Here is a 43,484-nt window from a genome sequence, read left to right as displayed (position 1 = left end):
ATAAAATTTATCAAACGGGTCGAAAAGTAGCCAAGGGATTTAAAGAAACAATGACAATTATTTTTGATGACTATCTACCTAACTGGAATTATCGCGCAGTTCCAACTATTCAGTAAGAGCTTCCGTTATTCAATTGTTATTTGAGAATTTTAGCAAACAAACGCAAAAAATCTGACAATAATATGAGGGCAATTTCCCTCGAAAAAGCCGATTGTTTCAATCAGACGGTTGGTTAATGAATGCCAGTTCTTTAAAGAACTGACATTCATTAACCATCCACCAACCGGGAAACCAGTTGGGAACTTTTAAGAAAAATTAATGCTGAAGTTATTAAATCGTCATTCCTAAGAGTCCTGAAGCTGCACTGCTTTTAAGGTCGAAATTTCGGCGGCTTTTTGAAACTCCTTGCGGCTATGAATTGTTGGATGAACGCAAACAATTAACTGCTGGAAAAGAATTCGAGTTGCTGAGGGTTTTAGAGCATCCTGAGTTACCTCTGCATAATAATCCGGCTGAGTTAGCTGCTAGAACTATGGTGCAGCGACGTAATATTAGCTATGCTACTCAAACGATTGAGGGTACTCAGGCATGGGATACTTTTATGTCTCTTGTTGCTACTACTCGTCAGTTGGGAATCAGTTTTTTTGATTATGTGCGTGACCGAATTTCTCAACTTGGAATTATTCCTTCTCTCTCTACTATTATTCGCGAAAAATCTGCTCTTTATCCCTTGGGCTTGTCTTGGCAACTAGAATAACTGCTACCCCTACTTATTGAGCCGATACAGATACACTATAAGTGTAAATTTATTAGGACAAGAATTTGGTTTACCTAGTGGTGAAAATTGGCGAAGTCTCAAACGTGAGATGAATCAGTTAGGGGGTGGTGATAGAAGATTCTACGATACAGGTGTACTCTTTACCCCACTAGCATCAATTATTGACTCACCAGTCAAATTTTCGATTCACGTTAACCATCGTAGAGGTAGAACAATTGACCTGGGAGGCATTATTGATATGGGAATAATTGAACGAGGAAAGTGCAAAATATATGATGATGGTAATTTCAGATAACCTAATTGTGGTTCTTATGAACTGAATCACAGCACGATCGCCCTTACTTGTAGGTTGGGTTGACACAAGTAAACTCAACCTTTTTTTACTCACAATCTTATCCATTTCCACCATTTCAATGTGATAATTGCACGGAGGGCGATCGCCCCATAACACATAAAGAGTGATCGAGGTCTGCAACCAAAAGCATCAACGTTACTTTTAACCCACTGCAAATTCTGTGAACTGACGCATATAAGGTGGATGAAACCCAACCACAATGTCCGACTTCGGCACACCTATATTAACCAGCTCTTGCCCTAAATCTATTTCTGTTCCATTCTGCTGAATCCAGATTTTGCCATCCTTAATATCGAGATGTATAGGACAACCGTAAACTCGCTGTTTGTTATCCCAACCCACTCGAACAACTTGATAATGATTGTGTTTTGTGTCAAAAACAACTTGCACATCTACTTTTCCATAAGAAGGCTTTTATGCAGCATATTTCGTGAGAATTTGTTTGATACAATCCCGATACTTTTCTATTTTTTTCATAAAGCTATCACCTCTTCTTCTACGTCATAGACCAATAATTTTAACTGGTAATCTTCCACAACAGCGGTGGTAAATTTACGCTTGAAGAAATCGTTATACGCCGTCAAAGGAATTGCCAAAAATAGCTGACGTTGGGGGTCTTTAAACTTGAGTGCTGTACGGTAGTTGATAAATTGTCCAACGGCTAAATGAAAATCTGTTATCGCTGAAGTATTCAAAAAGCTCTTGATTTCTACAGCAATTTTCTCCCCCTGCCGTTCGGCTGCCAGCAGACGTTCCGCCCCCAGATCGATTAACATATCGACTCCACCCACACTGATGGAAAGTGGGTCATCTGTAATCTGCCAACCCTCATGAATGCAACGCAATCTTCACAACATCATGAAATTTATCCTTTGCTGACATAAAGCCGCGATGACAGACAATTACAATTATACTGGCATTAATTGAGATGTGTGAGTGCAATTCAGGTTGTTGACTTACCAAATCAAACCTCGCGTGCGAGATCGCTATCGTAAGGCTTATCAAAGGTAGTGCGATCGCCCCTCGCACCAAATACCAAACACTGCGATGATTGTACAGAGCGCGATCGCACACAATCATCATCCCTAATTTGCGATCGACCTCCCGCATCAATTATCCACAAAGCATCCGGCTGAAATTCGTTATCTGCGTCCAAGCGCACAGTAGCATTCTCGCCCAATTCCACCCCAGCCAACCTCTAATTTGATTGTGTGGTTCGCCGTGACTTCTGAATCTTACCGATAATGCCAGATAAAATATTTTTTCAGTTTATTCAGTTAGCGATAAAAATTTAAGCAAACATAACATCGGGGGGGCGATTTGTGCCGCACTAAACTCGCTCCTAATATCAAATTCTAACTAAATCCGCCCCTTAAACCTTCTCCTTCTTCCTTCGCGTCCTACCCTACGGGAACGGCTTCGCCGAACGCACCTCGAAGCGGTTCGTTTCTAACGCAAATACCCAATCCAAGCCGGCAAAACCTCCGGCGAACCGTACCACTTCCCCGGAGAACGAGGCGAATGCCAAACCCCCTCCAACACCAGATTTTCGGCCCCGTCCAAAACAGCAGCTTCCACGGGCGTAATTCCATCTCCCCAAGTTTCGCCCTTCCCCACAGTCAACTCGTAACTTTTGTAAGCCAGCCAAGTTCCAAAACCCCGCTTGCCAAAAACAGCCTTCCCAGCAGCGCACACGTAGCGCACCTGCGGGTGAAAAGCCCCCGGATAGTGAATTTTGACAAAATCTAGATTTTTGCGCGTCCAGCGCTCTTGAGAGACGTGCGGCGTGCCTAAAGTGATTAAAGTATTCACATAAGGGTGAGCTTCCCACAAACCCCCGTCCTCAAGCACGTCGCCGTGAATCGTGTAAGGCTTTTCGCCCAAATAGATGCGAGAAATCCAGCCGCCGGCGGAATGACCGACGAGATTGATCTGGGGAACGCCGTATTGCTGTAACATTTGTTTGACCGTGCGATCGAGCTGTCGCAAAATTGGCACCATCGACCGCCCGCCAAAAGTCGGCAACCAATCTCCCTTGCCCAGAGGCACTGTTACTGTTGGGAAACCTCGATCGACCAGAGACTTTTCTAATTCCCGATAGTCGGAAGCAGCAGCAAAATATCCTGGTAAAATCACGGTTGGTAATGGCATTGTCAAATTTAGATTTGAGATTGTAGATTTTAGATTTTGCGGCCGGAGTGCTACGATCTGTTTTTCAAGTTCAAAGACACTTGCCGAAGCATCCTTTGGATTGCTAACATCTGCCGCTCGTTTAACCTTTTGCTTAGGGAATATCTACTTCTATGGCTCGCGAGCCGATTCAAACATGGTATTTTACCCTAGTTGTCGTTCACTTAGAAGACCGTTTTCTACTGGTACAAGAGCGCAAGTACGAGCAGCAGTGGTATCTCCCAGCAGGGCGAGTGGAAAAAGGGGAAACTTTGCTCGAAGCTGCTATGCGTAATACCCTCGAAGAAGCGGGCATTTCCATCATCGTTGAGGGAATTCTCAGGGTAGAGCACACAGTGATGCCTAGGGGCAATGTGCGCCTCCGAGTCATTTTTGTGGCTCGTCCGCAAGATAAGACGCCGCCCAAGAGCAAGCCGGATGAGCATACTTTGTGCGCGGGCTGGTATTCTCTCAAGGAATTAGACCAGTTGTCGTTGCGGGGAGAGGAAGTTCGAGAAATGTTTCAATATATGGCCAGCGGTGCTCCAATTTATCCCATCGACTTGCTCACCATCGAGGGGGCTCCTTTTAAAAATTACCGCTATCGCTGGTGAATCCGTCGATTTGGGATTTTAGATTTTAGACTTCGGCGTGAGTGCGATCGCCCTTACGATTTTAGATTTACTTGCAGCGCAGTGAATCAGGGAGCAGCAACTTTAATCTACAATTTTTAGAATCGACCCTGACGCTAGTGTCGCGGGCTTGTACTCATTTTGGGGCGCGGTCACCGAGGGGCTGCGGGCTGGGCTGACAGCCACTCGATCGGTTTTTTGATGGCGTAACCGAATTGGAAACGCCGATCGATCGAACTTGTCGATCGTGTTTAATAAATTTGGTTCAGTTTAGGGCCCATGAATTTTCATCAAGGTCGATCGGGCAATTTCGATACCGACCGTGCTAAAATTATACCTTTGAATTCCCAACCTCTCCTCATTAAAACGAATTCACACTCAATCACAACCACAGCAATATAAATTACCAATCCCCCAATCCTCCAATCCCCCAATCTAAAATCGAACAATCCCCCAATCCCCCAATCCCCCAGTCTAAAATCGAACAATCTCCCAATCCCTCAATCTCCCAATCTAAAATCTAAAATCTAAAATCTAAAATCGAACAATCCCCCAATCCCCCAATCTAAAATCGAACAATCCCCCAATCCCCCAATCCCCCAATCTCCCAATCCCCCAATCCCCCAATCTCCCAATCCCCCAATCTCCCAATCTCCCAATCTAAAATCTAAAATCTAAAATCGAACAATCTCCCAATCTAAAATCCCCCAATTCCCCAATCCCCCAATCTAAAATCTAAAATCTAAAATCTAAAATTTAAATGACTGACTCTTCCTCCCTAGCAAACACCCTTTCCGAACCGCTGCGCCAGCCTTATTGGTGGGCAGCCCTAGCTTCTGTCAGCCTTCACGGAGTGCTCGGAGTAAGTGCCCCGACGCTCTCAAACATAATTTATGGTGGAAATTCCTCAAAAAATATCCCCGGTTCCGTCGGCTTAATAGAACTAACTCCCGCAGAAGCCGGCCGCCTGCCACAAACCATACCACCGAAACCGTCTAATACGCAATTTACGCCATTTTCGATCGCACCAGTTCCCCTTCGGCCAGCGCCAAAGTTAGCCCCGCCCTTGCCCCCCGCACCTGATACCATCAACTTGCCCGCCATGCCGCCGGGAATGCCCCCTCCTGGATTCTTTTCCCCTCTCCCTCCTTCCCCTCTCCCGCCCTTCACGGCCCCAACAGCCCCGCCGCCTCCCAAAACTCCATCCCCAACAGTCAGAACCCCCTCACAGCCAACAACACCCACTATCATCCCACCCGTACCTCCCAGCGGTTTGCTTTTCCCACCGTTACCTGGTAATTTCGATCGCAATATCCCACCGCCGCCATCGCTGACAGAAGTGCCCCAGCTTCCCGGCAGCCAATCGGAAGATGAGGCAGAGACACTCAAAAAGATCATAGCCAGTAGAGGCGGACTCCCACTATTTCCAGACGGAGCTCCAGTCTTTACCCCGGAATTCCCAATTGCCGGCAGGAATGTGGGACCCGATGGAGTACCAAAATTGACTCAAAAAGATCCGAATAAAAGGAATCTCATCGCAGAAACTCCCGAAGAAAGAATTAAGAGACAACAATTTGAAGAGGCACAGCGACAGCTAGGAGAGTCCGGCCAACCGGGTGCAAGCTTACCCAGCGACAGAGAGACACAGCTTGCGGCTGCAAATACCTATGTTTCTTTGTTTGAGAAATTCAAAAAGGCTTATCCCGACTTGGAAATGACGAGCCCGACTGCTGTGAACGTCCCTTATCCCACAGCAGCTTGCTCGCAAAAACTTGAAGGAACAGCAGTTTTTGGAGCAGTTGTCAGCCCTCAAGGCTTGCTCAAGGCCGAGCCTCAGCCGATCGTCCCCACGGGTTACGGTATTCTGGATAATACCGCTAAAATTGCGATTATTAGCCCTTCTCTAACATTTTCAGCAGCCAGCACGCACAAGCTTTACCAACTGGCTGTCGAGTTTAAGTACGACGAAAAAGTTTGCAGTGGCATTCCTGCCACCCCAACCAGGCCCAACCCACCAGGCCAGCAGCGGCCAGCACCCGCCCCCACAGCGCCCAGACCAACAGGCCAGCCGCCATCCCCAGCGCCTGCTGAAGTGAAACCGCAGTTTGAGAAGCCGCCGGCCCCCTCCAACAAACCGCAGCCAGGGGCCCAACCGTCGCCGCCCGCACAAAAGCCCGCGACTCAAACGTCGCCTTCTCCTGAACCGAAGCCAGCCGCGGAACAGTCCCCTTCTCCTCAACCGCAACCCGCCCAAGAATCCCCGCAGCCCGAAGTTGCGCCATCTCCGGCCCCGGAAGTGTCGCCCTCGCCCGAAGCAGCGCCATCTCCTGCCGCCGAAGTGTCACCATCGCCGGAAGCAGCACCATCTCCTGCCGCCGAAGTGTCGCCATCTCCTGCTGCCGAAGTGTCGCCGTCACCGTCGCCGGAAGCAGCGCCATCTCCTGCTGCCGAAGTGTCGCCGTCACCATCGCCGGAAGCAGCGCCATCTCCTGCTGCTGCCGAAAATTAATTGGGCATCGGTAATTGGCAATCGGGTAAGCTGTTGCGGCATTTAAATTGTCTGTCAAAAAACCATCCAACTCTTGTGGGGAGTAGGGTTCGGCGTCCCGCCCGGCTTGAATGTGCAATTTAAATGCGCGACAGCTTATGCGAATGGGTAATATCAATTTTGTTTGATTCAGACTTGTATTAGATCGAGTTCTCTTAGGTCGTAAGATTAAATGAACCGCGAAGACGCAAAGAGCGCGTTCGGCGAAGCCGTTCCCGAAGGGTAGGAAGAACAGCACCTTCTTCTGTCTCTTGCTTCGCGTCCTTCGCGGTTTAATCATTCCGATGCAACCGGATGTGATATAATATCCAATCTGCTTGCTTCACTATTGTGAGTTAGTAGTTAGTAGGGTGCGTGAGCTTGAATATTTGTTGCTTCTCCAACTAATTTCTACTTGCTGACGCACCCTACTTTCTCCACTAAGAATGAAGTTGTTTTTCGTCCGCCCGACTCGGACTTTTGACGATTGAAGTTTTGACTGCAAAGCTAATTACCTATTCCCCTTAACCTCTCAATTGTATTGAACTTTATACATTTGGAATAAGTCGCCGCTTTGCTTTTTTACTACCTTAGCGCCGGCAGCTTTAATCATTTTTTCCCAATCTTCTATTGTCTCTAAAAAAACTTCCCCGGCTCGATAAGTTTCCAAAATTGCCCAATCTTCTGCTAGAGGAGCATTCGGGTTGAGGACATCAAAAACAAAATGACCGCCCGGTTTTAGTACCCGCTTTACTTCTCCCATGACAATATTCCAATAGTCTATGGGATAGTAACAGCTAAAGCCTGTAGCGAGGCATAAATCGAACAGAGCCTCTTCGTAATTTAACTGGTGAGCGGGGGCCCATTCTACGCCTTTGAACAGCTTAGAATTGAGCTGAGGGCCGCGAGCGTTTAAGGCGTCTCGCGCGGCGCTGCTGATTTCTTGACCGTAAAAATATGCTTCCCAATCCCGCCAAGGGTAGATCAGAAAGCTGACTCCGCAGCCAATGTCTAAACAGCGCTGATTTTTTTGAGGTTTGGCAATTTTCCAGAAGGGAGAAACTGTTTTTTCTTGGAGAGTTCCTGCGACTGATTCCAGGAAAATCGGCATTGCTTCGACTTCTTCGGGTAAAGCGAAAGCTTCTCCTCGGTATTCGCGATCGAACCGAGAAGCAACTTGCGACAGTAAAACTTGCCAGCTATCTGATTTTCCTTTAGCAAACCAAGTCTGCTCCTGACCCGCTACTGGGCGATCGGACTTTTTATGCATTTTGGAATTACCTTTTAGAGGCTTTGAGAGCTTTTGTAAAGTTTTGGCGGTAAGGCTTATTAAAAATTAACGCCGGCCAGAGCAGGGACAGCTTCAGGCGATTTGTAAAACTTCTGTCGAAATTAGTGCGATCGAAACCATTCCAAAATTTCCAAATACCGCCACCGTAAGCGATCAGCAATGCCAAGCTAATTAACGTACTCATTTAAAAAACCCCTAAGCAATGGATAGGATTTTGGGTCAGCTAGTCAAAGCGCTACCCTTAATCTATCATTTATCAGACGCCCAAGCGCACCGATAGCTGTAGTAATTCCACCTTCAGCTAAAGCCGCAGGAGCCTCATGCTGTACCCTCTTAGGGTCAGCGTTGAGAGGAATGCGGGTCAAAGAGGGGGGTTCAACACCCCCTTCTTTGACAATTTCTTTTGTAATGTTCGTAGGAATTCTCTAAACACATCGCTTTGGGTTCGAGATGTTAACTCACAATACTTGACCAGAACCTCTTTTTCTTCTGGAGTAAGCCTAAACGTTGTTGTTTCTGTTTGTTTCACGATTGTATTTACATTAAATATGCAGTACAATTGTCTCATGAAACTAGCCTACCAGTTCAAACTACTGCCAACGTCCGACCAAAGACGCCGTATGAGCAAATGGCGCGATATGCTACGGCATCAATACAATTTTTTGTTGGCAGACAGATTTGATTGGTTTGAAATGAACAGGTGTTCAGTTAATGCCTGTCCACTGGTATGCAGTATTGCATCCCCAAGGGAACAGCCTGAGTATTACGGACAGAAACGCTCACTTGTGTCTCTCAAGGCAGAAAGAGAATGGTACAAAAATATCCATGCCGATGTCTTGCAGGACATGGTGAAGCGAGTAGACCTGGCATTTGCTCGGTTTATCAAAGGTGATATCAATGGTAAGCGGAGCGGGAAGCCTCGATTTAAAGGCAAAAACCGCTATCGCACTTTCGCTTATCAGCGAGTGAAGTCTGACTGCATCCAAGGGAATCGAATTGAACTTCCCAAGCTAGGAAAAATCAAATTCATTCAACATCGCCCTATTCCTGACAGTTTTGTCATTAAGAGAGCATTGGTTACTCTCAAAGCAGATGGTTGGTATGCGACACTGACTCTAGAAGATGCATCAGTCCCTGACACTCCTACTATTGACATTGAACCGACTGAAACTAACAGTATTGGCGTTGATGCGGGATTGGAATATTTTGTCGCCTGCTCAGACGGCACGATGGTAGAACCTCCTAAATTCTATCGGCAAGCCGAAGAGAAATTAGCCAAACTGCAAACCAAAAGAGAGCTAAGAAAAAAAGGTTCTACTGCACGTCGCAAACTTGGGTCACGCATTGCAAAGTTACATCAACAGGTAGCTAGACAACGCAAACAATGGCATTTTGAGCTTGCAGGTGAGTTGGTCAACAAGGCTGAGGTTATCTTTGTAGAAGACCTTAAAGTTTCCAATATGGCAAAACGCAACAAACCCAAGCAAGATGAATCGGGTAAGTTTTTGCCGAATGGTCAATCCGCAAAGTCCGGGTTGAACAAGAGTTTTGCTGATGCGGGGATAGCTGGGTTCTTGAACGAAATCCTTCCGTACAAGGCTGAAAGAGCTGGGCGGTTGGTCGTGAAAGTTAATCCTGCTGGAACATCTCAACATTGTGCAATGTGCCTCAACAGAGTTTCAAAGGAGTTAAGTGATAGGTGGCATCAATGCTCTTGTGGTGCATCCATGCCTCGTGACCTGAACTCTGGAATTCTAATAAAGAAAGTGGGGTTGGGCGTTCGCCTCACTATAAAACGCGAATCCGGGAATTCTCGGAGGAGAAGCCCACACTCTAATCTTTGATTGAGTGTGGGAGTACGTCACAAAGAGACTTCAAAATCCCCGCTGGCCACCAACTTAAAAATAACACCCCCGAAATAGCTTTCACCGAGCAAGCAAGAAGGGGCTTCTGTCAAAAGTCGAGGATTCTGAGGACTTATACGATTGAAGAATTGAAGAATTGAAGAATTAGGAATGACTGATGAGAGAAGGGTTTCGAGCACGGGTCTACAGTTGCATTCTTTTTTTTAACTGGTATTACCCAACATTCCCTACAAATCCGAGCTCGACCGGGGGATTGGTGCGATGCCGCAAGTTCTAATTCGGTTGAAATCGGTTGCTGTTGGAGGACGGCCTGGCCGAACCGGGTTTCCCAGACGTGTCACTACTCGAAGATATTTAAGTAAGAACTGATTGCCCGCGGCCGACGAATTACAGCAGGCAAACTTTTTCTAGCGGACAATAGCGGTAGAGAGCTTTTTAAGTAAGGAGGATTTTATGCGTGCAGTGCTGATGGCTGGGGGATCGGGAACGAGGCTCAGACCCCTGACGTGCGATTTGCCCAAACCGATGGTGCCGATTCTCAATCGCCCGATCGCAGAACACATTATTAATTTGCTAAAAAGGCATCAGATTACGGAAATTATTGCGACGCTGCACTACCTTCCCGATGTCATGCGCGAATATTTTACTGACGGGGCAGAGTTTGGCGTTCAAATGACTTACGCTGTGGAGGAAGACCAACCGCTGGGTACGGCTGGTTGCGTCAAAAATATTTCTGAACTGCTCGATCGAACTTTTCTGGTCATCAGCGGCGACAGCATTACAGACTTCGACTTAACGGCAGCGATCGAATTTCACCGCAGCAAGCAATCCAAAGCCACGTTAATTTTAACTCGCGTTCCCAACCCGATGGAATTCGGGGTCGTGATTACCGAGGAAAATTACCGCATCAGTCGCTTTCTGGAAAAGCCTTCTAGCAGCGAAATTTTCTCCGATACCGTCAATATCGGTACCTACATTTTAGAACCCGAGGTCTTGGATTACCTGCCGGCCAATCAGGAGTGCGACTTCTCGAAAGACTTGTTTCCCCTGCTACTGGAAAAAAACGAGCCGATGTACGGCTACATCGCCGAGGGTTACTGGTGCGATGTCGGCCAGCTAGATGTTTACCGGGAATCTCAGTACGACGCGCTGCGGGGAAAGGTCAAACTGGATTTGAGCTACTACAATCAAGTTCGATCGGGACTTTGGGTAGGTCAGAATACTTTTATTGACGATAGCGCGATCGTCGAAGTACCGGCCATGATCGGCAACAATTGCCGGATAGGAGCCCGAGTTAAAATCGATGCCGGTACAGTGATCGGAGATAACGTGACTGTCGGGGCCGACGCTAATCTCAAACGTCCCATCGTCTGGAACGGAGCAATTGTCGGCGAAGACGCTCATCTTAGGGCCTGCGTGATTTGCCGGAGTACCCGCGTAGACAGGCGCGCTCACGTCCTCGAAGGTGCTGTCGTCGGTTCAATGTCCATCGTGGGAGAAGAAGCACAAGTGGGGCCAAGCGTGCGCGTCTGGCCGAGCAAAAATATTGAATCCGGCGCTCTGTTAAATCAAAATTTAATTTGGGGAGAACAAGCTAAGCGGAATTTGTTCGGTCAGCGCGGCGTTCAAGGACTGGCAAATGTGGATGTTACCCCCGAATTTGCAGTGAAATTGGGCGCGGCTTACGGCTCGACTTTGAAACCCGGGACTTCGGTATCGGTTTCTCGCGACCAGCGGAGCATTTCGCGCATGGTTTCGAGGTCTTTGATTGCGGGTTTGATGTCGGTGGGAATTAATGTGATCAATTTGGAATCGACGGCAATTCCGATCGCGCGCACGGTTTCGTCTACGCTGTCGATTGCTGGCGGCATTCACGTTCGCATTTCGCCCGATCGGTCCGACCACATTTTAATTGAATTCTTCGATATCAAAGGCATCAATATTACTAAAGCTGTTGAGAAAAAAATCGAGGGCGCTTATTTTAAGGAAGATTTGCGGCGGGCTCTAATTCCGGAAATTGGAGAGATGACGTACTTTAACCAAGCTCTCGAGGTTTACAACCGTATTTTTGAGCGGCAGATGAATGTTGAGGCAATACGCTACAGCAATTCTAAGGTAGTAATCGATTACGTTTATGCGGTTTCTGGAGCAATTTTGCCGCAAATGCTCGCCAAGTTCGGCTGCGATGCAGTGGTGCTCAATGCCAGTCTCAAGCAGACTTCTCTAAGCAACGGGGAACGCGAATATTTGCTCGACCAACTCGGCCGGGTGGTGAAAGCACTCAGCGCTAATTTTGGAGTGCAGGTGTCGGCTAACGGCGAACAGCTCATTTTGGTAGATGAGTCTGGGATAGCGATTCGCGGGGAAATGCTGACGGCGTTGATGGTAAATTTGATGCTGACTTCTCATCCCAAAGGTACAGTGGTAGTGCCGGTGAATGCGTCTTCTGCAGTGGAGGCGATCGCCCGCCGCTATCAAAGCAAGGTAATCCGCACGAAGGCGAACCCAACTGCTTTGATGGAAGCAGCTAACAGGAACCCGAATGTGGTTTTGGGCGGCAGCGGCCTTATGGGTTTTATTTTTCCGCAATTGCATCCCGGATTTGACGGAATGTTCTGCATTGCTAAAGTGATAGAAATGATGACGGTTCAGGAGCGATCGCTCGGACAGATCAAGGCCGAACTTCCCCGCGTCACCCACCGCAGTTACAGCGTTCGCTGTCCTTGGACTATCAAGGGTTCGCTGATGCGACATTTAGTAGAAACTCATTCGCCCGATCGTTTAGAATTAGTAGATGGAGTGAAGATTTTTAACTACAGCGACGACAATTGGGTATTAGTTTTGCCCGATGCTAGTGAACCGACCGTTCATATCTTCGCCAACAGCGAGGATCGAGATTGGGTATCTGAAACTTTGAAGGAGTACCGCGCCCTCGTTCACGATTTTGTCACTCAAGCCGAGGCGGCGGTTCGCCAAGATAAATTTGGTAACGTGTAATCCGTAATCGGTGACAGCTAATAGCCAATAGCGCAGAAAAATCAGTAATTACCAATTACCAATTTGCAATTGGCAATTCCCAAAAGCAAGACGCGCAAGTCATCTGTACACGGGTAGCTATTTTTTCCTTCTTCCTTCTTCCTTCTTCCTTCAACATCCAATTCCCAATTACGCACAGATAACAGATGAATAGCTGCATTTTGATGGCGGAAATAATTCAACAACCGCAACTCCGTTATACTCCTGACAGTCAACTTCAAATCGCTGAGATGTTGGTGCAGTTTCCCGGCCCAAAACCCGAAGATCCGCCCGAACATTTGAAGGTGATAGGATGGGGAAATTTTGCTCAAGAAATTCACGAGAAATATCGCGAGGGCGATCGCGTGATTATTGAGGGGCGGCTGAGCATGAATACGATCGAAAGAGACGGTATGAAAGAAAAGCGCGCTGAACTGACAGCTCAAAGGATTTACAGTGTCGGCGCCGATGCCATGAGTTCGGCTCCCGCAACTAGAACCGCCCCCGAACAGGCTCAAATTCGCGACAGCGCCCCGGCTAATGTGCCGAGCAATGTAGTGCCTTTAGGGTCGCGGAACCGCACTTCTAATAGCGCTCCAAGCGGCCCTAACCGCACGTCTAGTTCGGATTGGAACTCGCATCAGTCTTCACCTTCTGAGTCCGATCGCCCGTCGGGTTCATCTAACGAACCGGAAAATCCCGATTACGATCCGATTCCATTTTAAAAATTAGGGTGCATCGCTTTACAATTCGACAGTTCGATCGAAAGTGACGCACCTTAATTTAAGAGCGATTCCCTACGGGATAGCTTCGCACGCGCGTACTTCAGGAAAAAAAGGGCGATCCTCTTCGAGGGCTGCGCTAACGAATTTGGCTGAACTGCGAGCTAAATTGCAAATTTTACAGATCGATCGTCACAATTTTTTTCTTGCTTTTTTTGTCGCGCAGCACGACAGTATTGTATGGTGATGTATCCGTCCCCAGCGGAATTGGCAGTTTAAAGCTGCCGCTGTTATGTTTGAGTTCGCCTAAATCAATGCTTTTCGTTATATTGCCATCTGTTGCCAGATAAGCGGTGAGTTCGCCTTTGTAATCTTCAATCAAAAAGTCTTTGAAGAAAAGGACTTCCCCACCCTCGACATCGATAGCAAGGATGACCGTACCGCTAAACGTTGCGCCTTTTTCTTCTTCATCAACCGTCGCCATTTTAATTTCCGAGGGGTCTTGACCGGACATATCTGCCATAAATTTTTTCTCCTGACCGGAGCGAAATAATAATTAACAAGAATCTTATCTGACGCTAGGGGCGATCGCGAAACTCTTAGGACGTATTTCTGCATGGGTCTTGCTTCTCTCTAAGGTTAGAGAAGCCCGCGATCGCGAATCATACACCAATTCGCTCAATTCTTGAGTCAGTAAGTACAGACCGTTAAAATTATCTGTATAATACCCCCAAGTCTGGCAAACACCGCCGCGTTAATTCGATGCGATATTTAGCATCCTTAGTCTGGAGTTTTTAATTGATTGGGTGGAGAATTAAGCCTGATGTTTCTGATAATTTAAGAGCATCGCACTGCGATCGTTAGTAGTAAGGTTGACAGCGACGCACCCTACACATTCGATCGCACTATTTCCACTCCAAAAACTTCTGCAAATTCAGCCGCCACGATCGCCCTAACTCGATCGACCTCAATTCCGGGGATAAACTGTTCTAAACTCCCAACAGGTCGATCGGGAATCCCGCAAGGTACAATTTGCCCAAAACCGGCCAGATCCGGACAAACATTTAAAGCAAAACCGTGCATCGTAATCCAGCGGCTGACTTTAATGCCGATCGCACCTACCTTGTACCCATCCACCCAAACCCCAGTCATACCGGGAACCCGCGAACCCTTCAACCCGCAAACTTCCAACACTCCCAGCAGCACTTCCTCCAACTGCCGCAAATACCAGTGCAAATCTTGCTGGTGGCGTCGCAAATTTAAAATCGGATACCCCACCAATTGGCCCGGACAGTGGTAAGTCACCTCGCCGCCCCGCTCAACTCGGTGCAGTTCCGGCCCAGTTTGATTTGGGTCAAATTTTAGAAATTCCAGCTTTGCTCCCATGCCCAAAGTGTAAACCGGCGGATGTTCCAGCAAAATCAGGACATCTGGCAAATCTGGTTGGTCGCGGCGTTCTTGCACGAGTTTTTGCTGGATTTCCCAAGCTTGGGAGTAGGGAACTTGTCCGCAATCGAGGAGCAAGCAGGGTTGTGCATTTAGCGGTTGAGGGATTAGAGGGGAAATCATGAAAAAAATCAAGAGTGTTTTTACTGAATATGTGCGTCATTAAAATCAAGAATTGTCAACATATAATAAAAGATTTGGAAGATAAGTGTTTTCTAGAATACATAGTGCTATTGTATAAACTATACCCAAGTTACAGAAGGGAGGGAGCTCTATGAAGCTTGTTATCCAGGGTAAGAATATAGAAATCACCGATGCGATTCGCGAGTACGTCAATCAAAAGATTGAAAAGGCAGTTAGCCATTTTCAAACTTTGACTACTGAAGTGGACATACATCTATCGGTGGCTCGCAACCCCAGGATCAATCCTAAGCAGACTGCTGAGGTGACAATTTATGCTAACGGCAGCGTGATTCGGGCTGAGGAAAGCACGGAAAGCCTTTATGCCAGCATAGATTTGGTTGCCGATAAGATAGCTCGTCAACTGCGGAAATTTAAGGAAAAACGCCACGACAACAAGACCCAGAATAGTGTTAAAACAGTTACGGCAGTTGAGGAACATCCTGTAGTAGCAGATCTGATTGGCGATCGAACTCCCGAACTTCCTGCTGAGGTAGTGCGGACGAAGTATTTTGCCATGCCTCCAATGACTGTGAAAGAAGCTTTGGAACAATTGCAGATTATCGATCACGATTTCTATATGTTCCGCAATGCGGAAACAGGCGAAATTAACGTGCTCTACGAACGCAAGAGTCACGGCGGCTATGGAGTCATTCAACCCCGCCACAGCAACGGTAACGGTAATAGCAAAAATGGCAAAACTGCCGAAAGCGCTGCACCTGAAAAATCGAGTGTTGGGAAAAGCTAGATAATGGCTGACAGCTAATTGTTAATGGCGGCAAGCCGTTAGCAAAAAAGGACTAAAGTCCTTACTACAAACTCGTGGTTCGTAGTAAGGACTTTAGTTTTTTCTTGGTTTTTTAAGATAATGATTCGCAGTCAGGACTGGGGCGATATTTCCTAGAGAAAATGGACGCACAATTATGCTATTGGAATTAAGACAATTGAAGATTCAACCGGGTCAGCAATTACTGGTTGAGGATGTGAACTGGCAACAATTTGAAAGTATTTTGGCGGAATTAGGAGAACGTCGTGCTTCCCGACTTTCCTATAGTAACGGACGCTTAGAAATTATGGTTCCTCTGCCCGAACATGAAAAAGCCAAAGAAATTATTGGCGACATGGTAAAAATTTTGTTGGAAACACGACAAATAGCATTTGAGTCGTTGGGTTCGACAACTTTGAAAAATGAACGCATGAGTCAGGCTGTCGAACCGGATACCTGTTTTTACATTCAAAATCAAGCAGCCGTTATCGGTAAAAATCGCCTCGATATGAGTGTCGATCCGCCCCCAGACTTAGCTGTAGAAATCGATCTGACCTCTCGCACGCAGTTGGATAATTATCAAATTCTAGGAGTACCGGAACTGTGGCGATACGCACGGCGAGGGCTACAAATCAACGTTTTGCAAGCCGAACAATATATTGAGTCTGATGTGAGTCCCACTTTCCCCGATATCCCGGTTGTCGAACTGGTGAATCAGTACACTCAGCAGAGTCAAGTTGCTGGCAGAACCCACGCTATTCAAGCTTTTAAAAATTGGGTACGGGAAAATCTCTAGTCTCAGAACTTTCTTCCTCACTAAAAATCCTTAGTTTGCAGTCAGGAATTTAGTTTTTTCTTGGTTTTTTAGATAATGAGGACTTTCGTCCTCACTACCAACAATATATTTAAGCAAATCCATCTAACTTTTGATGGTTTCTAAAGTTTTGAGTGCTTCTGCAACGTGTGCTTTGAAGTCTAACATCGAGTCAAAAATATGCTTGACAACGCCTTCTTTGTCAATGACATAAGTTACTCTACCGGGCATAATCCACAGGGTAGCTGGAACGCCGTACAATTGCCGCACTTTGTTGCCAGTATCGCTTAGCAGTGTAAAGGGTAGCTGATATTTGGCGGCAAATTGCTGGTGCGATTGTTGCGAATCTTCGCTAATTCCTATGACTTCTGCACCTGCGTCTTTGAAGACTTCGTAGCTATCTCGAAAAGCGCAAGCTTGGGTGGTGCATCCGGGTGTGTCGTCTTTGGGGTAAAAGTAGACTATGACGTTTTTTTTCCCTTTAAAATCTTTGAGGCTGACTGATGTGCCAGTTTGAGATGGTAAGGTAAAATCTGGTGCGGTGTCTCCTACTTTGACTGTCATGTTTTTTAACTGAGTAGCTCTGTTTGCGTGAAAATTTAACTTTTGTTATTGTACTGTTTTTTGGAGCAATTGTTCGCAGTTGCGATCGCCCGCTGCGACAGCCTCTCATTTTTGCTTTCTCGCACTCCAATAAAAAAACTCTTTTGACAACATCGGGATGCTGCAGGCGATTCGCAGTTAGGCGGATTAATTGGAGAAGCTTTTTTGAACCGCAGATGCACGGGGATTAACGCAGATTTTTAGGGAAAATTGCTGTGGCGTCGCTGAAGTGTTACTAGAAACTTCATTGTTATCGGCCTTTGGTTAAATTTTTTAATTCCCGCCATATTGGAGGAATTTGGCCGGAGTGTGTGCGTGGGTGGGTGAGGATTCCTTGAGTGGGACTGAACAGCAATGATAGCACAAATAATCCAGATGCAACTAAAACTATTGCGGGGCCAGATGGTAAGTTATAAAAGTAGCTGAGATACATTCCGCTAATGCTGGAAATAACTCCGATTATTGCGCCTAAAATCATTACTTGGTGCAGGCGAGTGACTAGGAGATAGGCGGTACTTGCGGGTGTAATTAATAGGGACAAGACTAGCACTACGCCAACGGCTTTGAGGCTGGCAACTATTGTGAGGGCGATGAGTACCATCAGTCCGAAGTTGAGCAGGTTTACTGGCAAACCTGTGGCTTGCGCTCCTAATGGATCGAATGTGTAAAATAGCAGTTCTTTGTAAAAGAATACTACAACTAATAAGACTACGGCGACTATGACGGCTGTGTCGATCGCATCTTCGGCAGTAACGCCGAGGATATTGCCGAAAAGAAAGTGGTTGAGGTCGATTTTGTTGTCTTTTTGGACGATCGTAATTAGGGTGATGCCGAGGGCGAAGAATGCCGAAAATACGATGCCCATTGCCGCGTCTTCTTTGATTGTCGATCGAGTTTTGATCCAAGCTATGATGACTGTACTCAAAACTCCGGCAATGAACGCGCCGACAAAGATGTTTGCCCCGAGGATAAATGCGATCGCTAATCCCGGCAAAACCGAGTGGCTGATGGCGTCTCCGAGCAAGGCCAGCCGCTGTACCATTAGGTAGCTGCCGACGATCGCGCAGACGATGCCGACGAGAATGGCAATTACGAGCGATCGCTGCATGAATCCGTACTGTAACGGCTCAATTAAGGTTTGTATCATAAAATTATCAAATCACAGCTAACTAATGGATAACAACCAAACTAACCCGGTTTGAGCTGAGATGTTGCACCATTCTCCATAAGCTTTTTAGGAACAGGCTTTCCGGCCTGTTCCACAATAAAATTCACTCTGTGGAACAGGCCGGAAAGCCTGTTAAGCGAGAATGGTGCGCCTGTGAAGCGAGAAAATTCACTCTTCGCTTCACAGGCATCTTGCCTGTTCTTAAGAATGGTGCAAGATGTGAGTTCGATCCGAGATTTATCGTTGCCCAATTCAAGATTATCAAAAAAACCGGTTTCAAGAGTGTAACTCCTAGATTAATGACCAAGAATTTCTTGATAGTACCCGCCACGTGATTTATCCGTGGAATCAATCGAAAATCGAAAATCCTCAAGCCCCCGCATTTATCCGTGGGGTAATCTAAAATCTAAAATCTAAAATCTAAAATCGATTGAATGCTGGCTAATCAAGCTGCTTGTCCGGCAAAAAACATTACTTGTCCGCCGTAGGCGCGGTAAAGGTTTTCTTGGGTTAGCACTTCTTGGCGGGAACCAGCGGCAATCAATTCTGTATTGAGCAAAATTAAATCATCGAAATTGGTGATTGATTCGCCTAAGTCGTGGTTGACTACTAAGACGATTTTCCCGGCATTTGCTAGCTGGTCGAAGATGTCAAAAATGATATTTTGAGTTTTTTGGTCAACGCCGACAAACGGCTCGTCAAAGCAGAAAATAGCGGCTTCTTGGGCTAAGGCTCTAGCTAGAAATACTCGCTGTTGCTGTCCGCCGGAAAGTTGTCCGATCGGTCTATCTTTGTAAGCACTCATGCCTACTCTTTCTAAGGCATCGGAGGCAGTGCGGCGGCTAGCTGCCGAGAAGCGGCGAAACCACCCGGCTTTTCTGACTCTTCCCATCATCACGACATCCCAAACGGTGGCGGGATAGTTCCAGTCAATTTGCGATCGCTGGGGCACGTAAGCTACTGTTTCGAGTCGATCGGCGATCGCTTCTTCGCCCCAGGTAACAGTGCCGCGATTTGCGGGAATTAAGCCCAACATTGCTTTGATCAGCGTGCTTTTGCCCGCACCGTTGGGGCCAATAATACCCGTCAGCCTTCCCGGTTTGACAGAAAGACTGATATCTCTGAGTGCTTCTACCGTGCGGTAGTTTACTGCTAAGTGCTGAACACTGATAATTTCTGTGTCGGTAGCGGCGTCTTTGAGGTGGCAAACCATTTGAGACCAATGATTCTCGTTGGACCAGGCGGCGGTATTCATGGGGGTGACTCTATCTGCTTTTTCTTAAGTTTACTGTAAAAATGAAAAGAATATGAAATCATCGGTAAATAGGAATAATCTGGAACGCAGGAGAGGTAGATCATGGGACAGTGCAAGCTCAAAACCCCTCAAACCATAGGTTTGGTGGCGAAAATCTCAAGTCGGTTAAAACTTCTGATATCTGACACAATTCTCAATAACAGGCAAGATGCCCGTGAAGCGAAGAATGACTTTTATTATGGGGTGGGCATCGAGCCCGTCAAGAACGGGCAAGATGCCCGTGAAGCGAAGAATGACTTTTATTATGGGGTGGGCATCGAGCCCGCCCGTCCAAGACTTATTGAGAATGGTGTCAGATGTGAATTAAAACCGACGGCAATTGTGAAAAAATCCGATCAAGGGAAGTTTCGCGGTGAGTCGGGGATTGAAACCGCCGCCCCTGGATTGGACAAGTCCAAGGTATTTTGGATTAGAACTATTGCCTGCGGCATTTTGACTGTGGGTTTATTTAGTTGTGCTCAAACCCAGGGCGATCGCCTATCTGCAGAGGCAGATGCTAAACCCAAGGTAGTTGCTACCAGCACAATTATTGAGGATTTGACCGATCGAGTAGCGGGAGGCGAAATTCAGCTAACAGGAATTTTGCAGCCGGGAACCGATCCTCACGTTTACGAACCGGTGCCAAAAGATTCTCAAGCTTTAGAACAAGCTAACTTAATTTTGTATAACGGTTACAATTTGGAACCGGGATTAATTAGGATGATGAATGCCGCCGGAATTAAGGCACGGAAATTAGCAGTGGGGGAAGTTGTCAAGCCTTTGCTACTGAATAAAGAAGGCAATACCGTACCAGATCCGCACGTTTGGGGAAATGTGAAAAATGTAGTTCAAATGGTGGAAGCAATTCGGGATGCGTTAATCGAACTCTCGCCGGAAGATCGGGAGAAGTTTACGCAGAATGCTGTGAAACTTACTGAAGAGTTAAAACGTTTGGATAGTTGGATCGAACAAGAGATTAAAACTATTCCAGAAAACAAGCGCAAATTAGTAACAACTCACGATGCTTTTCAATATTACAGCCGCATTTACGGCTTGGGAATTGCTGACAGTTTGATCGGGATTAGTACGGAGGAACAACCGAGCGCTCAAACGGTGCAAAAGTTAGTAGAATCGGTGAAAGCTGCGGGAGTGCCTGCTATTTTTGCGGAGACTACAATTAACCCGCAACTGATTAAAACTGTAGCGGAGGAAGCGGGGGTGAAATTGGCAGCGCAGCAACTTTATTCGGATTCGATTGGGGCGGCCGGAAGCGAGGGCGATTCTTACGTGAAAATGATGTCGGCTAATACTCGCACCATCGTCGAAGCTTTGGGTGGGAAATACACGCCGTTTGAAGCTAGCAATTAGCAAGTAGGGTGCGTCACAAAAGTTTTATTTTCTGTGTGCGGATAGGGTGACAGCTAACTGATAGCCGTTTCCAACAAGAATGCAACTGTAGGTAAACTCAAAACCCCGATAGTCATCCTTGATTCCCAATCTAAAATCTAAAATCTAAAATCTAAAATTGTATGACGCACCCTACAAGTTTCAGTAGAGAAGATTGCAGAAGTCTTCGATCGAGAAACCGCAGATGTCAGGCAGATAAACACAGATTAACGCAGATTGTTGAAGGAATTGAAAGCTTGGGAATGCAAGAGGTCTAGTTTATCTGTTTTGACAAAATTAAATTAAGCACGTTCAATTCGTTGGAACTCAAAAGATATTTATGTGTAAAAATCTTTTCTCGGCTTTGTTCTAAACTGTAGCTTCTAAACACGATAAACGGGAAATCTCGATACTTGTGTCCGATCGGCATTACACTATCTACAGGGTAGATCGATCGCACGCAAGCCGACAAAATATCCCGAAACCGCCTGTCTTCCGGTTCTTCCAGCTTGCTGTCAGCAAAATACTCCTGCATTTCCTCCCCGCTAACGAAGGCAAACAGCGGTATGGCATAATAGCGATCGAACTGCTGACTCTGCTCTTCAAAATACTGAGTTTTCTCGACATCGCTGTTGAGAAATTGCAAAAGCTCGATCGCACCTCCTGTTATAGCCGATATTACATTCTCCGGGGACGAATCGCTATCCCTAATCCGATACATTTTGTCCAGCAACTCCTTCTCTAGACATTGCTTAATTTCTCGATGCAGCGACATCTGGTATGTTTCTACCAAAGTGCGATCGGCTAGAGGTACTATCAACAAACTACCGCAAACATGACCGATCTCTAAATTATCATAGCTCAGCAAACCATCAAGAGGATTGCACTTTTCCAAAAACTTACGATTAAAATTCTCCCGCATTTCCAGATAGGAATTGCCCCTTTGACGGGACTTATCAGAATTTTTCAAAACATAATCCCCGCGACTCAAAAGCTGTTCCAGGCTCATATAAACCTCCTTAAACAACTTATTTCCTCGCTGGCTTTCGCTTTTTAATGTCTTAATTAGAGCCGCCATTTTGCTGCTAAAAGTATCCCCCACTGCGGAAACCGACTTACCGCCGATGGGAATCATCAAAAACTTTTCCCTACCTAAATAACCGTATCCCGAAATTCGCGTCATCACCGCCGTCTTGAGAATTAGCAATAAATTCAACAAACTTAACTTGCTTTCTTGGAGGGAAAGTTCCGCATCATCAGCGTAATAAACTGCGGTATCAGATAGATAAAAAACCAATTGTTTGTCTTCACCATCAAGGGTTTTACCGTTCTCATCTTCCCCGCGTCCCCGATAAATCACCTGTATCACTTCCATCAGATTTTTCTCAATCTGAAAGCGGGGAATATCCACTAAAATATGCTTAGTTTTTGGGAAAGAAAGTCCACGACTTCCCGATGCAGTCATAAAGATTACTTTAGCTGTATTTTTGAATTCCTGTATTTTTTCTTTCTCTTCTTCCGAGATATTCGCGTGAATTTCCAGGTAATCGGTAAACTGCTCAAACTTTTCGCGACAATCTCTAATTTTCGTAATTAATTCAGTTAATCTTTGCTTGTTCTGAATGTATACTATAATTTGTTCCACACCAGGCTGTGCCAATATGCGATCGATGTCTGCAACTATTTCCGATTGTACTGATTTAACTAAATTATTATGGGGTTTTAAAGAAGTATCTTCTTGGTATTTTACAGCTTCTACAAATATCTTGTAAGTTATATCCAAACTGCTCGCAGGATAGGAATTGGCATTGATAACTTTAGCCGCTAACCGTTTAAATTCAAAGGGTATGACTTGCAAAGGCGGGATTTTATGAGCATTTTTATCTACATTTTTGAAATAAATTTTATCCGGTTCCGGCGAGGTATCGCTTAAGTGCTGTTTGATGACATCGGGGTCAACAATTGAAGCATCTGCTACAATAATTTTAGTATTAAAACCGTGCCGCTTATCCGCCAACTCATAATCTTGGACAATTTCCGTAATTCCTGACAAAAACTCCACACCCCCATCATCTCCTGTGACTTCATCTATCATGATGAAGAAGTGTTTAATCCTGCGGGATATTTCCTGCATCTTAGCAGCAACAACTTTTCCTGTCCGTTTATTGACAACATCTTGAAATATCTTTGCAAAGTGTTTTAGAGTATTTTCTCCGTTTTCAGTTGCTTTCAAAGACTGGATAGAAACCGTGGCGATAATATTATTAGAAATTTCACCATTATTAATCAGGGCATAAACAGCATCGCAAGTGCTGTTTAGCACTCCCAGAGTTTTGATATTGGTTGGTTGAAGTACGGTTTCCCCTTTTCTTTCAATTTGCCGCTGGTGATATTCTCTTCTCTGATTTTCTGGATTGTCTTTGAGGAAACGAACTGTTTTTTCTGTGAAATCGTCATTGCGATTATTTGATTGGTACTTAATGGTACGCCGTCCCCCGTTGCTGGCAATAATATCAGAGTTTGTGTTAATAGAAAAAAGGCGATTGTCGCACAGCAATCCTGTTGTTTTGTCTTTGAATTTCTCGATAATATCTAAGTTTACTTGCTTGCGGGGACTGACGTAGAAAAATAGGAAACCGTCGTTAATATGGTTTTTGAGAAATTGGGCGATCGCAGTTGTTTTACCAATTCCCGGATTCCCAGTCAAAAAAACGTAAGTTTCATCAGATTCCAGTGCTTTCACAATCAATTGAGCGTGAGCATTTCTCAGATGCGATCCGCGATCGACTTGCAAATCATCTGCCAGTTGATCTGATATAATATCGATGGAATTAGCAAAACCCTCAATCCGCTCAGTATGAGATATAAAACTAGCATCTTTCCCGATTGCTAACAAATCATCAACAAACTTCCTGCCTTCTTTAAAACTGTGAGCCGCGTTGATTTGGATAATTTTGAAAACTTCGCTCCGAGCAATGCTAATATCTTTATATGTATCTTTATTTTGGTATATTTGTGAACAAGTTGACAAAAAGTTAATTTTGTCTTTTTTAATGGAAATGGCATTAATAGTGCGATCGCTATAACCGACTACATTAAACAATACCTCTGCATTGCTTGAAAGTATACCTGTTTTTTGCAAAAAATTATAGAAACTGTGAGTGTAGCTACCAGCTTGAATTAACTTAGTGGTTTCCTTATCCTGATAATTAAAAGCTTTAAAATAGTCTTGCAACTCTTGTGAAAAATCAATTCCTAAAGTGCTGGTATCAATTCCCAAATTAGAAAACACACTTTTCGATCGCAAATAGCTAATTTCTCTCCCCAACAGTTTCCGCATCACCTCAACTTCATGTAAATCAGGCACTTCAGCAGCAGCCGGAGAAAACACAGACAAATCAACACACAAAATTCTAAAATTCTTACCTTTCTGTAGCAGCAAAAGCGTATCCGCCCACAGGAATTCACCCGTTTTTGAGTAGCGATTGATGTACAAATTAATATCAGAAGCTGATAAACTAGGTTTCAGGGATTTGAGTTGCAGTAAAACTTCTTTAAAACCTTCTTCATCCTTTTTAGCATAAGTTCCAATGCTGTTAGTTTTAGTAAAACTGCACTGATAGTACAAAATTTTTAAATGCTGTGGTTTTCCACCAATAGCTTTCAGGTACTCCCGGAAAAAATTTAAGCCGCCCAAAAAGCCTTTTTGTAGATAAAATAAGCTCCATTTTTCAACTATTTTAATGTTCAAACTGCTTGGAATGTTATGCGAATTGATAATTTCGGCTACCATCTTGGAAAACTCAATCTGCTGCAAATCTAGGCGGTAAGAATCGCCGAAATTGTGAGAGATTTTATGCTGCTGAATGCAAGTCAGAATCCCAATATTAAATCCTACTTCAAAGAGGCGACCGAAGTTTGCTGCTATCATTATTTTAGACCTCAATCGGCTACATTTAACACTTCTCTTACCTTGTTCAAAAATGCCAACGAATTAAAAGTAGCACTTCCACCCGCGTGACTAAATTCAGATAAAGCACCAACGGATGACTCGCCAATAATGCGATCGAACGGATCGAGTTTCAAGCTAATTTGTTGGCGTGCTTCGTACTTAGAAAAGTGAAAAAGTGTCAAATAGTTCAATAAAGTATCTTTGATTTCACTATCATAAATTAAGCCTTGGCGAATATTTTTATCGTCGATAATTCCCTCGTAAATATTCAACAGTGTCGAATATGAAATTACCCCATTGTAAAAATTCTTTTCCCCTTGTTCCACTTTAATCCCATTAAACAGATTGAAAAACATCGCGGCTTGCTTGCTCGGATCTGCAAATAAGTTAGCAAGTTCCGCTGTATCTTGAATATAAAAAGATTCTCCCCGATGCTTTTGGGGACTGTAAACGTAGTATTTATCCAGGAATACCGGATAAATTCTAATATCTTGTCGCTCTCCTTTCAAGGTGCGGATGATATCTTTCGACATGAAAAACAATTTCTCGTCTTCATCATTTTTAGTAATGTGCAGCGTACTCATATAAGGTGCTTGCGAAATATACAGAAAATTTCTATATCCTCGCTTGTATAACTGGCTGACAATATCTTCGAGAATTGATGGCTGAGTATAAAGATGCTCGAGGCTATAATTTGCGGAGAAAGTTTTCAGCAATCCGACTTGAATAGTTTCGTCTTCGTAGCGCCTGATTCCGGTAACTTCGCCCAGCAAACAGGCTTTTCTTGATGCGCGATTATCGCCCCTACCTTTTCTCGCATCGCTGTCTCTTGTAGATACTGCAATAATCGCTAAATTCTCCAATTCTGGAGATAGCTGTAGTTTGTTAAATCGAAACTTTTTAGGAAGTATTGAATACAGCGAACTCAAACCGTTTCTGATTTTAAAAGCACTCAAAGTGCCCCTGATACGGAATCCCTGGGAGTTTGTTCGGTGATTTTCACTCAAAATGTGAGATAATGTTTTGGAAAGATGCCCCATAAATTTTTCCGAAGGGAAAGGATGATCGTGGTCGCCTTCGTGAATTCTCACTATCGGCACGAATGTATTATTTGGTAATTTTTTCAACAAGATTCGCAAGCAAATATACGACAGCAGCAAAACCGCAAACTTGTAAACAAAAGCTGCTTCTTGTTTCAAACCTCCTTGGCTATCTAAGCGTCGGTATTCGTAGGGAAACACAACTAATTTACCCTTAAAATTTTCATTTAAAATTTCTTGAGAACGCTTGGCATTCGGAACCGAAAGTATAGGCAAAGCCTGGATACCTTTGATGTTGTATTCCATGCTAAAACTTTGGAATTCATCAGTTGAGAAATAGCGAATATCTTCAATGGTAATATTGACTGGCAATTGACAAATAGCTTCTGGGCTGACATTCGGCTGTCCCACGGAAATATACTGAAGCGTTTCCTTGGGATTGCGCTGCACTACTTCTTTGAAAAATTTACCCGTTGTCAAAGTATTATTTACTTTTCTGAGGATGCCTGTTTCAATTAAGATGTGTCGTGCTTCTGTGCGGGGATGCAAAATAGTTTTTGTATTAATGAAGTCTTTTAAAAAAACTTTAAGGCTGTTAATTTTTACCTTAATATTAAACTTCTCAAATCCTTTAATAAAATTGCGAAACAGCTCTTTTTTTGCATCTTCGTTAGATTCATTGAGTACGGGAAATACTTTACGCTCAAAATTGGCTATCGGATCGTAATCAAGTTCAGATTCTGCGTTGTAATTTGGATCTAGGGGATTGCTGTTAGAAGCAAATACAAAATAGTATAAAAATGCTATTTTTAGTACCTTGAGAAAGAAGGTTTCGTGAGAGGCTGGTTCCTCTAATGCGGCTAAGTGTTCCGGGCTGTCAGGATTTAGTAGACTGAGATTGTAGTCAAATACGCTATCTGCGCCGTGCGATGGAACTGGATTGCCCAACTTTAGTTTTAAACCAAACACAAATTGGCGATCGCCTCCAGAGTTATCTGTCGTTTCTCCAAGATTACCTGCTATAATTGGAATGATGGGCAGGGCATCTAAGGCTTCCGATCGCGAAAACACATCTTTATAATTAATCTTAGTCTCCTGATAGTTAACCAGATAGTCTCCCTCAACTTTATCAGCGTCTTTGATATACTGTTCTATCAACCGCAAGCGCCGGATCAAATCTTGTAAATAAATGCAGCCTCTGTCGTTGGCTTTATCTGGGCTGACGTTTGCTAAAATATATTCTAAGTAAGTAATTTTGGCTTCTTTTTTTAGCTGACCTAGAGTTTCTTTATCGACAATTCGCACTAATCGATGAAAACTAGAAGTTTCATCACTCAACATTTCCTGAAGCAGTCGATTGAGTTCATCATTGTCATCCTCAGTCTGAGCTTTTTTATCAATATAATTTTTTAAACCTTCTTGCAATTCTTGTTGAAAAATATTTGCATTTCCGACAGAAATAGTAACTTTGTGAAACTTGAGCAAGGAATCGCTTCCAGTGCCCAATGGTTCCAAAGTTAGCTTCTTTTTTTGCAAATTGTAATGTTTTTTGTCAAAATCGTATTTGAAGCCCAACTGACTTCCGCGGCCTTTAAAAGAATCTAGAAGACTGGTTAAGCTATTTACAAATTTTTCAATGGCAACATTTTGTCCTAAAATAGATTCTAATTGCTGCCGCAAACACTGTTGAATCTGCGTAATTTGACTGCCAAAACGCTCTTCAACTTCCGGCGGAAAATTAACCGTAGCAGCATCTGCTTGACGTTCCAAGGAACCCAAGGGCGTCCGCACTTCTATTTTTGCAACCTCAGCAGCAATGGCATCAATATCTACGATCAGACGGCGGCGGTCATCTGATATATTAAACGGATTTTTCGATTGCAAAACTTCTAAAATCTTGTCCAGCAAATCGCCATAGTCCACTGGAACTAAATCGCTTTCATCCAATCTTAAGATGTTCACCCTGTTAACCCCTTCAAAAAGCTTGAATCCACTCTTTCACATCGTACTCAGTCCAAACCCCATTTACCCAATAAGGATCGGCTTCCACTAATTCTCGCACGGCCGCCTCATCTTCCGCTTCGTAAATTGCAAAAACTTTAGTTAAATCTTTGGTTGGTCCGATCGTAATTAATACGCCCGATTCCTTTTGCGTAGCCAATCCGGCTAAATGAGCGTCTCGAAACGGAGCGCGTTTTTCGAGAACGTCTTCGCAGTAACTTCCCCACATCACATATTTGGTCACGGTTTTGAGCCTTAGATGAATTTGTTTAAAAGTTATTGTACAATAGGAGTAACAGGATTTAACGAAAATTTTAAGGATTAAGATTAATTAACCGCAGAGGGCGCAGAGGGCGCAGAGGAAGAGGGGAAACAGAGATGATTCTTAGATAGGAGAAGATTGCTATGACTTTATTAGACATTCGTTTGTTGACGGTTCAAGAGTATCACCGTATGGCCGAAATTGGGATTCTTGACGAAGATGAACGAGTAGAATTACTAGCAGGACAGATAGTCAAGATGGCAGCAAAAGGAACAGCACACGGTGCAGCGATTGCGCGCACGAAGATATTACTGGATAACCGTTTAGGAGAGCAGATTTTTGTGCGGCTGCAAGACCCGGTTCGGCTCAATAATTACTCTGAACCAGAACCAGATATTTCTGTAGTTATACCAGATCCACTTTACTATGAAGACCACCATCCAACTCCCTCAGAAATTTATCTGATTATTGAAGTTGCCGATACTACGCTGAGAACAGATTTGGGGATTAAAGCGACTATTTATGCTCAGTCGGGAATTGCTGATTATTGGGTTTTGGATGTTAATAATCGGCAACTCCACGTTTTGCGAGAACCGAGTCAGGATGGTTATCAAAGTATAGTAGTTCTTGGGGATGATGCGAGCATTTCTTCTTTGCAGTTTCCCGAGATTTCCTTTATGGTTCGGGATATGTTGCGGCCGTTGGTGTCAATTTAATTAACGTTAAAAATTGAGTCCGGCAGGGGTTGAAACCCCCGCCTCAAAGCTGAAGTCCTCTTGCATAGGACTGAAGAGTTCATTAGTTAGAAATTATGCACTTTAGACGGTTTTATTGCAAGAATTTGAGATTCTTCGCTTTGCTCAAAATGGCAAATTTACCTTGTAATCCGTAAATCTTATTAGTCCTCTTGAGAGGACTTTAGCTTTGAGCCAGGGAATTCATTCCCTGGCGGTTTCCATTGGTTAGTAGCGGCCTATTTTAGCTTCTCAAACTAACGCCGAATTTCTCTACTAAAACATCGCGCACTTTTTGTTGTGCCGGTTCGACATCGGTTTCGCTCAAAGTTCGATCGCCCGCGCGGTAAACTAACCGAAAAGCCAAACTCCGCTGTCCCGCCGGCACGTTGTCGCCGCGATATTCGTCGAACAATTCCACGGAATCCAGCAGACTACCCGCCGCCTTTTTCATCGCACTCTGCATCTCAACAACCGGAACTTCAACCGGTGCGAAAAACGCAATATCTCTGTCAGAAGCGGGGAAACTCGAATAACCCGCAAACTTGCGAGTTAAGTTGCTGCATCGCCCTAATCCACCCAACAGCACCGCTAAATCTAATTGAAACACGTAAACCTGCTCGGGCAAATCCTTTTCTTGCTGCAATTGCGGGTGCAACTGTCCGAAAACTCCTAAATGTTTCCCGTTTAACGACAACGCAGCGGTGCGGCCAGGATGCAAGCGCGTATTCGAGGAATCGCTTTGATATTCCACCGACAAACCCAACTCTTGAAATGCGCTTTCCAAAATACCTTTTGCCTCAAACCAACTCAAAGGTCGATCGCGCCCTCCCTGCTGCCATTTCCACACAGTCGGATCGCCGCCGATAATCCCCGCCACTGCATCGGCTTCCTTCATTGTGGGGTGGGCATCCTGCCCGCCATTAATTGTGGGGTGGGCATCCTGCCCGCCATTAATTGTGGGGTGGGCATCCTGCCCGCCCTCTTCCTTCCAAAAAATGCGGCCGACTTCAAAACCGTTTAGCGCCCCATTTCCCTGTTCCAAATTGTACTGGAAAGCATCAATCAAACCCGACAGCATTTCTGTCCGCAAAGCCGAATACTCCACAAACAGCGGATTCGCCAGCACCACCTGATTGTCTCCCTCAGTTTTCACCAAAGAATAGTGCATCAACTCGGTCAAACCGGCCGCCCGAAAAGCCGATCGCACATTCCGAATTGCCGCATATTCTGCCGACAGATAACCGGGTTCCGTTTTGCTAGGCAAAGTATCGCAGAAATTGTCATAACCGTGGAGTCTGGCAACTTCCTCAATTAAATCAATTTCCCTTTCTAAATCGCGGTAGCGGTAAGGCGGCACAGTCACATTCCAAACCCGTTCTTTTTCAGTCGGAACAACTTCGCATCCCAAGGCTGTCAGAATATTTTTTACCTCTTCCGGTTCCAGATATTTAGAACCGCCCGTTTCTCCTCTTTTCAACTGCCCCAAAACCAGATTTACTCGGTCTAAACGCAATTCGAGCGATCGCGAAAAACTCAAATCATCGCCGGAACTTGCCGTTTTCTGAACCGTTGCAGTGCCTCCAGCCAACTCCAAAATTAGAGCTACAGCGCGGTTGCAGGCCGTCGCCAAGGCTGCCTGATTCACCCCCCGTTCGTAGCGGATCGAAGCCTCGCTCCGCAAGCCTTGAGCGCGCGCAGAACGGCGAATCGTTGCCTGGTCAAAAATCGCGGCTTCCAAAACTAAATTTTGCGTTCCTTCGTGAACTTCCGTATCTTCACCGCCCATTACCCCAGCCAAAGCAACAGGTTTGTCGCTAGCAGTAATTAACAGATTTTGAGCTTGCAAATTGCGGTTTTGTCCGTCCAAAGTTTTGAAGGATTCGCCTGTTTTTGCAAAGCGGACGCCAATGCTGATATCTTGAGTACCAGTGAAAGATTGTAGGCGATCGCGATCGAAAGCGTGCAGCGGTTGTCCCCACTCCAATAAAATGTAATTAGTCACGTCAACCACATTATTAATCGGCCGCACTCCCGCCGCCTGCAACCGCTGCTGCAACCAAGCTGGAGAAGCAGCAATTTTCACACCTTCAATTGCCGTGCCGATGTAAATCGGGCATCCTTGCGGTTCCGATATTTCTACTGCCAAAGCAGGACTTTCTTTACCCTCAATCGCAACATCATTCGCTGCGGGAATTCTCAAACTCGCCCCAGTAAGCGCCGCCACTTCCCGCGCTACGCCTACCATGCTCAAAGCGTCTGCCCGGTTGGCAGTTGCTGTCAAGTCTAAAATCACGTCGTCTAAACCCAAAAGCGGGCGAATATCGCTGCCCAATTCCGGATTTTCTAACTCGAAAATATGAATCCCCGCTGACTCTTTAGATAGTCCCAATTCTGCTAGAGAACAAATCATTCCTTCTGAAGGAACTCCCCGCAATTTAGCAGGTTTAATCTTTAAATCAATAGTCGATAAATAAGTGCCAACAACAGCGACAGGCACGTAAATGTCGGCTCTAGCGTTGGGTGCGCCGCAAACAATATTCAAAGGTTCTGAAGAACCCACATCCACTTGACAAACTCTCAATTTGTCTGCATTCGGATGCTGTTCGCAGGCGATGATTTTGCCCAAAACTACACCGCTTGCCCACGGGCGGCGGTCTTCGATTTCTTCGACTTCAAACCCTGCCATTGTCAGGGTTTCGGCTAATTCTTCCGGGGATATTCCCACATCCACCAATTCCCGGAGCCACTTTAGAGATATACGCATAATTTAGTCAGTAGTTAGTTATCCGTGCTCAGTCGTTATTAGTCAAAAGTCGTAGCCTGTCGGCACAGACTTTTGAGTCCCAGAATTTATTCTGGAAAGCTTTTAATAGCATACTAATTTAATTTTGTCAAGACTGTTATGGTACACATCAGCAAAAACCAGTCCTCTGCCCAAAGGTAGATGTCTATTGGGGGATGAGTAGCATTCTTATTCAGAGAATGAGGTATGCTAGAGACATCTAAAAACGCAAAAAGCACCTGAGTTTAGAAAGACTTTACACAAAAAAGGACAACTTTAGCAAGTCTTTAAACTATCTTCAAGGATAATCAACCGAAAAAACTCACACCAGCGAGATAATCAAAATAGGGAAAAGATATCGGCCTAAAAGACTTAGGTGCAATTCCAATTCGCAATCGAAGGCACGGCCTGCCGAAAACTGATAGATTAGTATGTCTACCAGAAGCAGGAACAGGCCATTTGTGCAATCGAGCGACGCTGACAAGATCAGAACAATATAGGCAAACTCAATCAATATGAGCTACTGCGTAAATCCGGGCTGTCCCCATCCTCAAAACCCTCCTGACTCTATTCTTCAGTGTCAGACTTGCGGTGCGCGGTTATTGCTGCGCGCTCGCTACCAAGTCATTGAACCCTTAGGACAAGGAGGTTTTGGAGCTACATTTCTGGCAAAAGACATCTCTTTGCCCGGTCAACCGAGTTGCGTGGTCAAGCAACTGCGACCCAGTAGTTCGTCGCCGCGAGTTTTAGAGATGGCGCGGGAATTATTCAAGCGAGAGGCGAAAACCCTCGGCCAACTGGGCGACCACCCGCAAGTACCGAGGCTGCTAGACTATTTTGAAACCGAACAGCAATTTTACTTAGTTCAAGAGTATGTTAGAGGCTCGACTTTGAAACAAGAAGTCAAGCACTCGGGCCGTTTCAACGAATCGGATGTTAAAAATTTTCTATTAGAAATTCTGCCAGTAGTGCAATATATCCACAGCCAAGGAGTAATTCACAGAGACATCAAACCCGCAAATATTATTCGCCGAGTTCAAGACGGCCACTTAGTTCTGATTGATTTCGGAGCGGTAAAAGATCAAGTTAGCCAAACAATATTATTAGACCCCGCCGACCAAAGCGCTAACACGAAATTTTCAGTCGGCACATTTAGTTTTGCCCCCCCGGAACAAATGGCGCTGCGGCCGATATTTGCCAGCGACATCTACGCCTTGGGCATGACTTGTTTGTACTTGCTGACAGGAAAGTCGCCCAAGGATTTAGATTTCGATGCCGTAACGGGCGAAATTGTTTGGCAGCCGCACGTTCAGGTGAGTCCACATTTTGCGCGGATTCTCCATAAAATGCTCAAGCCGATGGTTGGGCACCGCTTCCAATCGGCGGGAGATGTGATCAGAGCTCTCTCTGGCGAATTTGAAGACCCAAGTCTTATGGATGGCTTGGCAACTCAATTCAACGGTTCTAGCCGCACAGTTGAAGAACCGACGATATTTAACGGTGAGGCTACTTCGTGGCCTTCGCCCCAGACCAAGATCGGTCAAGATTTGCGATCGATGCAAACCCGCACCGATAAAACTTCATTCACCCAATCCCGGAACACGGGTATCCAGCCCAGAGTTTCCCGGACTCTGGCTGAGTCCGGGAGAACTTTCGGAACGGTTGCACCTTCTAGCGGCAATTTAGCAGCGTCAAAGGTAACGAAAGCTTTTGTGAAGTGGGACACCAACAGCTTGCGAGCGGCGTATTTTAAAGGCAAGCGCGATTTTGCTGACTGCGAACTGTCGGGTTTGCAATTGCAAAAAGCGCAGTTAGCGGGGGGAAATTTTTATCAGGCTAAGTTGGTGAAGGCAAATTTGCAAGCAGCGGATTTGTCGGGGGCGAATTTGGGTCACGCGAGGTTAATTCAGGCGAATTTGCGAGATGCTAACTTGACTGAGGCTTATTGCAGCACTGCCAATTTTGAAGGGGCCGATTTCCGAGGCGCTGACTTGACGGGGGCTTATTTGACAAAGGCAAATTTGCGGGGAGCAAATTTGTGCGGGGCGAATCTTACTAACGCTACAGTTTCTGAGGAACAACTGGCAATGGCAAAGACCAATTGGCTTACTGTGAAGCCGGATGGCAAGCGGAGTTTTGGATTTTAAACAGTCCGCCGTCTGTAGTCATCAGTCATCAGTCATCAGTCATCAGTAATATCAATTCGGGTTGCACTCCCGATCATATAGCTTTGGTTTTTGGCCGCCAATGGAAACGAATAATATCGTTTCCGGTCGATCGACCGCGATTTTTGTAGGGGCTCCCCTGCAACCGGATTTGATATGATTTTTACCAGCCTAAAATGGTGCAAAAAACCACAGGAAAAAACTCCGACCACAACCGACATACCCACGCAGTGGCGCACTCAATTCCATTCTCCTTGCAACCCAAAAGCAGCCCAATAATAAGGAGATTGCCATTGTGAAAGCTGTAGCACTTCGATTTGCGCCGATCGCAGTGCCGCAGCAGGCGCCAATTTATCTTGGAGCATTTTTTTGTAAAATCGTGTCATCAGGTCAGAAGTTACTTCGTCGTCAACACTCCACAGAGAAACCACCACGCGCGGCGCGCCGGCATACATAAACCCTCTTGTCAAACCGACCAACCCTTCTCCTTTAATTTCTTTTCCCAAACCCGTCTGACACGCGCTCAGCACCACCAATTCAGCCGGCAAATTGAGATTGAAAATATCATTCAGTCGCAAGTAGCCATTTTGTAACGTGCCTTTTTCATCAACCAAAGAAAGCACCAATCCCGATAATTCTGGATGTTTGCTATTAGCAAATCCGTGGGTAGCGAAATGAACAATGCGATATTGAGATAAATCGGGATCGGTTGCCGCGGTACGATTAGCAGTAAAGTCAAACGCTGGTTTTTCCAAATCATCAGGAACCAAAGCCAGGATTTGCTCAGCTTCTGTTCGCGTGGCAGGTAGGCGCTTCCAATAAATATTAGCCTCAGAGGCTGATCTCTGTAATTGTTGCGCTTCTAGGGGCAGATTTTCAACAGTTTGATTCTTGGTTACAGGCGATGTACTGATGCCTTTGAGCCGTTCGTCGTCCGGGCTAAAAACTGGATCTGCAAACAAGGCGATCGCCTTTGGCGCCGGTTGACGAGTCGCCATATCCCGCCGCAGAATAGCCAGAGTTGAAGCAGAAGGCAGGTTAACAATTTCATGCTTAACTATTAGCGGCGCTTCAGATTTTTCCAGAGTAAGGGCGCCAAAAGGGATGTATTGCAAGGCTCCATCCGCAACAATTAGCAAGCGCTTGTTGCCCAACTCCGAAGCAACCGGAGCGAGGATCGTTTGGCTCAGAAGATCAGCAGATTCAGCAACCATTTGAGGAGAGGTTCTCGTGGTCTCTTTGGTTAAAGTATCGCGGAAATTCTTAGCCGTGGCTTCAATCTCGGTGCGAGAGGGGAGTTCGTAACTGGTGAAAGAAGTTTTCGTCACCGCCCACAAATAACTGCGCTCCTCACCCAAAGAATATTCTAAAAGTAGCGTGTTGTCATCGAGCACCTGTTGTTGAATTTGTTGCAAGTTGAGAGGTTCGGGATATTTTAAAGCAGCGTAACGAGGACTGCTGGCGCGAATTTTAGCTTCTATTTGAGCGAGTTCCTTGAGAACTGTGTCGATTTTTTGTTGAATTTCATCCAGAGCTTGTTGGGTAGATTGAGCGCTGACAATTTGGTATTTGCGAGTCTGAAAATCACTGAGTTGTTGTTGCAAATTTTGTTCTTGTGCTAGCAGTTGCGGGTCAACACCTTGGCGAATATTTGCGCTCGCTTCGCTGAGGAGTTCAAGCAGACTGCGGGCACGGGCACGTTCGCTAGCATGAAAGGCTTGTGCGTCGTAACCTTTATCTGGATTTTTCTGGTGCAGTTGCATCAACAAATCGATGTAAAACTGATAATAATCTTGGTTGCGGGCAAAGTAAGACTGGCGCAGTTCTTGACTCGCAATTTGGGTGCGGAGGTTTTCAATAATATTAATTGCGGTTTCGATTTCGGTTTGGGCAACTGTGAGGTTATTTTGTTGGCGGTTTAAGAGGGCTTGATTGTAGATGATGTGCGCTTCTTCTGTTTTGTAACCGAGTTGTTGGGATAGAGATAAAGCTTGGTTGTAGTTTTCAAGGGCGGTAGAATTCTGACCCAAAGCAGCTTGTATTTTCCCTATTTGGTTGAGGACTGTGGTTTCTTTTACTTTGTCGTTTAAGTGTCGGGAGATGATCAGGGCTTGGTTGTAGGCATTCAGGGCCGTTGACCATTCTTTTGAAGCGATATAGGTGCTACCAATGCCAGCTAAGGCAGTAGCTTCTGCTGCTAAATTACCTGCGGGTCGAGAGATGACCAGGGCTTTGTTGTAGGAGTCTAGGGCATTTTTCCAGTTTCCTGTAGCAGCATGAATATTACCAATGTTGTTGAGAGTGTTGGCAACTGTCGATTGGTCATTTAATTGATAGAATAAGGGTAATGCTTGGTTATAGTAATCCAGGGCGCTTTTCGGGTCAGATAAATCGGTGTAGAGTTGACCAAAACTGTTGAGGATAGCGGCTTCTTGTGCTTTGGCACCCGCTTGTTGCGATAAGGGTAATGCTTGGTTGTAGGAGTCTAGGGCAGATTGAAATTGTCCGAAATTGGCGTAAATTTTACCCATTGAAAGGAGAGTGAGTGCGGTTTGGGCAGAGTTTTTCTCTGCACGATAGAGTGCGAGGGCTGCTTCTAATTTTTGAAGTGCAAGTTGTTTAGATTCGACTGTGCTTTGGCTAGAAAGTTGAGTTCCTTTGATAAATGCTACTTCAGCCGCAGAAACTTTGATGCCCGTAGCAATATCCCAGACACGGGCAGTTCTGTCCCGACTGGCAGTTAGGATTTGCCGACCATCGGGGCTAAATTCTGCACTTTGGACTCCATCCTCATGTCCTCGGAATATTGCCAGGAGATTGCCTTTGTTATCCCACAGGCGGGCAGTTTTATCTTCACTGGCAGTGAGGATTTGACTTCCATCTGGGCTAAATGCGGCGCTGTTGATAGAACTGTCATGATCTCGAAATACTGCAATGAGATTGCCTTTGAGATCCCACAGGCGGGAAAGCCTATCCCCACTGGCGATCAGGATTTGACTCCCATCGGGGCTAAATACTGCACTCCTTTGGTAAGCAGAGCCTTTATTGACATCCTTTTGCCCCCGAAACTCTGCTAGGAGATTGCCTTTAGTATCCCATAGACGGCCATATCCATAAAAATAATCACTGGCAGTCAGGATTTGGCGACCATCCGAGCTAAATACGGCATTGATTACAGCATCCTCATGTCGGAACACAGCCAAGAGATTACCTTTGGTATCCCACAAACGGGCAGTTTTATCCATACTAGCGGTGAGGATTTGGCTGCCATCGGGACTAAATACTGGATTGTTGACTTTAGATTCATGCCCCCGGAACTCAGCTAGGAGATTACCTTTGGTATCCCACAACCGGGCGGTACTATCTATACTAGCGGTGAGAATTTGACTACCGTCCGGGCTAAATACTGCATCTGTAACAGAACCCTCGTGTCCTTGGAATTTTGCCAGAATATTACCTTTGATATCCCACAAGTAGGCGGTTTCATCATCAACTGTAAAGATATGGCGACCATCGGGGCTAAATACTGGTCTGGAGACCCTTCCTTTAGGGACTTGAAACTCGGTTAGAAGATTGCCTTTGGTATCCCACAACCGGGCGATTTGATCGATAGCAGTAAGAATATAACGACCATCTGGGCTAAATACGGCACTCTGGATTTCCTTGTCTTCCCGTAACTCTGCTAGTTGAGCGCTATTTTTAGATACGCTTTCCTGAAAGGTTTGCAAAGCATCCATTTGCTCGGCTTGGGCAGCAATTGCCACTGAGACATCCCACAAACGAGCAGTGCCATCATCACTGGCAGTCAGGATTTGACGACCATCGGGGTTAAATACGGCACTGTTGACACCTCCCTCATGCCCTCTGAACACAGCCAAGAGATTGCCTTTGGTATCCCAAATTCGCGCAGTTCTATCATAACTGGCGGTGAGGATTTGACTTCCATCAGGACTAAATACGGCACTGTTGACCGCTTTCTCATTGTTCGGAAACTCTGCCAAGAGATTGCCTTTGGTATCCCACAAGCGAACGTTGTAAAAACCGATAGTAAGAATTTGGCTACCATCCGGGCTAAATATGGCTCTTTTGAGGCTCTCCTTATGCCCCCGGAACTCAGCTAAGAGATTGCCTTTGAGATCCCACAGGCGGGCGGTTTCATCCTTGCTGGCAGTTAGAATTTGGCTACCATCTGGGCTAAATACTGCACTGTTGAGATAACCCTCATGCCCTTGGAACTGTGCCAAGAGATTGCCTTTGAGATCCCACAAGCGGGCGGTTCTACTGCTATCACTGGTAGTAAGAATTTGACTGCCATCAGGACTAAATACCGCACTGATAACTATCCAATCCCAAGCATCTGATGGCCCCGCTAACTTCGCGAGGAGATTGCCTTTGGTATCCCACAAGCTGGCAGGGTCAGCGCCATCGCTGGGGAGGATTTGGCGACCATCCGGGCTAAATACTACACTTGTGACCTGACTACCATGTCCCCGCAATACAGCTAGGGGATTGCCTTTGGTATCCCACAAACGGGTGGTTCCATCATTACCTCCAGTGGTAAGGATTTGGCGACCATCCGGGCTAAATATGGCACTACTGACAATACTCTCATGCCCTTGGAACTGTGCCAAGAGATTGCCTTTGGTATCCCACAAACGAGCTTTTTTATCTCTACTAGCGGTGAGGATTTGCTTACCATCGGGACTAAATAGCGCACTGGTGAGACCACCTTGATGTCCCCGAAATATTACCAGTTGAGCGTTATTCTTAGATACGCCTTCCTGAAAGGTGTCCCTAGCAGTTATTTGCTCGGCTTGGGCAGCAATTGTCGCTGATACATCCCACAGGCGGGCGATTTTATCCCAACCGAAGGTGAGGATTTGCCTGCCATCAGGACTAAATACTGCCCGAACATTACGATCGTGCCCCTGCAACTGTGCTTTGAGATTACCTTGAGTATCCCACAGGCAAACAGTTTCATCATCTCTACAACTGGTAAGGATTAGGCGACCATCGGGGCTAAATCCTTCTGCACTGCCTATAGAAATTTCATGCCCGCGCAACTGTGCCAAAAGATTGCCTTTAGTATCCCAAACGCGGGCGGTTTTATCTTGATCGCCGAAGGTGAGGATTTGGCTACCATCCGGGCTGAATAGTTCTTTGCTAACCCATTGCTCATGCCCCTTGAATTCTGCTAGGAGATTACCATTGGTATCCCACAGGCGGGCAGTGTTATCATCGCTGGCAGTGAGGATTTGGCGACCATCGGGACTTAATACTGCGCTGTAGAAAGTTCCTTCATCTCTTTGCAACTTTTTAAGAAGATTGCCTTGGATATCCCACAAGCGGACAATTCCATCCGAACTGACGGTGAGGATTTGGCGACTATCGGGGCTAAATACGGCTCTTGCAAAGATTAAACCCCCTCTGACTTCCTTGTCTCCTTGGAACTGTGCCAAGAGATTGCCATAAGTATCCCACAAACGGAATTTATACCACAAGCCGCCTTTGTTTCTAAAGGTACCAACGGTGAGGATTTGGCGACCATCGGGACTTAATACTGCATTGATTACATCACTGCGATCGTCAGTCCCCCGGAACTCAGCTAAGAGATTGCCAGAAGTATCCCACAAGCGGGCGGCTTCTGTTGAACTGGTAGTGAGAATTTGCCGCCCATCGGGACTAAATACTGCTCTTGTATTTGTACTTATTCCCTCTCTTTCATACGCCCGGAACTCTTTGAGGAGATTGCCAGAAGTATCCCACAAGCGGACGATGTTATCTCCACTGGCGGTGAGAATTTGCTGCCCATCAGGGCTAAATACTACACTTGTAATAATTTCTTTATGTCCCAGAAATACCGCTAGTTGCCCAGCAAATGCCTGTACTGGTTGCTGCGTTCCTGATGGGTTGGGTTTTTCCGTTGCCGGTGACTGGGATGGTGGGGCAATCTTGGGTTGGCCGCCGATGGGGATGCTGTAAGCAGTAGCAAATACCACACCCATCACCAGAGGGAGACAGCGATGCACTTTTCGGTATTTATCTGGCAGCATAATTGTTTTTTTGGGAGAGTTAAGAATTGGGAGAGGGGGGTCAACTAAACCTTTCTCTAGCGAATCCCTAAAAGCCAAAAGCTATAGTTTGTTTTTGGATAGGCAAATCTGCTTAGCGTTGGCTCATTTTTTACAGAGGTCATCAACATTAAGATGGGCTGGGGGTTAGTTGTCAGAAAAAATTATTTATGTTAAAGAGAAACTCTATCATTTTTCATAATCTTTGTCTGTCATTGGCTGCGTCAAGGGTGAGGAAAAGACGTTAAGGGAAGTAACTTGGATCGATCGGCGGCGGGGCGTTGGCTTGTCGATGTTATTATCTTTTCACTGGCTGACTGTGGTTTGTAAAGCGAGCTAATTTTTCTCAAGGGACATAACGAACAAACCTGTCCCCCCCCAATCTCCCCACTTCCCACTCCCCCAGTCAGGTGAGTCGTCAGGAGGAAGTTCGATCGCCCCAAAGCCGCCTAAATTAACAACTAGGAATGGAGGATTCGATCGCACCCAAACATGAAACTGCTCAACCGCCGCACTCGAACGCTTCTGTACACCGGCATCCTGGCGCTGGCCTACTTTGTTACCGGAAAAATCGCAGCGTCAATGCTGGGACTGGTGAAATCCGAACCCTCCCCCGTGTGGCCGCCCGCCGGTATTGCTCTAGCGGCACTGCTACTGCAAGGGCGGCGGATGTGGCCGGGAATTGTCCTCGGTTCAGTGCTGTTAAACTCTACCGCCGATATACCGTCGGCTGTCATTGCCACATCCGCCTTTAGCGTCACCCTGCAAGCGCTGGCTGGAGAGGCTTTGCTGACTTGGAGCGGATTTTCTACGAAACTCGATCGACTGCGAGATGTTCTGGCTTTAGTAGCGGGCGCTGTTATCGGGTCTACTTTCCTAGGATCTATCCTCAGCAACTTGGGTACGTGCATTTTTGGTTGGGCTCAGTGGAGCAATTTCTTTCGGAACTGGTGGACTACGTGGCTCGGAGACGGCATGGGAATTTTGATTGTGACGCCCGTGCTGCTGACTTTGAACCACGCGGTTAACAGTTTTAAATTTCCACTAAAACTGAGATGTTTCATTATTTTCAATTACTTGTTTAGGAACAGGCAAGATGCCTGTGAAGCGAGAGATGAATTTTCTGGTGGAACAGGCATCTTGCCTGTTATTAATAATGGTGTAAAATGTGAGATTCAGCCCGGTATTACTTCAAGATTAAAAGCATTTTTTAACGGGGTAGATTCCCCATTCCCCATTCCCCATCCCCCATTCGCAATTACCCATTCCCAATTACCCATTCCCAATTACCCAAGCACATTTTCTGCAATTAAAAACCGCTACAATATTCTATTTTTAATTGTTAATTATGCAGAAATAGCTTTATGGCTGACTCTCTTGCTGAGCGTGAGCTGGCTGTTTTTTTGCTCAAAAATACAGACGGCGATCGCTATGTATCCGCTGGAGTATCTGCCTTTTCCTCTGATAGTTTGGGCTGCCCTGCGGTTTCAACCGGCGGGAGCGATTTTTGCTTATTCGATCGTCTCTTGCATCGCGATTTGGGGAGCAGTGCAGGGAGGCGGCCCGTTTTTGGCCAAAAGCGATAATCTCAAACAGGCGGTTTTATTTTTACAAGCTTTTACCGGTACGATCGCCCTTGTGGCTCTGATGTTGGCCGCCGCCGTAGCAGAACGCCAGCAAGCGCTGGTGGAGGTGCGCCGCACGGCGGCCATGCTGCGCGATCGCGAAGCTAGTTTAGCCAACGCTCAGCGCATCGCTCAGTTGGGCAATTGGGATTTAAATTGCGCCGCCGTCACAGCAACTGACAACTGCCAAGAATCTGCAGAAGATCGTATATCCAATATCGAATTGCGGTGGTCGAAGGAACTTTACCGCCTCTTGGGTTTTGCTCCGGGAACTGTCAAACCGACACCATCGGTTTTTTTGCAGGCCGTACATCCAGAAGACCGAGAATTGGTGGCGCGATCGCAGTGTCAAGCTATGTTTGAGCGCAAACCCTATTGCATTGATTACCGGATCGTGCTTCCAGACGGCGGAGTGCGTACTGTCTGCGAACAGTCAGCAATTAACTCAAACCTCATTTCCGCCACAGTCCAAGACGTTACCGAACGCCACCGCGCGGAAGCGGCTTTGCGGGCATCGTCCGATCGCGATCGCTTGCTCTCAGAAATCGCCCTGCGAATTCGCAACTCCCTCGACCTCGAAGAAATTCTCAATACTACTGTTGCCGAAGTCCGGCAATTTTTCAAGGCAGACCGCGCTTTTATCGGTATTGTGGACGCGGACGGGGTAAATCTTCCTAGCCCGATGTACGGTAAGGTTGTGGCCGAGTCTGTGGGAAGCCAATGCCGTTCTATTCTCGGGTGGGTGCTCGCTGATGAGAATCACCTGAAAAACTTGAGAACGTTTTATGCCACCAACCGCGTCCGAGCAGTCTCCGATACTGCTAGTGTTCCAATCACGGATGCAGTTGCCAAATACTATAGCGACTATCAAATTACAGCGACGTTAAATGTGCCGATCGTCCTGGGGGATGAATTGTTCGGGATCTTGGCCGTCAACCAGTGTTCGGTGCCCCGCCAGTGGCAGGAATTTGAAATTGATTTGTTGGAAAAACTCGCTACCCAAGTGGCGATCGCTCTCCAGCAAGCCCAACTTTTGCAGCAGGTAAAAGCTCTCAATGCCAACTTGGAATCTCAAGTGGAGGAACGCACCCGCCAACTACAGCAAAAAATGCACGAGTTGCAAGAAAGCAACCGCCTCAAAGACCTATTTTTGCACGCAGTTTCTCACAATCTCCGCACTCCTGTTATGGGAATGTTAATACTGCTGAAAAATTTGCTCAACAAATCGCCCTCTGACTCTCTACAAGATGTTCCGGTTTCTCGATCGATCTTGCAGCGCATCGTTCAGGCCAGCGAACACCAGTTGACTATGGTTAATTCCCTGCTCGACGCTCACGCTAGCGAGGTGAAAGGTATTGTTCTCAATACTGTACCGCTGCATTTGCCGTCTTTAGCTTCAGCCATTGTTGCTAATTTAGAACCCGTGCTGGAAAAAAATCAAGCAACTTTAACTCAGGATATTCCGGCGGATTTGCCACAAGTCAATGCCGATCGCCAACACTTGCAGCGGGTGCTAGAAAATCTGCTAACTAATGCTATTAAACACAATCCTCCGGGAGTCAATATAACTTTTAAAGCTGAGGTAATTGAAGTTGAAAAAATGGTAAGTTTTGAAGAAAATTCCCAGGCTTTAACATCGCAAAATAATCCGCTTGCCCGCTGTATCGCTAACCGGGTATCTGCTGCGGGCGATCGTCCTAGGATGGGCGAGACCACCCAGAAAAATCAGGAAACCCTGGCCAAATTCCACCTCGACGGCAGTTGCAAAATGCCCCGCTATCAGGGCCAAATTGGCAATATCGGCAGCAAATTGCCCGGAGTGACCGTAAAAATGGTTC

The 43,484-nt window shown here is 45.8% G+C and carries 28 protein-coding genes and 2 pseudogenes (1 of these 30 only partly in view); 13 read left to right on the top strand and 17 right to left on the bottom strand.

From position 1 onward, the window contains the following. The first annotated feature begins 421 nt into the window (after window positions 1–421). Window positions 422–757 (top strand): hypothetical protein, encoded by a 336-nt coding sequence (locus QUA80_RS05750; RefSeq protein ID WP_333422244.1) that lies wholly within the window; start codon window positions 422–424, stop codon window positions 755–757. A 517-nt stretch (window positions 758–1,274) separates the two neighbouring features. Here the strand turns inward: QUA80_RS05750 and QUA80_RS05745 are convergent. The 4 genes and pseudogenes from QUA80_RS05745 to QUA80_RS05730 form a co-directional block, all read right to left on the bottom strand. Beyond that, window positions 1,275–1,529 (bottom strand): annotated as a pseudogene (locus QUA80_RS05745) (XisI protein); the annotation flags it as partial. Window positions 1,530–1,606: 77 nt separating this feature from the next. After that, window positions 1,607–2,015: pseudogene (locus QUA80_RS05740) on the bottom strand (XisH family protein). An 82-nt stretch (window positions 2,016–2,097) separates the two neighbouring features. Next, window positions 2,098–2,328 carry a hypothetical protein gene (locus QUA80_RS05735; RefSeq protein WP_333422242.1) on the bottom strand — a complete coding sequence of 77 codons (231 nt, stop codon included), beginning with the start codon at window positions 2,326–2,328 and terminating at the stop codon, window positions 2,098–2,100. Between the two features lie 254 nt (window positions 2,329–2,582). Further along, window positions 2,583–3,284, bottom strand: coding sequence for an alpha/beta fold hydrolase (locus tag QUA80_RS05730; RefSeq protein ID WP_333422241.1), 702 nt, complete (start codon window positions 3,282–3,284; stop codon window positions 2,583–2,585). 152 nt (window positions 3,285–3,436) lie between these two features. On the opposite strand from QUA80_RS05730, the gene QUA80_RS05725 reads away from it, so the two are divergent. Both QUA80_RS05725 and QUA80_RS05720 read left to right on the top strand, forming a co-directional pair. Beyond that, window positions 3,437–3,916, top strand: a complete 480-nt coding sequence (locus QUA80_RS05725) for an NUDIX domain-containing protein (RefSeq protein WP_006633478.1) — start codon at window positions 3,437–3,439, stop codon at window positions 3,914–3,916. Between the two features lie 778 nt (window positions 3,917–4,694). Beyond that, window positions 4,695–6,443 carry a hypothetical protein gene (locus tag QUA80_RS05720; RefSeq protein WP_333422239.1) on the top strand — a complete coding sequence of 583 codons (1,749 nt, stop codon included), beginning with the start codon at window positions 4,695–4,697 and terminating at the stop codon, window positions 6,441–6,443. 550 nt (window positions 6,444–6,993) lie between these two features. Here QUA80_RS05720 and QUA80_RS05715 read toward each other — a convergent pair. Then, entirely contained in the window at window positions 6,994–7,731 is a 738-nt protein-coding gene (locus QUA80_RS05715) for a class I SAM-dependent methyltransferase (protein ID WP_333422237.1), read from the bottom strand. Window positions 7,732–7,738: 7 nt separating this feature from the next. Beyond that, window positions 7,739–7,936: a hypothetical protein gene (locus QUA80_RS05710; protein WP_006633481.1), complete on the bottom strand. Its 198-nt coding sequence runs from the start codon at window positions 7,934–7,936 to the stop codon at window positions 7,739–7,741. A 382-nt stretch (window positions 7,937–8,318) separates the two neighbouring features. Between QUA80_RS05710 and QUA80_RS05705 the strand changes: the two genes are divergently transcribed. Together QUA80_RS05705 and QUA80_RS05700 are read left to right on the top strand one after the other, a co-directional pair. After that, complete coding sequence (locus QUA80_RS05705; RefSeq protein ID WP_333422235.1) at window positions 8,319–9,596, top strand: transposase; 1,278 nt, start codon at window positions 8,319–8,321, stop codon at window positions 9,594–9,596. Between the two features lie 474 nt (window positions 9,597–10,070). Next, complete coding sequence (locus QUA80_RS05700; RefSeq protein ID WP_333422233.1) at window positions 10,071–12,614, top strand: mannose-1-phosphate guanyltransferase; 2,544 nt, start codon at window positions 10,071–10,073, stop codon at window positions 12,612–12,614. A 41-nt stretch (window positions 12,615–12,655) separates the two neighbouring features. On the opposite strand, the gene QUA80_RS05695 is transcribed toward QUA80_RS05700, so the two are convergent. Then, complete coding sequence (locus QUA80_RS05695) at window positions 12,656–12,790, bottom strand: hypothetical protein (RefSeq protein ID WP_333422231.1); 135 nt, start codon at window positions 12,788–12,790, stop codon at window positions 12,656–12,658. Between the two features lie 9 nt (window positions 12,791–12,799). Between QUA80_RS05695 and QUA80_RS05690 the strand changes: the two genes are divergently transcribed. Next, window positions 12,800–13,357, top strand: a complete 558-nt coding sequence (locus tag QUA80_RS05690; protein WP_333422229.1) for a single-stranded DNA-binding protein — start codon at window positions 12,800–12,802, stop codon at window positions 13,355–13,357. A 175-nt stretch (window positions 13,358–13,532) separates the two neighbouring features. Here QUA80_RS05690 and QUA80_RS05685 read toward each other — a convergent pair whose 3' ends face one another. Together QUA80_RS05685 and lipB are read right to left on the bottom strand one after the other, a co-directional pair. Continuing rightward, the gene (locus QUA80_RS05685; RefSeq protein WP_333422227.1) at window positions 13,533–13,877 is read right to left on the bottom strand and encodes a hypothetical protein; all 345 of its coding nucleotides are present in this window, start codon (window positions 13,875–13,877) and stop codon (window positions 13,533–13,535) included. Between the two features lie 365 nt (window positions 13,878–14,242). Beyond that, entirely contained in the window at window positions 14,243–14,923 is a 681-nt protein-coding gene (gene lipB / locus QUA80_RS05680) for a lipoyl(octanoyl) transferase LipB (protein ID WP_333422225.1), read from the bottom strand. Between the two features lie 151 nt (window positions 14,924–15,074). On the opposite strand from lipB, the gene hpf reads away from it, so the two are divergent. Together hpf and QUA80_RS05670 are read left to right on the top strand one after the other, a co-directional pair. Further along, on the top strand, window positions 15,075–15,728 hold the full coding sequence (gene hpf / locus QUA80_RS05675; protein ID WP_333422223.1) for a ribosome hibernation-promoting factor, HPF/YfiA family: 654 nt from the start codon (window positions 15,075–15,077) through the stop codon (window positions 15,726–15,728). 175 nt (window positions 15,729–15,903) lie between these two features. After that, the gene (locus QUA80_RS05670) at window positions 15,904–16,542 is read left to right on the top strand and encodes a Uma2 family endonuclease (protein ID WP_333422221.1); all 639 of its coding nucleotides are present in this window, start codon (window positions 15,904–15,906) and stop codon (window positions 16,540–16,542) included. A 123-nt stretch (window positions 16,543–16,665) separates the two neighbouring features. Here QUA80_RS05670 and QUA80_RS05665 read toward each other — a convergent pair whose 3' ends face one another. From QUA80_RS05665 to QUA80_RS05655, 3 genes are all read right to left on the bottom strand, one after another. Then, complete coding sequence (locus QUA80_RS05665; RefSeq protein ID WP_333422220.1) at window positions 16,666–17,124, bottom strand: peroxiredoxin; 459 nt, start codon at window positions 17,122–17,124, stop codon at window positions 16,666–16,668. A gap of 289 nt (window positions 17,125–17,413) precedes the next feature. After that, on the bottom strand, window positions 17,414–18,310 hold the full coding sequence (locus QUA80_RS05660) for a metal ABC transporter permease (protein ID WP_333422218.1): 897 nt from the start codon (window positions 18,308–18,310) through the stop codon (window positions 17,414–17,416). A gap of 466 nt (window positions 18,311–18,776) precedes the next feature. Then, window positions 18,777–19,586, bottom strand: a complete 810-nt coding sequence (locus tag QUA80_RS05655) for a metal ABC transporter ATP-binding protein (RefSeq protein ID WP_445302205.1) — start codon at window positions 19,584–19,586, stop codon at window positions 18,777–18,779. A gap of 102 nt (window positions 19,587–19,688) precedes the next feature. On the opposite strand from QUA80_RS05655, the gene QUA80_RS05650 reads away from it, so the two are divergent. Continuing rightward, window positions 19,689–20,993 carry a metal ABC transporter substrate-binding protein gene (locus QUA80_RS05650; protein WP_333422216.1) on the top strand — a complete coding sequence of 435 codons (1,305 nt, stop codon included), beginning with the start codon at window positions 19,689–19,691 and terminating at the stop codon, window positions 20,991–20,993. Between the two features lie 292 nt (window positions 20,994–21,285). On the opposite strand, the gene QUA80_RS05645 is transcribed toward QUA80_RS05650, so the two are convergent. The 3 genes from QUA80_RS05645 to QUA80_RS05635 are packed head-to-tail and all read right to left on the bottom strand — an operon-like array spanning window position 21,286 to window position 28,248. Continuing rightward, window positions 21,286–24,942, bottom strand: a complete 3,657-nt coding sequence (locus QUA80_RS05645) for a helicase-related protein (protein WP_333422214.1) — start codon at window positions 24,940–24,942, stop codon at window positions 21,286–21,288. Window positions 24,943–24,953: 11 nt separating this feature from the next. After that, entirely contained in the window at window positions 24,954–27,965 is a 3,012-nt protein-coding gene (locus QUA80_RS05640) for a hypothetical protein (protein WP_333422212.1), read from the bottom strand. 13 nt (window positions 27,966–27,978) lie between these two features. Continuing rightward, window positions 27,979–28,248, bottom strand: coding sequence for a YciI family protein (locus QUA80_RS05635; protein ID WP_333422210.1), 270 nt, complete (start codon window positions 28,246–28,248; stop codon window positions 27,979–27,981). A 161-nt stretch (window positions 28,249–28,409) separates the two neighbouring features. On the opposite strand from QUA80_RS05635, the gene QUA80_RS05630 reads away from it, so the two are divergent. Next, window positions 28,410–28,982, top strand: a complete 573-nt coding sequence (locus QUA80_RS05630; RefSeq protein WP_015177178.1) for a Uma2 family endonuclease — start codon at window positions 28,410–28,412, stop codon at window positions 28,980–28,982. Between the two features lie 262 nt (window positions 28,983–29,244). Here the strand turns inward: QUA80_RS05630 and pheT are convergent, their stop codons facing one another. After that, window positions 29,245–31,767: a phenylalanine--tRNA ligase subunit beta gene (pheT, locus tag QUA80_RS05625; RefSeq protein ID WP_333422208.1), complete on the bottom strand. Its 2,523-nt coding sequence runs from the start codon at window positions 31,765–31,767 to the stop codon at window positions 29,245–29,247. Window positions 31,768–32,300: 533 nt separating this feature from the next. On the opposite strand from pheT, the gene QUA80_RS05620 reads away from it, so the two are divergent. Then, window positions 32,301–33,932, top strand: a complete 1,632-nt coding sequence (locus QUA80_RS05620) for a serine/threonine-protein kinase (protein WP_333422206.1) — start codon at window positions 32,301–32,303, stop codon at window positions 33,930–33,932. A gap of 257 nt (window positions 33,933–34,189) precedes the next feature. Here QUA80_RS05620 and QUA80_RS05615 read toward each other — a convergent pair whose 3' ends face one another. Beyond that, complete coding sequence (locus tag QUA80_RS05615; RefSeq protein ID WP_333422204.1) at window positions 34,190–40,003, bottom strand: CHAT domain-containing protein; 5,814 nt, start codon at window positions 40,001–40,003, stop codon at window positions 34,190–34,192. A 223-nt stretch (window positions 40,004–40,226) separates the two neighbouring features. Here QUA80_RS05615 and QUA80_RS05610 point away from each other — a divergent pair, with 223 nt between their 5' ends. Together QUA80_RS05610 and QUA80_RS05605 are read left to right on the top strand one after the other, a co-directional pair. Further along, window positions 40,227–40,361 (top strand): hypothetical protein, encoded by a 135-nt coding sequence (locus QUA80_RS05610; RefSeq protein ID WP_333422202.1) that lies wholly within the window; start codon window positions 40,227–40,229, stop codon window positions 40,359–40,361. A 152-nt stretch (window positions 40,362–40,513) separates the two neighbouring features. After that, window positions 40,514–43,484, top strand: the 5' portion of a protein-coding gene (locus tag QUA80_RS05605) for an MASE1 domain-containing protein (RefSeq protein ID WP_333422200.1). It continues 245 nt past the right edge of the window; only the first 2,971 of its 3,216 coding nucleotides appear in the window; its start codon is at window positions 40,514–40,516; its stop codon lies off the right edge, out of view.

It is taken from the genome of Microcoleus sp. F4-D5 (assembly GCF_036704885.1).
Taxonomy (GTDB): Bacteria; Cyanobacteriota; Cyanobacteriia; order Cyanobacteriales; family Microcoleaceae; genus Microcoleus.
Note: the sequence above shows the minus strand (reverse complement) of the source record. Positions and strands in the feature narration are given on the sequence as shown.

Coding starts and splice junctions, on each gene's coding strand:
- QUA80_RS05725 (WP_006633478.1), top strand. CDS start 3,437: ATGGCTCGCGAGCCGATTCAAACATGGTATTTTACCCTAGTTGTCGTT.
- QUA80_RS05615 (WP_333422204.1), bottom strand. CDS start 40,003: ATGCTGCCAGATAAATACCGAAAAGTGCATCGCTGTCTCCCTCTGGTG.
- QUA80_RS05630 (WP_015177178.1), top strand. CDS start 28,410: ATGACTTTATTAGACATTCGTTTGTTGACGGTTCAAGAGTATCACCGT.
- pheT (WP_333422208.1), bottom strand. CDS start 31,767: ATGCGTATATCTCTAAAGTGGCTCCGGGAATTGGTGGATGTGGGAATA.
- QUA80_RS05685 (WP_333422227.1), bottom strand. CDS start 13,877: ATGGCAGATATGTCCGGTCAAGACCCCTCGGAAATTAAAATGGCGACG.
- lipB (WP_333422225.1), bottom strand. CDS start 14,923: ATGATTTCCCCTCTAATCCCTCAACCGCTAAATGCACAACCCTGCTTG.
- QUA80_RS05705 (WP_333422235.1), top strand. CDS start 8,319: ATGAAACTAGCCTACCAGTTCAAACTACTGCCAACGTCCGACCAAAGA.
- QUA80_RS05710 (WP_006633481.1), bottom strand. CDS start 7,936: ATGAGTACGTTAATTAGCTTGGCATTGCTGATCGCTTACGGTGGCGGT.
- QUA80_RS05620 (WP_333422206.1), top strand. CDS start 32,301: ATGAGCTACTGCGTAAATCCGGGCTGTCCCCATCCTCAAAACCCTCCT.
- QUA80_RS05700 (WP_333422233.1), top strand. CDS start 10,071: ATGCGTGCAGTGCTGATGGCTGGGGGATCGGGAACGAGGCTCAGACCC.
- QUA80_RS05715 (WP_333422237.1), bottom strand. CDS start 7,731: ATGCATAAAAAGTCCGATCGCCCAGTAGCGGGTCAGGAGCAGACTTGG.
- QUA80_RS05665 (WP_333422220.1), bottom strand. CDS start 17,124: ATGACAGTCAAAGTAGGAGACACCGCACCAGATTTTACCTTACCATCT.
- QUA80_RS05660 (WP_333422218.1), bottom strand. CDS start 18,310: ATGATACAAACCTTAATTGAGCCGTTACAGTACGGATTCATGCAGCGA.
- QUA80_RS05670 (WP_333422221.1), top strand. CDS start 15,904: ATGCTATTGGAATTAAGACAATTGAAGATTCAACCGGGTCAGCAATTA.
- QUA80_RS05650 (WP_333422216.1), top strand. CDS start 19,689: ATGGGACAGTGCAAGCTCAAAACCCCTCAAACCATAGGTTTGGTGGCG.
- QUA80_RS05730 (WP_333422241.1), bottom strand. CDS start 3,284: ATGCCATTACCAACCGTGATTTTACCAGGATATTTTGCTGCTGCTTCC.
- QUA80_RS05720 (WP_333422239.1), top strand. CDS start 4,695: ATGACTGACTCTTCCTCCCTAGCAAACACCCTTTCCGAACCGCTGCGC.
- QUA80_RS05655 (WP_445302205.1), bottom strand. CDS start 19,586: ATGAATACCGCCGCCTGGTCCAACGAGAATCATTGGTCTCAAATGGTT.
- QUA80_RS05690 (WP_333422229.1), top strand. CDS start 12,800: ATGAATAGCTGCATTTTGATGGCGGAAATAATTCAACAACCGCAACTC.
- hpf (WP_333422223.1), top strand. CDS start 15,075: ATGAAGCTTGTTATCCAGGGTAAGAATATAGAAATCACCGATGCGATT.
- QUA80_RS05645 (WP_333422214.1), bottom strand. CDS start 24,942: ATGATAGCAGCAAACTTCGGTCGCCTCTTTGAAGTAGGATTTAATATT.